The organism is Plastoroseomonas arctica, assembly GCF_018128965.1.
Taxonomy (GTDB): domain Bacteria; phylum Pseudomonadota; class Alphaproteobacteria; order Acetobacterales; family Acetobacteraceae; genus Plastoroseomonas; species Plastoroseomonas arctica.
The window spans coordinates 111,976-167,176 of the sequence record NZ_JAAEDH010000006.1; the positions used below are offsets into that span (position 1 = coordinate 111,976).

Here is a 55,201-nt window from a genome sequence, read left to right on the forward strand (position 1 = left end):
GAGGCGGATGCGAGAAAACCACGCCGCGAGAGGCCCTGCTTCGCGCCGAGCTCATCGGCCATGGTGATGATCCGCGCCTCGACCTGCTTCTGCATGGGCGTCTGCGGAATGGGGGAGAATTCGTCGGAGGAGACGACCTGCGTCGGGATGGGAGACGGAAACATCGCCTCCTGCGCCGGACGCAGTTCGGCAATCTCATCATCGGTCAGGAAGCCCATGGTCGTCTCCTCCGGTGCTGTTGGGCGGAGGGTGCAATGGGCGGCCCGGAGATTTCAAGCGTGAAGAAGAAGGCCGGGCGCGCAGCCCTTGGATACCCTTTGAGACGGAGGTCCAGGATCGACACGATCCTGGCGGGTCCAGGGCGGAGCCCTGGCCTTCCTTCTACGCCAAAGGCCGCCCCGGCGCGCCCAGCGCCGCCCAGACTCCCAGCGCCGCCCCGAGCATCCCCCAGGTGGCGTTGAAATTGACCGTCGCGATCATCCCCATCGCGAGGGCCGCGACGCGCACCGCATGCGGCCCGCCGAGAAAGGCCCAGATGCCCAGCGCCAGCGCGCCGCCGCCCCAGAGTTGCCAGTGTTGCAGCCACAGCAGCGCCGCGCGCGGTTCGCAGGCGATGGGGCGCGGGGTGGCGGCGCAGATGGCACCCCAGGCGCGCGGCTCCACCCAGATCTCGCGATAGGCCAGCATCGCGGCGAGGGCCACGAGGGCGATCAGCAAACCGGTCCAGTCGCGACGATTCATGCGCCTGAGTAACACTGGCTTGCCCAAACGGGAAAGACGGCCGAAGTGAGGGGCATGCACATCCCCTTCTTTGACAAGCGGCCGCGCGTGGCGCTGCTCAGGCTTTCCGGCCTCATCGCGTCGCGGGGGTCACCGCTGACCGGCGGCAGCATCAACGACACCGTCACCGGGCCGATGATCGAGCGCGCCTTCGCGATCAAGCGGTTGGCGGGCGTGGTCATCGCCATCAACTCGCCGGGCGGCTCCCCGGTGCAATCCGCGCTGGTCGCCGGCCGCATCCGCCGGCTGGCGGAGGAGAAGGGCGTGCCGGTGATCGCCGTGGTCGAGGATGCCGCGGCGTCGGGCGGCTACTGGATCGCCTGCGCGGCGGATGAGATCGTGGCCAATGCGTCGTCGATCCTGGGTTCGATCGGCGTGATCAGCGCAGGGTTTGGCGCGGATCGCGCGATCGAGAAGCTGGGGATCGAGCGGCGCCTGCGCACCGCAGGCACGGAGAAATCCTTCCTTGATCCCTTCCGCAGCGAGGACCAGGCCGATGTCGCCCGCCTCGAGGAGCTGCTCGCTTCCCTCCATGAGGAGTTCAAGGACTGGGTGCGCACGCGGCGCGGCGCGAAGCTGACCGGCGACCCCGAGGCGCTGTTCACCGGCCGCTTCTGGATCGGGCGGCGGGCGGTCGCACTCGGGCTGGCCGACGCGCTCGGCACGACGGACGGGGTGATCCTGTCGCGGTGGGGCAAGGATGCGAAGGTGATCACCATCGGCGCGCCGCGGCGACCCATCCCGTGGCGTTGGCTGCCGGGGCCGGAGAGCCTGGTCATGGCGATCGAGGAGCGCGCGGCCTGGGGCAGGCTTGGCCTGTAACCCGCGGGCTTCTACAACGCCTGCCATGAGCCGCCCGCTGAATTTCCAGGACATGATCCTGACCCTGCACGCCTTCTGGGCGGAGCAGGGCTGCGTGATCCTGCAGCCCTACGACATGGAGGTTGGGGCAGGGACGTTCCACCCGGCGACGACGCTGCGCGCGCTGGGGTCCGCGCCCTGGTCGGCCGCCTATGTGCAGCCGTCGCGCCGGCCCTCCGATGGGCGCTACGGCGAGAACCCGAACCGGCTGCAGCACTACTATCAGTACCAGGTGATCCTGAAGCCGGTGCCGGCCGACCCGCAGGCGCTGCTGATCAAGAGCTACCGGCGCCTGGGCATCGACCCGCTGCTGCACGACATCCGCTTCGTCGAGGATGACTGGGAAAGCCCCACGCTTGGCGCCTGGGGCCTGGGGTGGGAGGTCTGGTGCGATGGCATGGAGGTGACGCAGTTCACCTATTTCCAGCAGGTCGGCGGCATTGCCTGCGAGGTGCCGGCGTGCGAGCTGACCTACGGGCTGGAGCGGCTGGCCATGTACATCCAGGGCGTCGAGAACGTGTACGACCTGGACTACAATGGCCGCGTGAAATACGGCGAGGTTTTTTACCGCGCCGAGGTCGAGTACAGCGCCCATAACTTTGAGCACGCGGACACCGCGATGCTGTTCCGCCATTTCGACGATGCGGAGACGGAGTGCCAGGCGCTGCTGACCCATGGGCTGGCGCTGCCGGCCTATGACCAGTGCATCAAGGCGAGCCACCGGTTCAACCTGCTCGATGCCCGGGGCGCCATCAGCGTGACGGAGCGCGCGGCCTATATCGGCCGGGTGCGCACGCTGGCGAAGGGCTGCTGCGAGGCCTGGATGGCGGGGGGGCCGCGGTGAGGTTGCGGCGGGGCGCGGTTTCTACCATATACCGGTCTCGTTCTACCCGGAGGCCGCCATGGGCCAGCTGAACATCAAGGACGAGACGCTGATCGCCGAGGCCAAGGAGCTGGCGGCGCTGCTCGGCACCTCCACCACGGCCGCGCTGCGCGAGGCCGTGCATGCGCGGCTGGAACGCGAGAAGGCCGGACGGGACGAGCGCCGCGAGATGAAGGTCGCGGCCATCATGGCGATCGCACGCGAGGCGTCGAAGCTGTTCCTGCCTGGCAGCACCAGCGACCACTCCGATCTGTACGACGAGAACGGCTTGCCTAAGTGATCGTGGATACCTCCGCCATCCTGGCGATCCTGCGCGAAGAGCCAGAGGCCGAGGCATTCAGCTCGGCCCTGCTGGCGGCGCCGCAGGTGGCGATGTCAGCGGCAACGCTGGTTGAAGTCACGCTGGTGACGGAAGGCCGCGCCGTCCCGGGCATACGGTCCCGGGTCGATCGGCTGCTGGCGCAATCGGGCATCGACATCATTCCCTTCACCGCGGAACACGCGGCGCTTGCTGCCGAGGGCTGGCGGCGCTTCGGCAAGGGGCGCCACCCGGCGGGGCTGAATCTTGGCGACTGCTTCGCGTATGCCCTCGCGCAATCGCGCAACGAACCGCTGTTATTCAAGGGCGCTGACTTTCCCCAGACCGACGTGAAGGCGGCCGTCTAGCCCATGCCCGAACTGCTGATGGAGCTGTTTTCGGAGGAGATCCCCGCGCGGATGCAGGCGCGGGCGGGCGAAGAGTTCTGTGCGTCCTTCCGCACAGCGGCCGGCGCGCTGGTGGCCGGTGGCGAGGCGCGCGCCTTCTGGGGGCCGCGCCGCATCACGCTGCATGTGACCGGGCTTGCGTCCGAGGTGCCAGGGCAGTCGGTCGTGGAGCGCGGGCCGCGGCTGTCGGCGCCCGACCAGGCGATGGCGGGGTTCCTCAAGCGCCACGGGGCGACGCGCGAGGCGCTAGTGGCCGAGGGCGATTATTGGGTGCTGCGGCGGGAGACGGCGGCGGAGCCGATGGATGCCTGGCTGGCGCGCACCATCCCTGCGCTTATCCGGAAGCTCGCCTGGCCGAAATCGATGCGGTGGGAGGGCAGCTTTGCCTGGGTGCGGCCGCTGCGGCGCGTGCTGTGCGTGTTCGATGGCGCGGTGGTGCCTTTCGCGCTGGGCGAGGATGCGCCGGGGATTGTGGCGGGCGACCTGACCGAGGGCCACCGTGTGCAGGCGCCGGGCGCCTTCGCGGTGCGGAGTTTTGCCGATTATGAGGCGGGGCTGCGCGAGCGCTTCGTGGTGCTGGATGCGGGCGAGCGGGCGCGGATCATCGAGGATGGTCTGGCGCGGCTAGCGGGTGAGCGCGGGTTCGCCGTGGTGCCGGATGCGGGGCTGCTGGCGGAGGTGGCGGGGCTGGTGGAAAGGCCCGTGCCGTTGATGGGACGCATCGACGATGCGTTCATGGACCTGCCGCCCGAGGTGATGCGTACGACGATGCGCGTGAACCAGAAGTATTTTTCCATGACGACGCCGGATGGGCGCGCGGCGCCGGGGTTCGGGGTGGTCGCGAATATCGCGGCGAAGGATGGCGGCGCGGCGATCATCGCCGGGAATGAGCGCGTGCTACGGGCGCGGCTGAGCGATGCGCGGTTCTTCTGGGACCAGGACCGGAAGCAGACGTTGGAGAGCTTTCTGCCGAAGCTGGATAGCGTGGTGTTTCACGCGAAGCTGGGGACGCAGGGGCAGAGGGTGGCGCGGCTGGAGAAGCTGGCGGGCGAGATCGCCGGGCGCATTGGAGCTGACGCGGCGCTGGCGGCGCGCGCAGCGCGGCTAGCGAAAGCAGACCTTGCGTCTGGCATGGTGGGAGAGTTCCCCGAATTGCAGGGCGTGATGGGGCGTTACTACGCGCTGGCTGATGGCGAGGATGCGCGCGTAGCCGAGGCGATCGGAGCGCATTACCGGCCACTGGGGCCCGGTGATGCCGTACCTGTCGAAGCAATCGCGGTCAGCGTAGCGCTAGCAGACAAGATCGACCAACTCGCTGGCTTTTTTCGGCACGGTGAGAAGCCCACGGGGTCAGGCGACCCCTATGCTCTTAGACGAGCGGCGCTCGGGGTAATACGGATCGTACGCGAGGCCGGGTTAAAGGTCGGCCTCCGCCCGTTTCTTTTTGCAGCCGTTCAGACGGTCAATCTAGATGCGCATATGCAGCATAGGGCGTCAGTCGACGACCGTCGTGACGAGCTTTCGGATCTGGTCGAGGCACCAGTTGTCGCAGACGCACCAGCTGAGTGGCATACTTCCTCGTCCAACGTCGCCGCGGAGGTCCTCGACTTCCTCACCGAACGCCTCCGCGTCCAACTCCGCGCCGAGGGGGCCCGCCACGACATCCTCACCGCCGTCCTCGCCACCGGCGTCGATGACGACCTCGTCCGCCTCCTCGCCCGCACCGAAGCCGTGCGCGCCTTCCTCGAAACCGAAGCCGGCACCAACCTCCTCGCCGCCGCAAAGCGCGCGCAGAACATCCTCCGGATCGAGGAAAAGAAGGAAGGCGCTGCCTTCCCGCCCGGATTCAGCGCCGCCTCCGGCGCACCGGACCAGGAACGCGCGCTCGCAAAAGCGCTGGCCACGGCCCGTATCGAGGTGGACCAATCCCTTGGCCAGGAAGATTTGGAAGCCGCCATGGTCGCCATGGCGCAACTTAGAAGCCCGCTCGACGCTTTCTTCGAGCACGTGATCGTCAATGATTCCGACAACGAAATTCGCCACAATCGTCTGCAATTGCTGGCCGGTCTGCGCGCCGTGCTCGACCAGGTCGCTGATTTCTCCAAGATCGAAGGCTAAGGAACTCACGCCATGAGCAAATGGGTCTATGGCTTCGGCGCCGGCCGCAACGAGGGCAACGCCAGCTTGCGCGACCTGCTCGGCGGCAAGGGTGCCAACCTCGCGGAGATGGCCTCCATCGGCCTCCCCGTGCCCCCCGGCTTCACCATCACCACCGAGGTGTGCACCGCCTACTACGACAACGGCCAGAAATACCCCGCCGAGCTGCAGGGCGAAGTGGCCGAGGCGCTGGCCCGCATCGAGGCCGCGGTGGGCAACAAATTCGGTGACCACCACAAACCGCTGCTCGTTTCCGTTCGCTCCGGCGCGCGCGTGTCGATGCCCGGGATGATGGACACGGTGCTGAACCTCGGCCTGAACGACGACACCGTCGAAGGCCTGGTCGCCGCCTCAGGCGATGCGCGCTTCGCCTGGGACAGCTATCGCCGGTTCATCCAGATGTATGGCTCCGTGGTGCTCGGCGTGGACCACCACCGGTTCGAGGAGATTATCGAGCACGCCAAGATGGACGCCGGCGTGGTCGAGGACACCGACCTCACCGCTCAGGACTGGCACCGCGTCGTCGCCGGCTACAAGGACATGGTCGCCGAAGTCACCGGCGCGCCCTTCCCGCAGGACCCGCAGGCGCAGCTCTGGGGCGCGATCGGTGCCGTCTTCGGCAGCTGGATGAACCAGCGCGCCGTGACCTACCGCCGCATTCACGACATCCCCGCCGCCTGGGGCACGGCCGTCAACGTGCAGGCCATGGTGTTCGGCAACATGGGCGAGGATTGCGCGACCGGCGTGTGCTTCACGCGCGACCCGAGCACGGGCGAGGACATCTTCTACGGCGAATACCTGATCAACGCGCAGGGCGAGGACGTCGTCGCCGGCATCCGCACCCCGCAGCCGATGAGCGAGGCGCGTGCCAAGCCCGGCGAGCGCAGCATGGAAGCCGCGATGCCAGCCGCCTATGCGGAGCTGGTCGCGGTGCGCGCCACGCTCGAGAAGCACTACCACGACATGCAGGACATCGAATTCACCGTCCAGCAGAACAAGCTCTACATGCTGCAGACGCGCAACGGGAAGCGCACCGCTGCCGCCTCGCTCAAGATCGCCGTCGACATGGCGCGCGAAGGGCTGATCGGCGAGGTCGAGGCCATCCAGCGCGTGAACCCCGCCGCCCTCGACCAGCTGCTGCATCCCACGCTCGACCCGAAGGCGAAGCGCACCGCGGTGGCCAAGGGGCTGCCCGCGTCACCAGGTGCCGCCTGCGGCGTGATCGTGTTCTCGGCCGATGAGGCCGAAGCCCGCGCCGCCAAGGGCGAGAGCGTCATCCTCTGCCGCATCGAGACCTCGCCCGAGGACATCCACGGCATGCACGCCGCCAAGGGCATCCTCACCACACGCGGTGGTATGACCAGCCACGCCGCCGTTGTCGCGCGCGGCATGGGTCGGCCCTGCGTCGCCGGTGCCGGTTCCATCACCGTCGACTATGCCGCCCAGGCACTCACCGCCGGCGGGCGCATCCTGCGGGCCGGCGAGACCATCACGCTCGACGGTGCGACCGGCGAAGTCTTCGCGGGCACCGTCCCGATGATCGAGCCGCAGCTGTCGGGCGATTTCGCCACGCTGATGGAGTGGGCCGACAAGGTGCGGCGCATGAAGGTGCGCGCCAACGCCGAGACCCCGCTCGACGCTGACACCGCACGCAAGTTCGGCGCGGAGGGGATCGGCCTGTGCCGCACCGAGCACATGTTCTTCGACCCCGAGCGCATCGGCGCCGTGCGCCAGATGATCATGGCCGAGACCGAACACGGCCGTCGCACCGCGCTCGCCCGCCTGCTGCCGTTCCAGCGCGACGACTTCGTCAAGCTGTTCCGCATCATGGCCGGGCTGCCGGTCACCATCCGCCTGCTCGACCCGCCGCTGCATGAATTCCTCCCCCACGGCGAGCACGAGATCGCCCAGGTCGCCAGCTCGCTCGGCACCGACCCCGAAGCCATGACGCGCCGCGCGGCGGAACTCTCCGAAGCCAACCCCATGCTCGGGCATCGCGGCTGCCGCCTCGGCATCACCTACCCCGAGATCTACGAAATGCAGGCGCGCGCCATCTTCGAGGCCGCCGTCATGACCGCCCAGGAAACCGGCGCGGCACCGGTGCCGGAAATCATGATCCCGCTCGTCGCGACACGCCGCGAGCTGGAGATCACCCGCGCCATCGTCGACAAGATTGCGCAGGAAGTCTTCGCCGAGATGAACTACCACCTGGTCTACCAGGTCGGCACCATGATCGAACTGCCGCGCGCCGCGCTCACCGCCGACCACATCGCCGAAGCCGGTGACTTCTTCAGCTTCGGCACCAACGACCTGACGCAGACGGTGTTCGGCCTCTCGCGCGACGATGCCGGCAAGTTCCTGCAGTTCTACATCGAGAAGGGAATCTTCGCGAAAGACCCCTTCGTCTCCATCGATGTCGAAGGCGTGGGCGCCCTCGTCCGCATCGCGGCCGAACGCGGCCGCAGCGTCAAGCCGGATCTCAAGCTCGGCATCTGCGGCGAACATGGCGGCGACCCGGCCTCGATCCAGTTCTGCGAGAGCGTCGGGCTCGACTACGTGTCCTGCTCGCCCTACCGCGTGCCGGTCGCCCGCCTCGCCGCGGCGCAGGCCGCGCTGGCGAGCGGCGGCGGTGACCGCACCGCCTGAGGATCAGCGCGCCGGACGGCCCTTGCGCGGGTCTTTCGGTGCCGCCATGTCGCGTGGGCTGATCCACGCGGCAGGAATGGTGGAATGGTCGTCGAATACATCCGCTATGACCTCGGGCAGAATTCGGCCGAGGCGCTGATCGCCGCCTACGCCGTGGCGAGCGAAAGCCTGCGCGCGGCGCCGGAATGCCTCGGCTACCAGCTGGCACGCTGCGAGGAGGCGCCGTCCAGCTTCATCCTGCGGATCGACTGGCGCTCGACGGAGGAGCACCTGCAGGGGTTTCGCAAGGGTCCGCATTTCCCGGCTTTCCTCGCGGCCATACGTCCGTTCATCGGGGAGATCGCCGAGATGCGCCACTATCTCCCGACACAGCTGGAATGGACCCGATGAGCGACGCCGCGCCGGTGCCGAGCCTGGTGGAATGGGCCGGCGGGCCACCGGCCTTCCATGCGCTCGCGGAGCGCTTCTACGCCAAGGTGCCGCAGGACGCGCTGCTGGCGCCGATCTTCGCGTCGATGAACCCGGAGCACGCCCATCACGTCGCGGATTTCGTGGCCGAGGTGTTCGGCGATCCCGCACGCCCCTACAGCGCCGCAGGCGGGTCCCACGCCAAGATGATCGCCCATCACCTGGGCCGCCATCTCACCGAGGCGCAGCGCAAGCGCTGGATCACGCTCATGCTCGAGACCGTCGATGAGGCGGGGCTGCCCGATGATCCGGAGTTCCGCGCCGCGCTGGTCGGCTATCTGGAATGGGCCACGCGCCTCGCGGTGCTGAATTCCCAGCCCGGCGTGGTTGCGCCGCAGCCCGACATGGCGATGCCCGTGTGGGGCTGGGGACCGCCCGGCGGTCCCTATCGCGGACCCGCCTGACCCCTCACCCCAGGCTGAGCGTCATCACCACCCGTGCGATGAGCAGGCTCAGCGCCATGTCCAGCAGCACGAAGCCTGCGGCATTGCGCCCCTCGATCCCGAGCGCGGTGCGCGCGACGAACCAGCCCAGCCACAGCCCGTAGCCCAGCACGACGAGCGAGATCGCGCTCGCGAAGCCCGGCGATGCGCCGAGCAGGCTCGGCACGGTGAGGGCGAGCATGAGGACGTATTGGATGGCGTTGCACCAGTTCCACGCCGCGATGTAGCGCGGCCACTGCACGGCACGGCCGATGCTGGTCGCCAAATGACGCGCGAACAGCGGGAACAGCACCCAGGACAGGGCGTAGCCGATCAGCTCGGCGACAAATCCGCGGCCCGATGCGGGTGCGGAGTCCGTGTCGAGCAGTCGCAGGGCGATGAAGATCGGCAGGCAGAGTGCGGCGACCCAGAAGCTGCGCCCGGCGCCTTCGGGGGTGGATTCCATGTCGCGGAGCCCGTCGGCGTGCCCGCGCGCGAGGCGCGTAGCGCCGCGCAGTCCGGCGCCGATGACGATGCCGGTCGAGAGAGCGGTCATGGCAGTAACTCTTCGAGGACGGCGCGATAGAGGCTGGCGAGGTCGCGCAGCTCCGCCACCGGAGCGTGTTCATTCACCTGGTGCATCGTGGCACCCACGGCGCCGAGCTCGGCCACCGGGCAGTAGTCCGCGATGAAGCGGGCATCCGAGGTGCCGCCGCCGGTGTCGAGCCTGGCGTCCCGCCCGGTCGCGCGATGGATGGCGCGCTGGAGGCCTTCGACGAAGGCGTCGTTGCGGGTGAGGAAGCTCTCGCCGGAGACGGAGATGGCGAGGTCCGCGCGGGCATCCTCGGCGTCCAGCGCCGCCTGGATGCGCGCGGCGATATCGGCGCTGGTGTGCAGGTCGTTGAAGCGGATGCTGATCATCGCGCGCGCCTCGCCGGGGATGACGTTGGAGGCTGCGTTGCCGACATCGAAGCCGGTGACCTGGAGGGTAGAGGGTTCAAACCATTCGCTGCCGGCGTCGAGCGGTTCGGTCGTCAGGCGGTGGAGCACGCGGATGAGGCGGTGGATGGGGTTGTCCGCCTTCTGCGGATAGGCGCTGTGCCCCTGGGTGCCGTGCAGGGTGATGCGCGCAGTCATGGAGCCGCGCCGGCCGATCTTGAGCGTGTCGCCGAGCGTGACCTTGGAGGTCGGCTCGCCGACCAGCGCCATGTCGGGGATCTGGCCGTTGGCCTGCATCCATTCGAGCACCTTGGCGGTGCCGTCGATGGAGGGCCCTTCCTCGTCGCCGGTGATGAGCAGGCTGATGGAGCCGCGCGGGTGCGGGTTGGCGCGGAGGAAATCGGCGAGACCGGCCAGGAAGGCGGCGATGCCGCCCTTCATGTCGCAGGCGCCGCGGCCATAGAGCAGCCCGTTGCGCACCAGGCCGGAGAAGGGGCTGTCATCCCAGCCGCGCTCGCCGGGCGGGACGACGTCGGTGTGGCCGGCGTAGCAGAAATGCGGCGGGCCATCGCCGAGCCGGGCGAACAGGTTCTCCACCGCCGCGTCGGGCGGGCCGAAGCGCAGCCGTGTGCAGGTGAACCCCATGGGGCGGAGCAGGTCTTCGAGAACCGTGAGCGCGCCGCCTTCCACCGGCGTCACGCTCGGGCAGCGGATCAGCGCCTGGGCGATCGGGATCGGATCGGCCGGCGCGTTGTCAATCACGCAGCAGCTCGTTGATCGCCGTCTTGGCCCGCGTCTGGGCGTCGACCGTCTTCACGATCACGGCGCAGTAAAGCGAGGGGCCGGGCGAGCCATCGGGCAGCGGCTTGCCGGGCAGGTTGCCGGGCACGACGACCGAATAGGCCGGCACGCGGCCGACGAAGATCTCGCCGGTCGCGCGGTTGACGATCTTGGTGGTGGCGGAGAGGAACACGCCCATAGACAGCACCGACCCGCGCTCGACGATCACGCCCTCGACGACTTCGGAGCGCGCGCCGATGAAGCAGTCATCCTCGATCACGACAGGGTTCGCCTGCAGCGGCTCGAGCACGCCGCCGATCCCGACGCCGCCCGACAGATGCACGTTCTTCCCGATCTGCGCGCAGGATCCGACGGTCGCCCAGGTATCGACCATCGTGCCCTCGTCGACATAGGCACCGAGGTTCACGAAGGAGGGCATCAGCACCACGTTGCGCCCGATGAAGGCGGAGCGGCGCACGACGGCGCCCGGCACCGCGCGGAAGCCGGCTTCGCGGAAACGGTTCTCGCCCCAATCGGCGAATTTCAGCGGCACCTTGTCATAGGCGCCGGCGGCGGTGTCCATCGGGGCGGAATCGCTGAGGCGGAAGCTCATCAGCACGGCTTGCTTCAACCACTGGTTAACGCGCCAGCCGCCCTGCCCATCGGGTTCGGCCACCCGGGCCTGGCCACTATCCATGAGCTCGAGCGCCGCTTCGATGTCGGTACGGTCGGCACCGGTCGTCGCCGGCGACAGCGCGTCGCGCTTGGCCCAGAGCGCCTCGATGCGCGGCTGCAGACGTTCGGTCTGGGACATAGGCGAATCCTGCGAAATCACGATGCTGCAAGGTGTGCTGCGGCGGGGGCTCGCTTGTCAACGCGGCGATGCGTGCCCAATCGCCCCGTCATGGCAGGGTCGCAAGCCCCGGCGGGTCGGCAGCGATCCGTGATGGCAGCCCGCTTAACCTTTCCTTTTCCGGCGATGGTGTTGCCTGGGATTCATGCCGGCCATCATCCGCGACCTGCCTGCCCCGCGCTTCCCATCGGCCCGGGATATCCGAGCGCCATCAGGCAGCGCCGCGGCCTTTCCCGGTGCGGCACATAGGCCTGCGGGGCGCATCAGGGCCGAACCGGTCGAACGCGCGACGCTCGCGGCGCGCATGGCGTTGCTGGCAACCGCTAGCCTGAGCGACAGCCAGGAGGCGCAGATCCGCGGCTTCCTCGAACGGCTGGGCGACGATGCGGAGCTGCTAGTCCGCGCCACGATCGCGCTGGCGGTGCAGCGCAGCACCACCGCGCCGAGGCAGGTCATCCGGCGGTTGGCGCGCGATGCGCAGGCTTCGGTCTCGGGCCCCGTCCTGCGGACATCGCCGCTGCTCGCCGAGGCGGAGCTGATCGAACTTGCCCTGGCGCCACCTGGCGGCGCGACGCGGGCGACCATTGCGGCGCGGACCGACATCGGTCCTGGCCTGGCGGCGGCCATCATCGCGACGCAGGACCGCGATGCCGTCGCGATCCTGCTCGGCAATCCTGGCGCACGGATCGATGCGGACGCCCTTCAGACCGTCGTCGAGGCGGCGCGGCGTGAGCCCAGCTGGCAGGCGGCGCTGGTCACCCGCGCCGGCCTGCCGCGCGAGGCGGCGCTCGCGATTGGCGAATACGTCACCGGCGAGCGCCTCGCGGCCCTCGCGGCCCGGCTCGACCTGCCCCCCGACACGACGGCGGCGCTGCTCGAGCTCATGATCCGGCGCCTCGGCACCGCGCCACCCCAGGGCGAGGACGACGCAGCGGCGTTCGAACGCGCCTGGGTCCTGCACAATGCGCGCCTGCTATGCGACGCCCTGGTGCAACAAGCCGCCCTGCGCGAGGAAGATCGCTTCGTCATCGCCGCGTTGAAGATCCGCAGCGGCGTGGACGTCCGCGTCATCGACCGCGTGATCGAGCGCCGCGACGCGGAGGCGGTGGCCGCGCTCGCCGCCAGGGCGGGCTTCGGCTTCGCCTGCACGCAGGCGGTGGTCGCGCTGCTGGGTCCATCGGAGCACCGCCGCGCCGATCCCGAACGGCGCACCCGGCATCGCTACCTCGCCACGCAGGCGGGCTGAGCGCGGCCTCAGGGCCGGATCAGCGTGCCCGCGCCGGCATCGGTGAACAATTCCCGCAGTACGGCGTGGGAGACCCGGCCATCGAGGATGACCGCGCCTTTGACGCCACGCTCCACGGCGTAGATGCAAGTCTCGACCTTCGGGATCATGCCGCCCGAGATCCATCCGGCCTCGATGCCGGCGCGCACCTGGGCGACCGTCATCTCGGGGATCAGCTTCCCGTCGGCGCCCAGCACGCCCGCCACGTCGGTGAGCATGAGCAGGCGTTCCGCCTCGAGCGCGCCGGCGACCGCGCCGGCCACCGTGTCGGCATTGATGTTGTAGGTGTGCCCGTCGGCGCCGACGCCCACGGGGGCGACGACCGGCACGATATCGGCGCCGATCAGCAGCCGCAGCACGCGCGGGTTGACGCTCTCGGGCTCGCCCACGAAGCCGAGGTCCAGCACCTGCTCGATGTTCGAACCCGGGTCGCGGATGGTGCGGGTGAGCTTGCGCGCGCGGATGAGGTCGCCATCCTTGCCGGAGATGCCGACCGCGGTGACACCAGCGCGCGTGATCGCCGCGGCAACCTGCTTGTTGACGGTCCCGGCGAGGACCATCTCGACCACGTCGACCATCTGGGCATCGGTGACGCGCAGGCCCTGGACGAAGTTGGACTGCACGTTCAGCCGCTTCAACATGGCGTTGATCTGCGGCCCGCCGCCGTGAACCACGACCGGGTTCACGCCCACCTGCTCGAGCAGGGCGATATCGCGGCCGAAGCGCAGCGCCCCGGCCTCGTCGCCCATCGCGTGGCCACCGTACTTCACCACGATGATCTGATCGTCGTAGCGCTTGAGGAAGGGCAGCGCGCCGGCCAGTTGCTGCATTGGGTCGAAGGGCGTGTCGGTCATGGCCTGTCCAGCGATCTCAGTTACGCGCTTGTGCGCGGCGGTGGGCGACCGGGTCAAGCGCCTGCGATTGTGATCGAACGCCCAAGGGTTGAATACGTGTAGTCTCGCAAATAGCATTCGCGTCAAAGCTGTGAAAACGGATCTCGAATGCATTGACTCGGTATCGGGGTCGCAACTATTCTGCTCGTGTCAAATTTGAGGTTAGCATCATGAACCGCGGCGCACTTGCGAAAAAGCTGAGTTTCGTTGCCCTGGCCGGGCTAAGCCTTTCGGGCTGCCTCGGGTTTTCACGACCCGATGCCACCTTCCCCCAGGCGCTGCAGGCGCCCTCGCCCCGCGGCGGCGCTGCGGTCACCATTTCCGGACGCGTCGAAGCCGCCAAGATCGCCCTTGGCACGCTCGAGCGTCGCGTTGTCATCAGCGCGAACGGCGCCGATGTGGGCCGCGGCACCCTGCCCGATGCCCGCAGCCCGGAGGCGGCCGCGACCCCGATCGCAATCAACGGCGACTACCAGGGCACGCCGATCGCCGCCCGCTGCGAGAACCACGAGTTCAGCGAGCCGCCGGGCGAGCGCCGCGGCATCATCCATCGTCTGACCTTTGCTGAGATCAACTGCCAGGTGAATTACGGCGGCCGGCCGCTCGGCACGCTGACGATGCAGCACAATCCGGCCGGCTCGGTCGTCAATGCGCCGGTGGTTGTCTCGGCGCGCTGAGGCCCACCGGCTTCAATCTTGGAGCATCGCCGCCGCCGCGCTGAACGCGGTGATGCTGTTCTGGATGTCGCGCGCGTCATGCGCGTGCGAGATGTAGAACTTGCTTTCACTCTTGAAGACGCCGTGCTGCCGGAGCCCGGCATTGAATGCCTGGCTTCGCGCCTTGTCGACATCGAGCGATCCGCGATAATCCGTCACGCGGTCGCGCGTGGTGAACAGCGCGTCGAACATCACTGGCTCGCCCAGGATCAGCGCCGGCAGGCCGGCATTGACAAGCGCTTTCTCGAGCTCTGCCATCAGCGAACGTCCGGTCGCGAAGATCCGCTGATACGCGCCGGGGCGCTTCAGGATCGCGAGGGTCGCCAGGCCCGCGGCCGCGGCGATCGGGTTGCCGCTCAGGGTCCCGATCTGCGGCATGAATCCCGCCGCCCCCACTTTCGCCCGGTCGAAATGCGCCATGATGTCTTCGCGCCCGGCAATCGCCGATAGCGGGTAGCCGCCGCCGATTACCTTGCCCAGCGTGCAGATGTCCGGCGTCACGCCGTAATATGCCTGCCCACCGCCATAACTCAGCCGGAACCCGGTGACGACCTCGTCGAAAATGAGCGGAATGCCGTACTCCGCCGTGATGGCGCGCAATCCCTGCAGGAAGCCCGGCAGCGGCGGAATCAACCGCTGCATCGGCTCCACGATCACCCCGCCGAGCTCGTCGCGATGGGCATGGATGATCTGCTCGGCGGCGGGGAGGTCGTTGAACGGCGCGACCAGCATCTCCGCCTGCACGCTCTCCGGGATGCCGGCGGAGTCGGGCATCGCCTGCTCGGCATTGCCGGGGCGCGCGGGCCACAGGCTCATCAGCCCGTAGTCGCTCATGCCGTGGTAGCCGCCCTCGAACTTCAAGATCCTGGGCTTGCCGCTGAACGCGCGCGCGAGGCGCATGGCATAGGCATCGGCCTCGGTGCCGGTGCTCGCGAAACGTACCTGCTCGGCGCAGGGCACCGCGTCCACGATCTCGGCGGCGAGGCGAATGCCGGGCTCGTTGTTGGCGAAGAAGGTGGACCCGCGCGCGACCTGCGCGATGACGGCGGCATTTACCTCGGGATGGGCATGGCCCACCAGCATCGGGCCGGAGCCGAGCAGGAAATCCACATACTCGCGCCGGTCGGTGTCCCAGACGCGGCCGGCGCGCCCCTCGCGGATGATGGTGCGGTCGGCCATGTTGCCGAAGCTGCCGGCGGGCAGCACGCGGTTGGCGATCTCGGCCAGGGTCGGCGCGATGGTGTCGGGCATGGCGGGCGCTCCGCAGTGAGCGGTCAGGCTATGGGTGGCGCCTCAGCGTGACAAGCGCACGCGGAGTCAGTCCTCCTCCGCGTAGGGGTTCACCGTGCCGCGCGTCTGCAGGCGGATCGGCACCCCGGGCATGTGAAACACCTCGCGAAAACTGTTCACCAGGTAGCGGCGATAATCCTCGGGCAGCATCTCCGCGCGGCTGCCGAACACCAGCACCGTGGGCGGCCGCGCCTTGGTCTGTGTCGCGTAGCGCAGCTTGATCCGCTTGCCCTCGACCAGCGGCGTCGGATGACGCGACAGCGCCGTCTCGAACCAGCGGTTCAGCGCCCCGGTCGGCACCCGCTTGTTCCACAGCTCATGCGTCGTGCGCACCACCGGCATCAGCTTCTCGACACCCTTGCCGTTCGCCGCCGAGAGCGGCACGACCGAGACGCCGCGCGACTGGGTCAGCGAGGTCATCAGCACGTCGTCGATGGCCTTGCGCGAGGCCACCCGATCCTCGACCACATCCCACTTGTTGAAGGCGATCACCACCGCCCGTCCCTCGCGCTCGGCAAGCCGCGCGATGCGGAGGTCCTGCTCATCCATCCCCAGCAGCGCATCGACGACGAGGATCGCAACCTCGCAGTCCCGCAGCGCCTCGATCGACGCGCCGGTGCTCATCTTCTCGAGCTTCTCCTCCACCCGCGCCTTCTTGCGCAGGCCGGCCGTGTCCACCACGCGGACGCGCCCCTCGGCGTCGGAGAACTCCACCGAGACGGAATCCCGCGTCAGGCCCGGCTCCGGCCCGGTGATCATGCGCTCCTCGCCGATCAGCGTGTTCAGCAGCGTGGACTTCCCGGCATTCGGGCGGCCGACGATGGCGATGCGCAGCGGCTTGTCGCGCGACTCATCCTCCGCCTCGCCCTCGGGCAGCGTGTCGAGGATGACGCCGATCAGGTGCGTTACCCCCTCGCCATGCTCGGCGGAGACCGGGATGGGCTCGCCCAGGCCCAGCTCATAGGCCTCCAGCGCCGCGGTCGCACCGCCCTTGCCCTCTGCCTTGTTGGCCACCAGCAGCACCGGAATGGAGGCGCGCCGCAGCCATTCGGCGAAGCCGCGATCGGTGGGCGTCAGCCCGGCGCGCGCATCGACGACGAAGATCGCGATGTCCGCCTCGCGGATCGCGGCCTCGCTGCTCGCGGTCATGCGGCCCGCCAGCGTCGTCGGCGCCGCCTCCTCCAGCCCGGCGGTGTCGATGAACCGCAGGCGGCGGCCGCCATAATGCTGAAACCCCTCCTTGCGATCCCGCGTCACGCCGGGGGTGTCGTCCACCAACGCCAGCTTCTTGCCGACGAGACGGTTGAACAGGGTCGATTTGCCGACGTTCGGTCGGCCGAGGATGGCGATGGTGCGCATGGGAAAAAGCCTAAAGAAAGCATGGGGGCTCTGCCCCCAAACCCCCACCGGGGATCGTGTCGATCCCCGGACCCCTCCATTTGTGGTTCTGAATAGGGAGGGTCTGACATTCACGGAAAAGCGCCAGGTTTGGGAGGGGGCGCGTCAGGCCCCCTCCCAAACCCGGCTCGCCTCCGGCGAACCTCAACACCCTCCGCCATCCAGGAACCAACAGATGGTGGGGTCCGGGGTATGCCTCCATACCCCGGTGGGGGGTCTGGGGGGCAAAGCCCCCCGGTCTTTACGCGCTCGCCCGCAAAGCGACCAGTGTCGCGTCGTCCGTGGCCACGAACATCGTATCCCCCGCGATCGCCGGCTGGATGGTGACACCTCCCGGCATCCGCCGCCGCCCGATGATCACGCCGTCGATCGGGTTCAGCGCGACGAGCTCGCCCGCGCCGGTTCCGACATAGAGCTGCCCGGAGGCGAGGATCGGCGGGGCGAGGAGCCCGGGCGCGCGGTTCGCCGCGGCGGCGGGCGTGATCGCGGTCACCCAGCGGACGCGTCCGTCGTCGCGGCTCACCGCCGCGGCCTCGCCGGCATCGGTCACTGCGAAGACCCATTCCCCGGCGACGTAGGGCGAGTTCGGACCGCCGAGTTCACGCTCCCACAGCCGCCGGCCGGAGCGCAGGTCGATCGCGACCGACAGCCCGCCCATGCCGACCGCCACGACGCGCCCGTCGGAGATGACCGGCAGCGCGCGGATACCCGACACCTCCGCGAGGCTGATGCGCCCTGCCGCGGCCAGGCTTTCCGTCCACAGAACGCGCCCGTCGGCGACGCGGATCGCGACAACCTCGCCCGAGGCGAAGCCGGCCACCGCCACATCGCCCTCGACCGCCGGGGAGGGCGTGCCGAGCGGCGCGGTGGCCGCGGCACTCGCGCGGTAGGACCAGACGCGACGGCCATCCTCGACCGAGAAGCCGAACAGCTGGTCCATGGTCGGGATCAGCACGCGGCCACCCGCGACGGTCATGCCGCCGCGCGACGGCGCGGGCAGGTTCACGCGCCATTTCACCGAGGCGTCGGCGGGGTCGAGCGCGATCAGCTCGGCCAGGCCCGTCGAGACGTAGAGCACGCCGTTGTCAAAGGCGATGCCGGCGCCGACCGCGCCGTCGCTCTCGTTCTCGCGGCTGGAATCGAACCGCCAGCGGCGCCGGCCGTTCGCAGTCGCGAATGCCGAGACGGCGCCATAGGCGTCCGAGACGAACACCGTGTCGCCGGCCACGATCGGCGCACCGGTGATGCGGCTGCGATAGCCCGAGCCCGAGCCGAAGCTGCTGCGCCAGGCCTCGGCGAGATTGGGTGCGAGTGCCACATGCCCGGGCGAATGGCCGAGCGTGCCGCCCGCCTGGGGCCAGTCGGCGCGCGCGACCGGCGGCGGCAGCGTGATGGCGGCGTTGAAGTTGCGGTCGGCCGAGACGCGCGTGCGCTCATCCTGTGCGAGCACCGCGATGCGGGTCCCGGGCAGCGGCCGGCGGCTGGTGCCGAAAAAATCCTCGATCGTCTCGCAGCCCGAAAGCAGGCCGGCGCCGCCCAGGAGGGCCACGCGGCGCGAAAATCCCTGTCGCATCATCCTCACCCTTCGATGCTGCGCGAGAGGCGCAGCGCGCGTTCGCGCACGCCCTGCGGCGCCGCCGCGTCGTTGGCGAGCGCTTCGAGCGCCCGCTTGGCCTCGGCCGGATGGCCACGGCGGAGTTCCACGAGTGCCGCCAGCTCCTGCGCCGAGGCGCGCCAGGCCGAACCCGGCGCGGTCAGCGGCGTGATGCGCGCGGCGAGCACCGCCGGGTCGACGTCGTCGAGCCCGTGCAGCACCCACAGCAGGTTCGCGAGATCGCGGTAGATCGGGTCCGCGCCGGTGTCGCCGGTGACCTGGTCGAGCGTGGCGCGGGCGAGGTTGCGCTCCCCGGCCTCGGCCTGCAGCGCCGCCGCGCGAAGGCGCGCCAGCGTGCGGTAGCCGGTCGGCGACTGCGCGGCGAGCAGGGTGAAGCGCGCGGCCTGGTCGGCGGGCGAGCTACCCTCCACGCCCTGCGCGGCGAGGAAGGCCATCGCGCTGGTCTGCGCCTGGCGGTTCTGCCACCAGGCATAGCCCTGCCAGCCGGCGACACCGCCGATGCCGAGCACCAGCACCACCGCCATCAGCGGGCCGAAGCGGCGCCAGGCGCGGCGGGCGCGTTCGGCACGAAGCTCTTCCTCGACCTCGTCGAAGATATCGACCACGGGCATTCCTTACTTTTTGCGACGCTTATCTCAGGCTGGGCACTCGGGTGGGGGGCTACATACAGGCCCGGTGGCAAAGCGTTAAGCCCACCCGGTCCAGGATCGGCGGATGCGATGGATCACCCTTTTGCCGGGGCTGCTGCTGGGCGGCTGCCAGGCGCTGGCGCCGGTCGCCGTGGCGGGCGGTGCCACGGTCGCAGCGATCGGGCGCTCGCCGGTCGATGTGCTGGCCTCCTACGCGACCGGACGCGATTGCTCGATCGTGCGGCTGGACCGGCGGGAGAGTTATTGCGCGGAGGTGGAACCCTCGCCGGCCGCCGAGCCGTTCTGCACCATGAGCCTTGGCCGCGCGGATTGCTGGATCGTGCCGCCGCTGGCCTATCCGGCCTATGTGCCAGTGGGTGACGGCGCCCGGCCGCTGAACGCGGCGCAGGAGGCAAACCGCACCCGTTTCGGACCGGGCATTCCGCTGCCGCAGCCGCTGATTGTCGTGGAACCGGCGACCCCGCCGTTGATCATCATCCCCGCCACGCCGGCGGCGGGAATGGAACCGGTGGACAGCGCGCCTTCGGCGCGTCGGCCCGGCTGAAGCCCTCAGACCAGGGCGGCGCCGGGCATCGCCGCGTCGGTCAGGCGACGATGGTTCTCGCTCACCTGGCGCTGCGCGGGCAGCAATGCGGCTTCGGCAACCAGGTCGGGACGGGTCCCGATCATCACCGCCTCCCAGGCCGCCATCGCCCCCTCGGAGAAGGCGCGCTGCTTTTCCAGCACCATGTCGGACAGGCGGAACCCGGCATCGGCGGGGTTCTGCGCGAGGCCCAGGCTGCGGCGTGTGAACACCTCGCTCGCCTCGAAGGCGAAGCGCGCGAAGGCGGCGACGTCCATCACAGGACGGCCAGGACCGCTTCGGCCTTCGAGACTTCGAACCCGCCTGCCGCCTCGACCGCGACATGGGTCACCACGCCCTCCTTCGCGACGAGGACGAAGCGCTGGTTGCGCATGCCCAGGCCGCGCGCGGTCAGATCCAGCTCCAGCCCGAGCGCGGTCGCAAGCTTCGCCGAGCCGTCGGCGAGCATCACGACCTCGTCGGAGATGCCCTGGTCCTTGGCCCAGGCGCCCATCACGAAGGCGTCGTTCACGGCGACGCAGGCGATGGTGTCCACGCCCTTGGCGTGCAGCGCGGCAGCCTGCGTCACGAAGCCCGGCAGGTGCTTGGCCGAACAGGTGGGCGTGAAGGCGCCCGGCACGCCGAACAGCACGACCGTCTTGTCGGCAAACAGCGCGTCGGTGGTGATCTCGCGCGGCCCCTCGGCCGTCGCCTGCATCAATGTAACGGAGGGGATTTTGTCGCCTACCTTGATCGTCATGGGTCTCTCCAGATCGTCGAAACTGTTTACGCCGGGCGACCGACCCTGTCACGCAGGGGCGATCTTGCCGGCGCCGGCCGCACCCTCCATGTCCTTTGCATGGCACAGCGCAAACCGCGGATGAAAGTTGCGAAGACCCTGGCCCAGGGGGTGGACTGGCTGGGCGGTGAGCTGCTGGTCGCGATGCCGGGGATGACCGATCCGCGCTTCGCCCAGGCGGTGATCTGCCTGTGCTCGCACTCGCCCGAAGGCGCGATGGGCATCATGCTCAACCGCCCGATCGAGGGCATGAGCTTCGATGTGCTGCTGCGCCAGCTGGGCCTCGCCCCCGTCCCCCCCGCACGGCGCATTCGGGTGCTGGAAGGCGGCCCCGTCGAGGGTGGGCGCGGCTTCGTGCTGCACTCCGACGACTGGTCCACCGAGGGCAGCCTGCCGGTGCGCGGCGACCTGGCGCTGACCGCCAATGTCGAGGTGCTGAAGGCCATCGCCGAGGGTGGAGGCCCGCGAGTGGGCGTGCTCGCGCTTGGCTACGCCGGCTGGGCGCCGGGCCAGCTCGACGACGAAATCCAGCGCAACGCCTGGCTCAGCGTGCCGGCCGACGAGGCGCTGCTGTTCGACCCCGATGCGGAGGGGCTGTGGCGGCGGGCGCTGGCGAAGCTGCGCATCGACCCGCTGATGCTGTCCGACGTCTCCGGGCGCGCCTGAGACAAGTAAGGCAGCAAGGCGCCCTTGCGCCGCGCAGTACCAAGCCATTGATCCGGCGCGTCTCTCGGTAAGGGTACCTTACTTTCGGTGAATCTTACCGACTTGCGCAGTGACCGGCCGCGAACCTGACACCGATTGAAGGATTATAATCCTTTTAGCCCTGGGACGGTACCGCCAAATTACCCGGCCCAGACCAGCGACCGCACCGCCGCGATCGGCGTTACCCCGTGATGCGCCGCCTCCCGGTCCAGCAACGCCGGATGCGGATCCGGCCCGTAGGCATCCCCGGCCAGGCCCGTCATCGCCCAGAGGCAGTCGATGCCGGCGGCCTTCGCGCCGGCAAGGTCGGTGTGCGGCGTATCCCCCACGGCCAGCACGCGGGACAGCGCCGGGTCGCCAAGAGCGGCCAGCACCGGGCCATAGACGGTGGGATCGGGCTTGCCGATCTCGAGCACGCGGCCGCCGCCCTGCCGATACACGTCGGCGAAGGCGCCGGCGCAGAGCAGGCGCTCGCCGGCCACCATCACGGCGCGGTCCGGGTTCACGCAGATCATCGGCAGCCCGGCGGCGAGGCAGGCCTCCAGCACCGGGCGATAGGGTTCGACGGATTTCGGTCCGCGATCGGGGTCGGGGCCGGTGTTGAGCAGGAAATCGGCCTCTCCAGGCGTGGCCACTAACGTGGCCACGTTCTCCTCGATCACCGAGAGGTCGCGCTCCGGCCCGATATGGAAGGCGCGGCCGCCGAGCCCGGCGAGGAAGGGATGCGTCCGGTCGCGCAGCACCCGCCAGGTGACCTCGCCCGAGGAGAGCGTCTCGTCGTACAGGCCGCGCTCCACACCCATCTTGGCCAGCATCGCGTCGATGAACCAGGACCGGCGTGGGGCATTGGTGAGGAAGACGATGCGCTTGCCGCGGGCGCGCAGCTGCGCCAGCGCGTCGAGCACGCCGGGATAGGGCGCGCGCCCGTCATGCACCACGCCCCAGAGGTCGAGGATGAAGGCGTCGTAGTGCTCGGCGATGCCGGCGATGCCGTCGAGGATCTTCAAGGGGTCGACCTCACTGCTTGTTCCTGGCCTCTCGGTTCCTGGGCGCCCTGCCCCTGCGGGGCAACGTCGCGCGTCTCGGGCATGCCCAGCCAGAACAGCGCCAGACCGCCGGCCGCGACACCGGCCAGGAACAGGAACGCCGCGCCGTAGCCATACCCCACGACGATCACGCCCGCGACGCCCGCCGAAAGCGCCGCGCCGATGCCCTGCGCCGTCGCGATCGCGCCCTGGCTCACATTGAACCGCCCGGTCCCGCGGGTGAGGTCGGCGACGATGAGCGGGAAGAGCGCGCCGAAGATCCCCGCGCCAACGCCGTCGAGCAGCTGCACGCCCACCAGCCAGTAGGGGTTGTCGGAGAACGGGTACAGCGCCCCGCGCAGGGCAAGGACCGCGAGTGCGACCAGGAAAATCGGCTTGCGGCCCCAGGCATCGGCCTTGGCACCCGTGATCATCGCGACCGGCACCATCACCGCCTGCGCGGCCACGATGCACACCGACATCAGCGTGGTGGCCAGCTCCTGGTTCACCAGGGCGAGCTTCTGGCCGACCAGCGGCAGCATCGCCGCATTGGCGAAGTGGAACAGCGTCGTGCAGGCCGCGAAGATCATCAGCGGGCGCGAGGCGATGATGGCGCGCCAGCCCGAGGGCTGGTCGTGGTGGCTGGGATCGGCGGCGTCCTCGGCGAGGCCGCGCGCCAGCTCATGGTCGATGGCCTCGGCGGGGATGGACAGCGTGGCAATGATGCTCGCGATGGCCATGGCGGCCATCAGCCAGAACACCGCGATGGGCCCGAAGAAATAGGCGGTCACACCGGCGATCGTCGCCGCCGTCGCGTTGCCGGCGTGGTTGAAGGCCTCGTTGCGCCCGACCCGGCGGCCGAACGCCTTGGGGCCAACGATGCCGAGCGTGATCGCGGCGACGGCCGGCGGGAACACCGCCGCGGCGACCCCGGTGGCGGCCTGGGTGGCGGCGACGAACCAGAAGCTGTCGATGAAGGGCAGCACCAGCGACCCCGCCGTCACCGCCAGCGCAGCGACCACGATGGCCGCGCGCTTGGCAGTGGTGCCGTCGATCAACGCCCCGGCCGGCGTCTGCGCCACGATGCCCGCGATGGCGGCGACCGACATCACCGTCCCGATCGCCGCCGCGTCCCAATGCTGGACGACGAGGAGGTAGATCGCGAGGTAGGGCCCGAGCCCGTCGCGCACATCGGCGAGGAAGAAGTTCAGGGCATCGAGCGGGCGCGCGGTACGCGGGCTGTCCGCCGCCATCACAGCGGCCCCTTGAAGATGAAGAAGGCGCCGAGCGCGATGAAGCCGAAGCCGACCGCGTGGTTCCAGCTCAGCGTCTCACCGAGATAGGCGACGGAGAAGATCGCGAAGACGGAGAGGGTGATCACCTCCTGCATGGTCTTCAGCTCGGCGGCCGAATAGGCGCCGTAGCCGATGCGGTTGGCCGGCACCGCGAAGCAATACTCGACGAAGGCGATGCACCAGCTTGCGACGATGGCCATCCAGAGCGGCGAGGTGCGGTACTTCAGATGCCCGTACCACGCGAAGGTCATGAAGACGTTCGACGCCACGAGCAGAAGGATGGGCAGGACCTTCGGCGAGGACCAGAACATGGTGGCGCTCCTGGGGCTGAGGCCGGTCAAGGACGGGCCGGTTCGCGCACCTCAACGCCGATGGCGTCCGTGACGTTGCCGAAACCCTCGCGCGAAAGTGCCTCGGAGAGCTCGCGCTTGAGGCGCGGGATCAGCGCCGGCCCGTCATAGGCGAAGGCGCTGTAGAGCTGCACGAGCGAGGCGCCGGCCTTGATTTTTGTCAGTGCATCCGCCCCGTTCGCGACGCCGCCGACGCCGATGAGCGTGAGGCGGCCGCGCGCGATGCGGGCGACCCGGCGCAGCATCTCGGTCGAGGGAGCGAGCAGCGGGGCGCCCGAAAGACCACCGGTTTCGCCGCGATGCGGACTGCGCAGCGTCTCGGGCCGCGAAAGGGTGGTATTGGACACGATCAGCCCGGCGACGCCGCGCGTGAGGCAGGCGCTGACGATGGGGGCGAGCGCCTCCTCGGCGAGGTCGGGCGCGATCTTGACCAGGATGGGCGGCGTGCGCGGCAGCCTGGCCCGCGCCGCACCGATGGCGTCCAGCACCTCGCCCAGGCTCTGCTCGCCCTGCAGGTCACGCAGGCCCGGGGTGTTGGGCGAGGAGATGTTGACCGTGACGAGGTCCGCATGCGGGGCGAGGGCGGCGTAGAGCAGCGCATAGTCGGCCGCCTTCGCCATGCTGTCCTTGTTAATGCCGATATTGGCGCAAAGCGGTGCGGGCAACGGGCGCGGCAGCGTCGAGATCCGCGCGAGGAAGGCCGCGAGCCCTGCATTGTTGAAGCCCATGCGGTTGATCACCGCGCGGTCCTCGGCAAGCCGGAACAGGCGCGGCCGCGGATTGCCCGCCTGAGGGCGCGGGGTGACCGACCCGGCCTCGACCGCGCCGAACCCCAGCCGCATCAGCGGCAGGATGGCGCGGGCATCCTTGTCGAACCCCGCCGCGAGCATGATCGGGTTTGCGAAGCGCAGGCCGAGCGCGTGAGAGACCAGGCGGGGGTCCTCCGGCGCGGCGTCGCGGCCCGCCAGACCCCATTCCAATGCCGAAAGCGCAAGCCCGTGTGCGGTTTCGGGATCGAGGGCGCGCAGCAGTGGCGTGAGCGCGGAGGCAAGGGCGGGGGTCATCGCGGGCGCTTGTGCCCGAGCCGGCCGGTGAGCGGAAGGGGCGGCGCGTTGACCCGCCACACCACCGGCGGCAGAACCGCCCCGTCGCACGGGAACAGGAAAAGCGCGTGAACGGACCGGCCTGGCTGCTGGCCGCCATCGGGATGTGGTCGGTGCTGGATACGAACTCCAAGCTGCTCGCCGCCGGCTTCGGAGCAGGGCAGGTGCTGTTCCTGCGCCACGCGGTGATGCTCGCGCTGTTCCTCGCCGCGCGCGCGATCCGACCCGGCGCGGGCGGCACGCTGGCCTCCGCGTATCCCTGGCTGCAGGGGCTGCGGGCGATGGCGATGCTCGGCTCGGCCGCGGGGTTTTTCCTGGCCCTGCGCAGCCTGTCGCTCGCCGAGGGATACCTGGTGCATTTCACCGCGCCCTTCATGCTGCTCGGCATGGCCGCGCTGTTCCTGCGCGAATCGCTGCCAGGCCGCGCCTGGGCCTGGACGGCGGTGGGGTTCTGCGGCGTCGCCTTCGCGATCGTGCCGAGCCTCGGCGCCGGCGGCGCCTGGCAAGGCTATGCCTGGGCCTTCTTCGGGGCGTTCAACTACGCGGTCATCATGACCATCAACCGCCGCCTGCGCGCCGAAAGCAGCCTCGCCGGCGTGATCCTGTGGCCGAGCCTGCTGGGCGCGGCCGCCACCCTGCCCTTCATGCTGGCGGAATGGCGCACGCCAGGCCCGGCCGACGCAATACTTCTCGGCCTGAACGGCATAGTCTCCGCCGGCGCGATGGTCGCGATGTCGCTGGCCTTCCGCCACGCCAACGCAGCGCGCCTTGCACCCTTCGAATACGCTGCACTCATCTTCGCGGTGGGATTCGACATCACGATCTGGGGCGTGGTGCCCGCCTGGCAGGTGCTCGTCGGCGCAGCGGTGGTGGCGGCCGCGTGCCTGGCAAGCGAACGGGCGCGGCGTGAGGCGGCACTGCGGATGGCGTGAGGCGAAGCAAGCATGGGGGCGCTGCCCCCAAACCCCCGCCGGGGATCGCGCCGATCCCCGGGCCCCTGCATGTGTTGGTCCTGGGCTTGGGGAGGGGTGTTTCATCGAGATGCGCCGGGGTTGGGAGGGGGCGCGTCGCGGGCGCTCCCGTGGAAATGGCACCGCCGGCGCCCCCTCCCCACCCCGGCTCGCCTCCGGCGAGATCCCCTTTCCAATCCCAAGAACCAACAGATGGAGGTCCAGGATCGACACGATCCTGGTGGGGGTTTGGGGGCAAAGCCCCCATGCTTTCTTCCTCCGCTACCCGCCGACCAGCTTCGCGATCCCGTACGCCACGCTCGCAGCCAGCCCGCCGATCGCCAGCGTCTGCGCTGCCCCGCGCGTGGCCGGCAGTCCTGTCGCGCGCGCCTTCAGCCAACCGAAGCCGGTCAGTGCCAGTGCGGTCACGCAGGCCGAGACGATCAGCGCGCTGACGGTGTCGGTCATGACGATGTAGGGCGCGAGCGGGATCATCCCGCCCACCACATAGGCGCCGCCGATGGTCACGGCCGATTGCGCCGCGCGACCTGGCTGCGGCTCCTGAAGGTCGAGTTCGAAGCGCATCATGAAGTCCACCCAGCGGCGGCGGTCAGCGCAGATGCTGTCCACCGCCAGGCGCAGGGCGTCTCCGCGCACGCCGTAGCGGTGCAGGATCGCAGCCACCTCCCAGCGTTCGCGGTCGGTGTAGTCGTGGGTTTCCTGCTCCTCGCGCTGGCGCTCGGCGACGTAGTGCTCGGCATCGGTGCGCGCGGCGAGATAGCCGCCGAGGCCCATGGCGACGCACCCGGCGGCGATCTCGGCGAGGCCCGCGGTCACGATCAGGGTGTTGCCGGCGACCGCGCCGGTGAGCCCCGCGGCCAACGCGAAGGGCACCGTCAGGCCATCGGCCATGCCGATCACCAGGTCTCGCACGGTCTCGGAGGCGGTGAAGTGGTGCTCCTCGTGCGGCGGGCCCGGCGGCATCGGCCATAGCCCGTCACGGGTTGGGCTTTCCTCGATGGTGTCGGTCGCGGCTGGGTCGGATGGGGGCATGGGCGCAGTATAGGCGGCGCCGCCGCCGCGCGCGACCTTCAGCGCGCGGCGGCGGCCGGGTGGCGGGAGCGGCGCCGCCATTCGGGACGATCTTGGCGGGCGGCAGGGCGGGGACGCGGCAGGGCGCCTGATTTGCCGCCGCGGCGCGGGAGTTCTATAGCGGCGCCGCCCCTGACATCCCCGAGGTCCATCGCCCCTTGGCCACCACCGAACCCGATTCTCTCCCGTCGAACACGGCGTCGGCGCAAGCCAGGAACCCGGCGCTGGCGCACCAGGCCGCCATCCTGGCGCGTCCTGCCGGCGAGGCGCGGCGCATGGCCGACTGCATCCGCGCGCTGGCCATCGACGCCGTCGAGGCCGCCAAATCCGGCCACCCCGGCATGCCGATGGGCATGGCGGACGCCGCGACGGCGCTGTTCGATGGCTTCGTGAAGTTCGACGCGGCGGACCCGCGCTGGCCCGACCGCGACCGCTTCGTGCTCTCCGCCGGGCATGGATCGATGCTGCTCTACGCGCTGCTGCACCTGACCGGACATGCCGGGATGGGCGTCGAGCAGCTCAAGCAGTTTCGCCAGCTGCATTCCCCCGCCGCAGGGCACCCCGAGTTCGGCGAGCATCCGGGCATCGAGACCACGACCGGCCCGCTCGGCCAGGGCCTGGCGACCGCCGTGGGCATGGCGATGGCGGAGCGGCTGCTGGCCGCGCGTTTCGGCAAGTCCCTGGTGGACCACCGCACCTGGGTGATCGCCTCGGACGGCGACCTGCAGGAAGGGATCAGCCACGAGGCGGCGTCGCTGGCGGGGCACCTGGCCCTGGCGAAGCTGACGGTACTTTGGGACGACAATTCCATCTCCATCGATGGCGATACCGCGCTGTCCTTCACCGATGACACGCTCAAGCGCTTCTCCGCGTATGGCTGGTCCACGCGGCGGGTCGACGGGCATGACCCCACGGCCGTCGCCGCCGCGCTGGCCTGGGCGCAGCGCTCGCGCCGGCCGACGCTGATCGCCTGCCGGACGATCATCGGGTTCTCGGCGCCGTCCAAGGCCGGCACCGCCGGCAGCCATGGCGCACCGCTCGGTGCCGCCGAGGCGGAGGGCGCCAAATCCGCGCTGGGCTGGAACCACGGCCCCTTCGAGATCCCCGAGGGCCTGCGCGAGCGCTGGGAAGCCGTCGGCCGCCGCGGCGCCGGCACCCGACGTTCCTGGCTCAAGCGCCTCGCTAACCACCCGCAGCGCGAGGAATTCGAACGCGCCATCGCCGGCAAGCTGCCGGAGGGCTGGCACCTGCCGCTCGCCGCGCTCCGCGCCCAGCACGCCGAGCAGAAGCCCAAGATCGCGACCCGCATCGCCAGCCAGAAGGCCCTCGAAGCCCTGGTGCCCGCGATCGCGGAGATGGTTGGCGGGTCGGCGGACCTCACCGGGTCGAACAACACCAACGTGAAGGGCGTGGCCTCGGTCACGCCGGGCAACTTTGCCGGCCGTTACATCCATTATGGCGTGCGCGAGCACGGCATGGCGGCTGCGATGAACGGCATGGCGCTGCATGGCGGCATCATCCCCTATTCGGGCACCTTCCTCGTCTTCTCCGACTACATGCGCCCGGCCATTCGTCTCGCCGCACTGATGCGCCAGCGCGTGATCCACGTGCTGACGCATGACTCCATCGGCCTGGGCGAGGACGGGCCGACGCACCAGCCCGTCGAGCACCTGGCCAGCTTCCGCGCCATGCCCAACGTCTTCGTCTTCCGCCCCGGTGACGCGATGGAGACCGCGGAGTGCTGGGAACTTGCGATAAAGCGCGCCGACGGCCCTTCCCTGCTCGCTCTCTCGCGGCAGAACCTCCCCGCACTCCGTTCCGACGCCGGCGAGAACCGCTGCGCCCGCGGCGGGTATGTGCTGGAAGAAGCGAGCGGCCCGCGCCGCGCCACGCTCATCGCCACGGGGTCCGAGCTGCATCTGGCCGTCGCCGCCCGCGTGACACTGGAAGCCGAGGGAATCGGGACCGCCGTGGTGTCCCTGCCGTGCTGGGAACTCTTCGCGCTGCAGGACGCGAGCTATCGCGAGGACGTGCTCGGCTCGGGGTTGCGCGTGGGGGTCGAGGCGCTGATCGGCTTCGGCTGGGACCGCTGGCTGGGGCCGGAGGGGGTCTTCATCGGCATGGCAGGCTTCGGTGCGAGCGCCCCGGCCGAGGCCCTGTTCAAGCATTTCGGGATCACGGTGGAAGCGGTGGTTGCCGCGGTGAAGAAGCGGGTCGAGTAAGGCTGGGAATCCCCCGGGTCCTGGCTGCCGAGCCAGCGCCGCCCTGAACCACCGCCGCTGACCTCCCAGCCCGAACCAAAAATCAAAAAAGAAGAATGGGGGTTTGGGGGAAATTCATTTCCCCCATGCTGTCGTCCGAACGGCCTTCCGCAATAGTATAGCCCGCCCCTGCATCCCCATTCTTCCATCCTGGATACGGGAGCCAATGCGATGGCGGGTTGCGGGCATCATCACGACACGACCTTCGACGGTGTGTCCGCCGACTATCGGCGTCGGCTTTGGCTCGTCATTGCCATCAATGCCGGCACGTTCGGCGTGGAGGTGGTGGGCGGCGCGCTGGCGGGGTCGCTCGCGCTCCAGGCGGATGCGCTGGATTTCGCGGCGGATGCGGCGACCTATGGGTTGTCCCTCGCGGTGATCGGCGCGGCGGCGGCCATCCGGTCGCGCGCGGCGATGGCGAAGGCGGTGAGCCTGTTGCTGATGGGGGCCTGGGTGTTCGGCGCGACGGCCTGGGCGGTGTTCGGCACCGGCGTGCCGCGGGCGGACATCATGGGCGGCATCGGCGTGATGGCGCTGGCTGCGAACCTGCTGAGCGTGCTCGTGCTGGCCCGCTACAAGGATGGGGATGCGAATGTGCGGTCCGTCTGGCTGTGCTCGCGCAATGACGCGATCGGCAATGTGGCGGTGATGCTGGCGGCGGTGGGCGTGTGGCTGACGGGCACGCCCTGGCCGGACCTGGTGGTGGCGGGGATCATGGCGGGGCTGTTCCTGACCTCCTCGGTCTCGATCCTGCGCCAGGCGAGCCGGGAGCTGCGCACGGGAATCGTCGACCCGCACGCAGGGCACGCTCATTAGAATTTGGCCATGCGCCCTGCGCATGACCGCCACCGTGGACCGGTTTCGCCCGCGGCGCTGGTTGCCGCCACCTTTCGCCTGCGCCATCTTCCCGCCGGATTCGGACTGTAGCGCGCCCGTCATGAGGATTGCCCGGTTATGGGCGTCATGACGGTCGCGCCACGGATGCGCGGGACAACACAGAGGATTTGCAGGCCATGGCCGTGAAGGTCGCCATCAACGGGTTCGGGCGCATCGGGCGCCTGGTGCTGCGCGCCATGATCGAGAGCGGGCGGACGGATGTGGAATGCGTCGCCATCAACGACCTCGGCTCGGTCGAGGCGAATGCGCATCTATTCAAGTATGACAGCGTGCATGGCCGCTTCGACGGCACCGTGACCGTCGAGGGCCAGACCATCACCATCACCCGCGGCGGGCGCACCTATGGGCCGATCACGGTCAGCGCCCAGCGCGACCCGTCGCAGGTGCCGTTCCAGGGCGTGGATGTGGCGCTGGAATGCACCGGCATCTTCACGAGCAAGGAAAAGGCCGGGGCGCTGATCAAGGCCGGTGCACGCAAGGTGCTGATCTCCGCACCCGGCGAGGATGCGGACGCGACCATCGTGTTCGGCGTGAACCACAAGGCGCTGACGCGGGACATGACCATCGTGTCCAACGCGTCCTGCACCACGAACTGCCTCGCGCCCCTGGCCTATGTGCTGGACAACGCCTTTGGCGTGCTGCGCGGCTACATGGTGACAATCCATGCCTATACCGGCGACCAGAACACGGTCGACACGCTGCACAAGGACCTCCGCCGCGCGCGCGCCGCGGGCGTGTCCATGATCCCGACCAGCACGGGCGCGGCGAAGGCCGTGGGCCTGGTGCTGCCGCAGCTGAACGGCAAGCTCGACGGCACCTCCATCCGCGTGCCAGTGCCGGACGTGTCGGTGGTCTCGCTCGACGTGAACCTGCGCACCGAAGGCGTGACGAAGGACATGGTCAACGCCGCGATGAAGGCTGCTGCCGAGGGCGAGCTCAAGGGCATCCTCGACTACACGACCGAACAGCTGGTTAGCGTGGACTTCTATACCAACCCGGCCAGCTGCACCTTCGATGCGACGCAGACGCAGAGCCTCGATGGCGGCGCAATGGTCCGCGTCATGGGCTGGTACGACAATGAGTGGGGTTTCTCGAACCGCATGAGCGACACCGCGGCCTTGTTCGGCAGCCTCTGAACCCCAAAGCCTGAGATCGAGTGGATAGAGATGCCGCAGTTCCGCACGCTGGACGAGCTTGACCCGCGCGGGCTGCGCATCCTGCTTCGCGCCGACCTCAACCTGCCGGTCAAGGATGGCCGGATCACCGACCGCACGCGGATCGAGCGGCTCGTGCCGACGATCAAGGAGCTGTCGGAGAAGGGCGGCCGCGTGGTGGTGTGCAGCCATTTCGACCGGCCCAAGGGCAAGGTCGTATCGGAGATGTCGCTGCGTCCGATGGTGGAGGCGCTCGCTTCGGCGCTGGGCCGGCCGGTCGGTTTCGCCGAGGACTGCATGGGGCTGGTGGCGGAGTCCGCCGTCGCGGCGCTCGCCGATGGCGACGTGCTGCTGCTGGAGAACACCCGCTTCCATCCCGGCGAGGAAGCCAATGACCCGGCCATGGCGGCGGCCCTCGCACGGCTTGCCGACGCCTATGTGAACGACGCCTTCTCCGCCGCGCACCGCGCGCATGCGAGCACCGAGGGCGTGGCGCACCTGGTCCCGAGCTACGCGGGGCGCCTGATGCAGGCGGAGCTGGAGGCGCTGGACGCGGCCCTGGGTAATCCTGCACGCCCGGTGGTCGCGATCGTGGGCGGGGCCAAGGTCAGCACCAAGCTCGACCTGCTGGGCAATCTGTCCCGCAAGGTGGACGTGCTGGTGATCGGCGGGGCGATGGCCAACACCTTCCTCGCCGCCCAGGGCCACGCCATGGGCAAGTCGCTGCAGGAAGCGGAGATGCACGACACCGCCCTGCGCATGCTCGCCGAAGCGGCCGAGGCGCATTGCGAGGTGGTGCTGCCGGTGGACCTGGTGGTGGCCTCCGAGTTCGCGGCGCACGCGTCGTCCCGCACCGTCGGCATCGATTCCGTGCCGGAGGGCATGATGGCGCTCGACGTCGGGTCCGAGACGGTCGCGATGGTGGAGCAGCGGCTGCGTGGCGCCTCGACGGTGGTGTGGAACGGGCCGTTCGGCGCGTTCGAGATCCAGCCCTTCGACGCCGCGACGGTCGCGGTGGCGGCGACGGTGGCCGGGCTCACCACCTCGGCAGGGCTGAAATCCATCGGCGGCGGCGGCGATACCGTGGCAGCCCTCAAGCACGCGGGCGTGGTGGAGCGGATGACCTACGTGTCGTCGGCCGGCGGTGCCTTCCTTGAGTGGCTGGAAGGCAAGACGCTGCCGGGCGTGGCTGCACTCACGCGGGACTGATTCAGCCGCACGCCAGCTTCGTTGCCTGTCGGGGTGGCGGTGTGGCAGTCCACCGCAATCGCCCGGAGGCAAGGTCGATGCCGAATATAGCGACCATCGAGGTGAAGGCGTTCGTGCCTTCGCGGGATTTCGCGTTGTCGAAGCGCTTCTATAACGATCTGGGCTTTGCCATCGCCTGGTCGCACGACCACGTCGCGGAGGTCCGGCATGGCGAGGCGCGGTTCCTGCTGCAGAACTTCTACAATGCGGAGCACGCCGCCAACTTCATGATCCACCTTTTTGTCGCGGACCTCGACGCTTGGTGGGACCACGTGCAGCGCTAAGGCATCGCGGCCCGATACGGCGTCCACACCGCGGCGCCCACCGATCACGGGACCACGCGCGACTTCATCCTCGTCGATCCGACCGGCGTGTTGTGGCGCATCGGCCAGAAGACCGCTCCACCACGCGACCACGCACAGGGGCCCTGAAGCCGCGTTGCGTTACGCGCGTGCCGGGATCGAATCCGCCTGCCCCATCGCGGCCAGCGCCGCAGACACGATCTGCGCCGCGTTCAACCCGGCCTCGTCGTACTGCTTCATCGGGTTGTTGTGGTCGATGTAGCGGTCGGGCAGCACCATCGGCCGCATCTTCAGCCCGGTCTCCAGCAGCCCCGCCCAGGCGAGGTGCTGCATCACGAAGCTCCCAAAACCGCCGACCGAGCCTTCCTCCACCGTGATCAGCACCGCGTGCTCGCGCGCGAGGCGCTCGACGAGGACGGTGTCGAGCGGCTTAGCAAAGCGCGCATCGGCCACCGTGCAGGATAGCCCGCGCGCGGCGAGGTCCTCGGCCGCCTTGAGGCATTCGGCCAGGCGCGTGCCATAGCTCAGCAGCGCGATGGAGGTGCCTTCCTTCAGCACCCGTCCGCGCCCGACTTCCAAAGGTGTCCCGCGCGCCGGCAGAACCAGGCCCAACCCCTCACCGCGTGGGTAGCGGAAGGCCGAGGGACGGTCGTCGATCGCCGCGGCGGTGGCCACCATGTGCATCAGTTCCAGCTCATCGGCGGCCGCCATCAGCACCATGTTCGGCAGGCAGCCCAGATAGGCGACGTCGAAGCTGCCGGCATGGGTCGCGCCATCCGCACCCACCAGCCCGGCGCGGTCCATCGCGAAGCGAACCGGCAGCTTCTGCAGCGCGACGTCATGCACCACCTGGTCATAGGCGCGCTGGAGGAAGGTGGAATAAATCGCACAGAAGGGCTTCATCCCCTCCGTCGCCATCCCGGCGGCGAAGGTCACCGCGTGCTGCTCGGCGATGCCCACGTCGAAGGTGCGCTTGGGGAAGCGCTTTCCGAAGCTGTCGAGACCGGTGCCCGAGGGCATCGCGCCGGTGATGGCGACGATGCGCTCATCCGCCTCGGCTTCCGCGATCAGCGCATTGGCGAAGACCTTGGTGTAGGAGGGCGGGCCGGGCGGGGCCTTCACCTGCTCGCCGGTGATGACGTTGAATTTCTGGACGCCGTGGTACTTGTCGGCGGATTGCTCGGCGGGACCGTAGCCCTTGCCCTTCTGCGTCACGACATGGAGCAGGATCGGCTCGCGCTCATCGGCGTCGCGCAGGTTGCGCAGCACGGGAACCAGGCTGTCGATGCTGTGGCCGTCGATCGGGCCGACATAGTAGAAGCCCAGCTCCTCGAACAGCGCGTTGCCGGTGATGACACTGCGCGCGTATTCATCGGCGCGCTTGGCGACACGCTCCAGCGGGCGCGGGAAGCGCTTGGCCAGGCGCCCCATCATCTCGCGCATCGACAGGAAGGGGCGCGACGAAATCAACCGCGACAGGTGGTTGCTCAGCGCGCCCACGGGTGGGGCGATCGACATGTCGTTGTCGTTGAGGATGACGATCAGGCGCGACTTGCGCGCGCCGGCATTGTTCATCGCCTCATAGGCCATGCCTGCGGACATCGCGCCGTCGCCGATGACGGCGATCACGTTGCGCTCCTCGCCCTTCAGCTCCGACGCCACGGCCATGCCCAGGCCCGAGGAGATGGAGGTGGAGGAATGCGCCGCGCCAAACGGGTCGTATTCGCTCTCGCTCCGCCGCGTAAATCCCGACAGACCGCCGGGCTGGCGCAGCGTGCGGATGCGGTCCCGCCGCCCTGTCAGGATCTTGTGCGGATAGGCCTGGTGCCCGACATCCCAGATCAGCCGGTCATGCGGCGTGTCGAACACGGCATGCACCGCGACGGTGAGTTCCACGACACCGAGCGAAGCGCCCAGATGCCCGCCGGTGACGGAGACCGCGTCGATCGTCTCCGCGCGCAGCTCGTTCGCGACCTGCTTGAGCTGGTCGAGCGAGAGGTTGCGCAGATCGGCCGGCTCGCGGACCCGGTCGAGCAGGGGGGTTGCGGGACGGGTCATCAATTCCTCCGCTCGATGGCGTATTGGGCGAGGGTGCGCAGCAGATCGGCGCGTTCGCCGAAGGGGGCGAGGTGGGCCTGGGCCTGGTCCACCAGGCGTTCGGCATGGGCGCGGGCGCGCTCCAGGCCCAGGGTGCCGATCAGCGTCGCCTTGTTCAGCGCGGCATCCTTGCCGGTGGCCTTGCCGGTCTGGTCGGGCGTCGCGGTGGCATCGAGCAGGTCGTCGGCGATCTGGAAGGCGGCACCGATCTCGCGGCCATAGGCGGCGAGCGCGTGGCGCTGCGCCGAGGGCGCCTTGCCCAGGATGGCACCCGCCTCGGCGGAAAACTCGATGAGCTTGCCGGTCTTCAACAATTGCAAGCGACCGATCGCAGTTTCATCGAGGGGAGATGTGGCGAGTTCGGCCAGGATGTCCAGCATCTGCCCGCCGCACATGCCGCGCGGCCCGGCGGCGCGCGCGAGGCACCGGCACAGCTCGGCGCGGACCCAGGGGTCGGCATGGGCGTCGTCCTCGGTCATGGCGAAGAAGGCGTTGGCCTGCAGCGCGTCGCCGGCGAGGATGGCGGTCGCCTCGTCGAAGGCGATGTGCAGCGTGGGCTTGCCGCGGCGCAGCGCGTCGTCATCCATGGCCGGCAGGTCGTCATGCACGAGCGAATAGGCGTGCATCATCTCGATACCGGCCGCCACACGCAGCGCGGCGGAGCGCCCGACGCCGAACTGGCGCGCGGATTCCAGCACGAGGAAGCCGCGCAGCCGCTTGCCGCCGCCGATGGTGGCGTAGCGCATCGCCTCGAACAGCCGCGCCTCGTCGCCCTCGACAGGCGGGAGCAGCATATCCAGGGCTTCATCGATTTCCTGGGCCGCTTCGGCCATCGCTTCGGAGAGAGTCATCAGCGGCACATCATTCGACGTCCCGCAGCGTGATGCCGCCCGGGCCCTCGGTGATCGCCTGCACCTTTTGCTCGGCCTCGGCGAGCTTGGTCTCGCAATGGCCTCGCAGCGCCGCACCGCGTTCATAGGCGCGGACCGATTCCTCGAGCTTGCCCTGGCCACCCTCGAGGGTCTTCACGATGGCCTCCAACTCGGCCAGCGCCTCCTCGAAGCTGAGCCCGGCAACTTCGGCGGGCTTCGTGTCAGGCAAGGCCATCTGGATCGCTTCCAATAGTGTCAGGTCTTCTTAACACGTAACCAAGCAGACACACGGCGCCGGGTCCAGAACTGCCTTGCGTCACGCGTCGCGCAGCGCCCGGACATGGGCGGCCGCCGAAGTGGCGAGCGCGTCGAGGTCATAGCCGCCTTCGAGCAGGCTGACGACATGGCCCTGACAATGCCGCTCCGCGATCACGCAGATTTCCGTGGTAAGCCAGGCGAAATCCTCCTCCAGCACCCGCAGCTGGGCGAGCGGATCGCGCGCGTGGGCGTCGAAGCCAGCCGAGACGATGACCAGCCCCGGCGCGAAGGCGTCGAGCGCGGGCAGCAGATCGCGTTCCCACAGCGCCCGGAATGCCGCGCCATTGGCCCCGCCCGGCAGCGTCCCGTTCACGATGTTGCCCACCCCGGTCTCCGACACCGCCCCGGTGCCGGGGTAGAGCGGCCATTGGTGGGAGGAGATGTAGAGCAGGCTGGGATCGGCCTCGAAGCAGGCCTGGGTGCCGTTGCCGTGGTGCACGTCGAAATCCACCACCGCCACACGCGCCACCCCATGCGCCACCTGGGCGTGGCGCGCCGCGATCGCGGCGTTGGAGAACAGGCAGAACCCCATCGGCTGGCTCGGTTCGCAATGATGGCCCGGCGGGCGCACCGCGCAGAATGCGCGGCGGATGCCGCCCGCCAGCACCGCATCCACGGCTGCGACGCCGGCACCGGCGGCGCGCAGCGCGGCCTCGGCGCTGCCCGGCGACATCAAAGTGTCGGCATCCAGCGCGACGCGTTCGTCGGGCTCGGGCGTGATCCCCAGGATCGCGTCGATGTGGCGCGCGGGATGGATGAGCATGAGCTGTTCGCGCGTCGCCCGTGGCGCCTCGTCGCGCACCAAGTCGGCGAATTCCTCAGCGTCGAGGGCGGCGAGCACGGCGCGCAGGCGGTCGGGACATTCGGGATGGTAGGGACCCGGATCATGCGCGAGGCAGGCGCGATGGGTCAGCAGCAACACGCTCATGGGCCGGACGTTCCCTCTCAGGAGGCCGAGCTTACCGGCTCCTCGCGCTTTTTCAGCACGAATCGGAACTTGCCCTGCGCTTCGCTGAACGCCACGAGAGCGTGGCCGGTCTCCCGGCTATAGGCATGGAAATCCGCGACACTGGCAGGGTCGGTCGCGAGCACGGTGAGACGGTCCCCGGCGGCCAGGCTGCGCAGCGCCTTGTTTGCCTTCAGCACCGGCAGCGGGCAGGTGAGACCTTGGACATCGAGGGTTGTATCAGCCATGGCGCTATATTCCACCATGGCCGGTCCCGGCGCAAAGGAGAGGGTTGGCATGCGGCTCGGCGTGGATCTCGGCGGCACGAAGATCGAAATCGTGGCGCTGGCGAAGGATGGGTCGGTGATGCTGCGGGAACGCTGCGCGACACCCACGGGCTATGACGAGACCGTCGGGGCCATCGCCGGGCTGGTGGAAGCCGCCGAGGCGCGGCTCGGCCTGCGCGGCAGCCTTGGCCTGGGCATTCCCGGCAGCCTCAGCCCGGCGACCGGGCTGGTGCGCGGGGCGAATTCCCAGGCGTTGAACGGCCGCCCGCTGCGCGAGGACCTCGCGCGCCGGCTGGAGCGCGCGGTGCGCATCTCCAACGACGCGAACTGCCTGGCGATGAGCGAGGCGGCCGATGGCGCGGGGGCGGGGTTCGACACCGTCTTCGCGGTCATCATCGGCACCGGCGTCGGCGGCGGCATCGTCACGCGCGGGCGCATCCTGGACGGGCGCAACATGGTCGCCGGCGAATGGGGCCACACGCCGCTGCCCTGGGCGACCGCTGCCGAGCATCCGGGCCCGACCTGCTGGTGCGGGAAGCCGGGGTGCCTGGAGACCTGGCTCTCCGGCCCTGCGCTCGCCGCCGACGCCGATGGCCCGGGCGCGCGCGATGCCTCGGCGCTGCCGGCGCGCGCGGCGGCGGGGGACCAGGTGGCGGCGGCGGCGCTCGCGCGGCACACGGACCGGTTGGCGCGGGCTCTGGCGATGGTGGTGAACATCCTCGACCCGGACGTGATCGTGCTCGCAGGCGGCCTGTCCAACATGGCGCATTTGTACACCGAGTTGCCGCGGCTGATGCCACGCCACGTCTTCTCCGACCACGCGGAGACGCCGGTGCTGCAAGCCATGCATGGCGATTCGAGCGGCGTGTTCGGTGCGGCGCGCCTGTGGGATTCGGATTGACGCGGGCGGCCCTCGCCGGCGCGGCCTATGGCCTGGTCCTGTTCGGGCTGAGCTTCGGGCTCGGCGCGCTGCGGGTGATGGTGGTCGCGCCCCGCATCGGGGTGGTCGCCGCGACGGCGCTGGAGGCGGTACCGATGCTGGCCGCGATGGCGTGGGTGGCGCCGCGCCTCGCGCATTGGCAGGCCCTACCGCCACGCGGCGCCGGTCGCATCGCGATGGGCGGCATCGCGCTCGCGCTGCTTGTGGGCGTGGAGATCGGCCTCGGCGCGGTGTTGAACGGCGCGACGCCGGATGCCTGGGTCGCCAAATTCGCCACGCCCGAGGGCATGATCTACGGCGCGCTGCTGCTCGCCTTCGCGGCCATGCCATGGCTGCGGGCGTGATGGGCGCGCTCTGCCGCGACTGCTTCTGGACCGGCGCGGCCGGTGCGACCGGCGCGGCTTGTGCGACCGGCGCGACCGCCGCCGGCCCCTGCCCCGTCTGCGCCGGCCGGCGGGTGGTGCGCCATGCCGAGGTGCTGACCCTCGCCCTCGCTCATGTCGATTGCGACGCCTTCTACGCCAGCGTCGAGAAGCGCGACCGCCCAGAACTGCTCACCCGCCCGGTCATCGTCGGCGGCGGCACGCGCGGCGTCGTCGCGGCCTGCTGCTACATCGCCCGCACCCGCGGCGTGCGCAGCGCGATGCCCATGTGGAAGGCGCTCGCCGCCTGTCCCGATGCCGAGGTGATCCGCCCCGACATCGGCAAGTACGTCCGCGAGGGCCGCCGCATCCGCGAGCTGATGGAATCCCTCACGCCCATGGTGCAGCCGCTGTCGATCGACGAGGCGGTGCTCGACCTGCGCGGCACGGAAGCGCTGCACGGCGCGCCACCGGCCGCCGTGCTCGCGCGCTTCGCCCGCCGGGTGGAGCAGGAGGTCGGCGTCACCGTCTCGGTCGGGCTCGCGGCCAACCGGCTGATGGCCAAGCTCGCCGCCGAACGCGACAAGCCGCGCGGCTTCTCCGTGATCGGCGCCGCGGAGGCCGCGGGCTGGCTCGCCCCCCAGCCGGTGGGGCTGCTGCCCGGCATCGGCCCGGCGATGGAGAAGCGCCTGGTCGGAGCCGGCTTCGCCACACTCGGGCAGCTCGCCGCGCTGGATGCGCGCGAGGCGGCCAGGCGCTTCGGCGACGAGGGCCCCGCACTCGCCGCCCGCGCCCGCGGCGAGGATGCGCGCAGCGTGGACCCGGCGCGGGGCACGAAATCGGTGAGCGCGGAGACCACCTTCGACGCCGACATGACCGATCTCGAAGCCCTCGAGCGCCCGCTGTGGCGCATGTGCGAGAAGCTGGCCCGGCGGCTGCGGGAGAAGGGGCTCTGCGCCGGCGGCGTGGTGCTGAAGCTCAAGACCGCCGCCTTCGCCTCGCGCACCCGCACCGTGCGGCTGCCGGGGGCGACGCTGCTGCCGGAGGTGATCTTCGCCGCCGCGCAAGGCCTGCTCCGGCGCGAGGCGGATGGCACCGCGTTCCGGCTCATCGGCGTCGGCGCCCAGCCGCTGCTGCCGGCCGACCGGGCCGACCAGGCGGACCTCGCCGACCCCGGCGCGCCGCGGCGGGTGGCGAAGTGGCGCGCGGTCGAGGCGCTGCGGGCGCGCTTCGGCGATGACGCGATCGGCGCGGGGCGGGGATTTCCGCCCAAGCGCTAGCGGTTTGCTCGCCGGATCGTGACGAAAGAGTGACACTCCGATCACCATATCGTTGGCATCTCCTTAGAAGGTCGCTCGCTTGTCCCTGCCTCCTGCCCGCCGCGCGCCATGGTTCGCGTGGCTTCCCGTTCTTTTCGGCCTGATCGGTCTTGCCTCGCCCGCGCGCGCCACGGACGCGGTGTCCGAATGGGCCGCGGTGGTGGACCGGTTCGATCATGGTGACATGAGCCGCTACACCATCTCCATCATGTTCCCCGCGATGCATGACGCGCTCAACGCCATCCAGCCGCGCTATGCGCGCTGGAACCCGGCCGCGCCCGACGAGCCGCGCGGCGCCGGCGCATCGCCCGAAGCCGCGGTCGCCGCCGTGGCGGAGACGGTGCTGGCGGGTCTCGCGGAAGGCAGCGTGGCGGAGCGCGCGGCGCTGCTCGCCACCGCGCTCGCCCGGGTGCCGGCGGGCGATGCGCGCGAGCGGGGCCTGGCCCTCGGGCGCAGCATCGCGCTCGCCGCGCTGCGCCGGCGGGAGGCGGATGGCTTTGCGCCCTTCGTGCAATTCTCCTCGGCGACGCGGCCGGGGCGCTGGCGCCCGACGCCGCCGTTGTTCGGCCAGGACGTGGTGCCGACCAGCACGCCGCTGCTGTTCTCCCCCATGGCCGCCGCCGCGCTGACCCCGCCGCCGCCGCCGCTGGGCAGCCCGGTCTATCTGCGCGATGTCGAGGAGGTTCGCCGGGTCGGCGGCCGCGCCAATGCGGAGCGCAGCGCGGCTGAGGCGGCCTCGGCGGCGTTCTGGGCCCAGCAGGTCTCCCATCGCGGCTTCGTCGACGCCGTGGTCGCGCTGCTGGATGCGCGCCCCGCACCCGATGGGCTGTGGGGCACCGCACGCGGGCTCGCGCTGCTCTCGATCGGGATGGATGATGTCGGCGTCATCATCTGGCAGGCGAAGGAGCGCTACAGCGTCTGGCGGCCGGTGACCGCGCTGCAGGAGGGCGGCTTCGGCGTCGCTCCCGACCCGGAGTGGATGCCGCTGGTGACGACGCCGGCGTTTCCCGAGTACCCTTCCGGCCACGCAGCGGATTGCGCCTTCGGCGGTGCGCTGCTGACCGCGCTGTTCGGCGACGGCGTGCCCTTCACCTACCGCTCGCTGGGCACGCGCGCGATCCTGTCGCAGCGCTTTGCGTCCTTCCGTGCGGCCGCGGCGGATTGCTCGGCCTCACGCATCTGGGGCGGGGTGCATTTCCGCCACACCGAGGAGGTGTCGGAGGCGATCGGCGCGGCGATCGCGCGCGAGGCGCTGCGGCATCTGCAGCCGGTGGGCGGGCGCGGCCGCTGAGGCTGAGCTAAGGGGCGTAGAAGCCGTAGATCGCCGCGTAGCGCATCCGCGCCACTTCGCCTGACGTGCAGGCGCCGGGGGGTGGGGCGCCACCCACCGTGTCGAAGCGGCGGATGAAGCCCACGCCGCGCAGCTGCCCCGGCGTCTGGTCGGGCGTGGCGCGCAGCAGCAGCCAGGGGATGGCGCCGGCCACGGGCGCAGGCGCAGAGCCGGCCACCACGCCGGTCACGCGCGAGCCATCGGCGAGCACCCAGTGCGGCCCCGCACCGTGGGTCCCGAGTTGGCGGCCATTGCCTTCGAACAACGCCGCCTCCGGTGCCTGGAACACCCAGACCGGCCGGCCCTCGCGCGCCTGGCAGGCGTAGATCTGCACGCCGTCGGCGCCGAGGTCGAAGAGATGCGCGCTGCCCGCCGGCGGCGCCACCTGCGCGATGGCGAGGCTGGCGGCGAGGGCCAGCGGCACCGCGCCGAGGATCGATCCAAGCGCGTGCCGCATGGCTTTAAGCTCCCGTCGTCAGGCCTTGGCTTCCTTCACCGCCGCCTTGGCGGCCGCGACCATCAGCCCGACCTCGTTGGCGATGGTGACGAGCTTGAAGCCCTTCTTGATCATGCGGTTCGCGTAAGCCGCGGTGCCGTTGTGCAGCCCCGCGGAGATGCCGCGTGACGCGCATGCGGCGAGCAGCTTGTCGTAGATCTCGAGGATGAAGGGGTCCTCGACGTCGAGCTTCGGCTCCTTGCCATAGGAGAAGCTGAGGTCGGACGGGCCGACATAGATGCCGTCGATGCCGGGGACGTCGAGAATGGCGTCGATGTTCTCGATCGCCTGCTTGGTCTCGATCATCGGGATGACCAGGATCTCGTCATTGGCGGTCTTCTGGTAGCCGCCGGACGAGCCATAGGCACCGGCGCGGATCGGGCCGTTGGAGCGCGTGCCGGCCGGCGGGTACTTGGAATACTGCACCAGCGCGCGGGCTTCCTCGGGTGTGTTCACCATCGGGCAGATGACACCGTAGGCACCCGCGTCGAGCACCTTGCCGATGATGCCCGGCTCGTTCCACGGCACGCGCACCATGGGCGTGACGCCGGAGGGCTGCATGCCCTGGAAGCAGGCCACGCAGGAGAGGTAGTCCTGCACGCCGTGCTGCATGTCGACCGTGACGGAATCCCAGCCGCACTGGCTGTACATCTCGGCGGAGAAGGCGGAGGGGATGGCGAGCCACCCGTTCACCACGGCCTTGCCGGATTTCCAGGCTTCCTTGACCTTGTTTGCCACGTGTTTTTCCCCTCGGGTGTTCTTGGATGTCGCGCGACGCTAGGCCGCGTGCCGAACAGCGTCAAACACGCGGACTTTACGCAACGGGGCCTTCGCGGCAGGGTCGTGCGCATGGCGGATTGGGCGGTCGCTTCGGAAACCGGCGTGCTGACGGACGTGCTGCTCTGCGCGCCGGACCATTATCGCTGGCTGCCGACCAACGCCATCGCGCGCCGCACCCTGGCGGAAACACGCCAGGTGCCGACCGCCGCACAGCTTGCCGCGCAGCATGGCGAGCTGACCGCCGCGCTGGAACAATGCGGCGTCAGGCCGCACTGGCTGCGCCCGGCGCCCCACCTGCCCTACATGGTCTACACGCGCGACCAATCCGTGATGACGCCTTGGGGCCCGGTGCTGTGCCAGTTGGAGCGGCCGCAGCGGCGCGGCGAGTACGCGGCGCTGCTGGACTTCCACGCCGGCGGCTTCTGGCGCCTGGCGAGCGCCGGCACGCTTGAAGGCGGTGACATCCACATCCTCCGCCCGGGCCTCGCCGTGGTCGGCGCCTCGGGCGGGCGAACCGATGATGCGGGCGCGGAAGAGTTCGCCGGCTGGCTGCGCGAGCAGGGCTGGGAGGTGCGGGTCGAGACCTTCGACGAACATTTTCTGCATCTCGACGTGCTGTTCTGCATGGCCGCCGATGGGATCGCCGTCGCCTGCCGCGACGTGCTGGATCCTGGTTTTTTGGCCTGGCTCGCGGCGCATGGCATACGCTGCCTCGATGTGCCGTACCGCGAGGCGATGGCGCTCGGGTGCAACATCCTTGCCCTTGGCGAGGGTCGGGTGATTTCGGCGCGCGAGAGCACGCGCCTGAACGCCGCGCTGCGCGCCGAGGGCTTGACGGTGCTCGACCCCACGCTCGGCCTGTTCGCGCAGGGCGGCGGCGGGCCGCATTGCCTCACCGGGCCGCTGCGCCGTTTGGAAAGGATTGTTGGGTGAACAGCATCACGCCGCGCCCCGTCGATACCGTGATCTCGGCGGCCCGCGACTTCCTCGGCGATCGCATCAGCACGAACAACGCGCTGCGCGAACAGCACAGCCGCGGCGAGGACACCACCACGCCGACGCTGCCCGATGCCGTGGCCTTCGTCGCCACCACCGAGGAGGTCAGCCGACTGCTGACGCTGTGCCACGCCCACGGCGTGCCGGTGACTGCCTTCGGCGCCGGGACTTCCCTCGAAGGCCATGTGAACCCCGTGCGCGCGGGCATCTCGCTCGATCTCAGCCGGATGACCGCCGTGCTGGAAGTCAATGCCGAGGACATGGATTGCCTGATCGAGCCGGGCGTGACGCGCCAGCAGCTCAATGACCACCTCCGCGACCAGGGGCTGTTCTTCCCGGTCGATCCGGGCAGCGTCTGCACCATCGGCGGCATGTGCGCGACGCGCGCATCGGGGACCAATGCGGTGCGCTACGGCACCATCCGGGAGAATGTGCTGGGCCTCGAAGTGGTGCTCGCCGATGGGCGGGTCATTGATACGGGCGGGCGCACGCGCAAGGCGGCCAACGGGTATGATCTGACGCGGCTGATGATCGGGTCCGAAGGGACGCTCGGGATCATCACGAAAGTGCGGCTGCGCTTGCACGGCATTCCCGAGGCGACCAGTGCCGCCGTGTGCCAGTTCCCCACGCTGGCCGCGTGTGTGGAGACGGTGATCACCACGCTGCTGAGCGGCATTCCCATGGCACGCATCGAGCTGCTGGACGAGGTGCAGATGGGCGCCTGCATCGCCTATTCGAAGCTCGAAGGTTTTTCCCCCACGCCGACCCTGTTCCTCGAATTTCACGGCACGCCCGCCAGCGTCGAGGAACAGGCGCGCGCGGTGGAAGCGATCGCCGCCGATTGCGGCGGCACGGGCTTCGCCTGGGCTACCGATGAGCAGGCCCGCAAGAAATTGTGGCAGGCGAGGCACGACGCCTATTGGGCGGCGATCGCCATGCGCCCCGGCGCGCGAGGGATCGCGACCGATGTCTGCGTGCCGATCTCGCGCCTGGCCGAGGCGCTGCTGGGTGCCAAGGAGGATATCGAGGCCTCCGGCCTGATCGCGCCGATCGTGGGCCATGTCGGCGACGGCAATTTCCACACGGTCATCCTGGTGGACCCGAACGACCCGCAGGAATTCGAGCGCGCCTGGGCGCTGGACAAGGCCATCGTCGCGCGCGGCCTGGCGCTCGGCGGCACCTGCTCCGGCGAACACGGCGTCGGCTTGGGCAAGCGCGAGTTCCTCGAACAGGAGCATGGCGCCGAGGCGCTGGCGGTGATGCGCGGCATCAAAGCGAGCCTCGACCCGAAGGGCATCCTCAACCCGGGGAAGATGTTCCGGAACTGATCGTGCTAGCCTCGCTCCAGGCCCGCAAAGAGGCCGAGGAGGAGAGACACCATGCCATCAACCCGTCGCGGCGCGCTTGGCGCCGCAGCCGGACTGCTTGCGCTGACATCCGCCGCGCGTGCGCAGCCGGTGGAGCGCTACCCCGATCCCGCCGTAATAACGCTCGACCCGTCCTTCAACCGCTACCGCATCGGGCTCGCGAGCGTGGAGCGGCTGTGGACCGGGGCGCGCTGGAGCGAGGGGCCGGCCTGGTTCGGCGACCAGCGCTGCCTCATCTGGTCCGACATCCCCAACAACCGCCTGCTGCGCTGGTCCGAGGCGACCAACCGCGTCGACGTGTTCCGCAACCCGGCGAACAATGCCAACGGCAATACGCGCGACCGCCAGGGCCGCCTGATCACCTGCGAGCACCTCACGCGCCGCGTGACGCGCACGGAGTATGATGGCTCCATCACCGTCATCGCCGACCGCTTCGACGGCAAGCGGCTAAACAGCCCCAATGACGTGGTGGTGTCCTCCGATGGCAGCATCTGGTTCACCGATCCGCCCTTCGGCATCCTCGGCTTCTACGAGGGCGAGATGGCGACGCCGGAACTGCCCACGAACATCTATCGCGTCGATGGCCGCACCGGGCAGATAACCGTCGCGACCGGCGATATCGGGCGACCGAACGGCCTGGCCTTCAGCCCCGACGAGACGAAGCTCTATGTGGTGGAAGCGGCTGCGACGCCGCGCGTCATCCGCGTGCTCGACGTGGATCTCGCGAGCGGCCGCCTATCCAACAATCGCGTCTTCTTCCAGTGCCGCGACGGCGAGACGCCGGACGGGTTCCGCGTCGATGTGGATGGCAATCTCTGGTGCGGCTGGGGCATGGGCACCGCGGAATTGGATGGCGTGCGCATCCTCAACAAGGATGGCGGGGCGATCGGGCATATCCGCCTGCCGGAGCGCTGCGCGAACCTCGCCTTCGGCGGACGGTTCCGCAACCGTCTGTTCATGCCAGCGAGCAAGTCGCTTTATGCGGTATATGTGAATACGCAGGGGGTGACGGGTGGGTAAGAAAGACTGGGGGAAAAGAATTTCCCGTCGAACGTATACGTTCGACCCCCAATCTTTCATTTTTATCTGTTGGGTGCTGGCTGCGCAGAGAGCACCAATACATCAAAAATAAAAGATGGGGGTTTGGGGGAATTCATTCCCCCATGCTTTCTTCAAGGCGCCGGAACCTCCGCAGCCAAAACACTTCCCGACTGACTCTCCGTGATCAGCAGCGTCGTCCCATCCGGCGCGAAGCAGCAATTTGTGGGCGTCCTTCCGAACGCCGTGCAGTCGATGACGAACTTCGCCACGCCGTGTGCGTCAACGCCCCAAACCAGCCCATGGCCTGGGTTCGCGATGAACAGCCGGTCATGGCCATCGACGGCCATTCCGTCGGGGCCGGAGATGCCCGCGGGAATGCGGAAGAACAGGTTCGCCTTGCCGATCTGCGCATCCGGGCGCAGCGGAAAGCGCCAGATCTCGCAAGACCGCGTCATCGCCACGTAGGCGTGCGTCTCGGCGCGGTTCAACGCCACCCCGTTCGGGCTCGGCCCGTTGCGGATCAGCGTGTCGATGCGGCCATCCGGGTGCAGGCGCAGCACGCGCCCGGTCGGGTCCTGCAGGCCGGTCTGGCCCTGGTCTGTGAACAGCACCGCACCGTCGCGCGCATAGGTGCAGTCGTTGAGGCCACGAAAGCCTTCGCTCAGCAGCGTCTCCAGCAACGGCGCGATCGCACCCGTGGCGGGGTCGAGCGTGAGCAGCCCGTGGCGATAGTCGGCGATGGTGAGCGCGCCGCCTGGCGCGAGCGCCAACCCGTTCGGCCAGCCATCATACTCGGCAAGCACCTGCCACGAGGTCGGGCCACCGATGATGAAAATACGTCCATTCGGAATGTCGGTGACGAGCAGCCGCCCCGCCGCGTCGAAGCACGGGCCTTCGAGGAAACTGTCGATCGCCTGGCCATTGCGGTTGGCCGCACTCCAGCTGGTGTGGCGCGGCGTGCGAAACTGCTGCGGCAGCGAAGAAAACAGCCGGGCGGTGATCGTGACAGGAGCGGGGAAGTGCATGCGGGGACACTGCATGGGCGGCCGCCAACCGGCAAGGCAGCCGGTTCACGGCTTCGCGAGATGCACATGCCCAGGGCATTCCGTGGTTCAATGCTTGACGCAACGCAGCACGAACGCGACATGCCGTTGCGTGATCTGGAGACGGGATCGTATGGCGCGCCTTCCGCTTGCTGCCACTGGCGCAGCAATCCTTCTGCTTGCGACCCTGGGCGACGCCGCGGCGCAGTTCGGCCCGCAGGGTCCACCGGCCGTGGGCATCGTCACCGCCGACCGGCGGCCGATCACCGAGACCTCCGAATTCGTGGGCCGCATCGAGGCCATCGAGCGCGTTGTCATCCGCGCCCGCGTCTCCGGCTTCATCCAGGAGATCACCTTTCGCGAGGGGCAGGAGGTGCAGCGCGGCCAGGTGCTCTATCGGCTCGAACGCGCGCCCTTCGAGGCGGAGCTCGAACGCCAGCAGGCGACGATCGCCTCTGCCCAGGCGAACCTGGTCAACACCCGCATCAGCCTCGACCGCGCGCGCGAGCTGGTGCGCACCGCGACGGGGACCCAATCCCGCCTCGACGACGCGATCGCCGCCGAGCGCACCGGCAACGCGCAGCTGCTCAGCGCCAATGCCGGGCTGCGCGCGGCGCAGATCAACCTCGACTACACGGTCATCACCGCCCCCGTCAGCGGGCGCATCGGACGGACCAACTACACCGAGGGCAACGTCGTGGGCCTCGATGCCGGGGCACTCGCGACCATTGTCAGCCAGGACCCGATGCGCGTCGCCTTCGCGATCAGCCAGCGCCAGGCGCGCGAGCTGCGCAACCGCTTCGAAGGTCGCGGCGGACCCGATGCGGTGCGCGTGCGGGTGCGGCTGACCGATGGCACGGTCTTCCCGCAGGTTGGCCGCGTGGTGTTCATCGACACCAGCGTCGATCGCAACACCGACACGCTGCTGGTCCGCGCCCTGATCCCCAATCCGGCGCGCGAGGTGAACGGCCAGCGACCCGATGTCGGCGACCGCGAGCTGGTCGACGGGCAGTTCGTTTCCGTCATGGTCGAGGGCGCGGAGCCGATCCAGGCCATCGCGGTGCCGCGCACGGCGGTGCTGCAGGACCAGCAGGGCAGCTACGTCTTCATCCTCGATGGCGAGAACAAGGCGCAGCGGCGCAACGTCACCCTCGGCCGCAGCCCGGGCAACACCGCGGTGGTGGAACAAGGCCTCGAAGGCGGCGAACGCGTCGTCGCCGAGGGCGTGCAGCGTGTGCGTCCCGGCCAGCCGGTCAATCCTTCCCCCATGAGCGCGCCTCCGCCGGCGCCGCCGCCGGGCAACGCGCAGCGAGGCTGATCGAGCATGTTGTCATCGGTCTTCGTCGACCGCCCGCGCCTCGCGGTCGTGATCGCCATCGTCATCGCGCTGGCCGGTGGCCTCGCGATGCTGCGCATCCCGGTCTCGCAGCTGCCCGACATCGTGCCCCCCCAGGTCTCCGTCACCACGCGCTATCCGGGCGCTTCGGCGGCGGTCATCGAGCAGACGGTGGCGCAGGTGATCGAGGCCTCGGTCAACGGCGTGGACCGCATGCTGTACATGCGCTCGAACTCGGCCAATGACGGCACCTACACGCTGTCGGTGTCCTTCTCCCTCGGCACCAACCCCGATATCGCGACCGTCAACGTGAACAACCGCGTGCAGGCCGCCCTCGCGCGGCTGCCGCAGGAGGTGCAGCGCAACGGTGTCACGGTGCGCAAGCAATCCGCCGCCATCCTGCAGTTCATCTTCGTCTATTCGGAAAGCGGCGAGCACACGCCGCTGTTCCTGTCGAACTACACCACCATCAACATCCTCGACCGCCTCGCGCGTGTACCCGGCGTGGGCCAAGTGAACCTGTTCGGCGCGCTCGACTATTCCATGCGCATCTGGTTCGAGACCGACCGGCTGATCAGCCTCAACCTCACGCCGTCCGACATCGTGGCCGCGATCCAGGCGCAGAACGTGCAGGCGCCGGTCGGCCGGCTCGGCGCGCGACCGACCGGGAACGACCAGCAATTCCAGTTCAACCTCGAGACGCGCGGCCGGCTCACCTCCGCGCAGGAATTCGAGGATATCCTGATCCGCGCCAACCCAGATGGCTCGACGCTGCGCGTGCGCGACGTCGCGCGGGTGGAGCTCGGCGCGGCGAGCGAGGATACCGAGAGCCGCTACAACGGTCAGCCGGCGGTGTCCTTCGGCATCTATCTCGCCCCGGGTGCCAATGCCGTGCAGGCGGCGACCGCGGTGCGCAACACCATGCAGGAGCTGAAGGGCCGCTTCCCCTCGGGGATGAACTACCGCGTCTTCTTCGACACCTCGGACTTCGTGAGCGACACGATCTACGAGGTGATCAAGACGCTGCTCGAAGCCTTCGTCCTCGTCGTCATCGTGGTCTACCTGTTCCTGGGTAATTTCCGCGCCACCATCATCCCCACCATCGCGGTGCCGGTGAGCCTGGTGGGCGCCTTCGCGATCCTGCTGGGGCTGGGCTATTCGGCCAACACCATCTCGCTGCTCGCGATGGTGCTTGCCATCGGCATCGTCGTCGACGACGCCATCGTCGTGGTCGAGAACGTCGAGCGCGTGATGGAGGAGGAACCCGACCTCACCCCGGCCGAGGCGACCAAGAAGGCGATGGCGCAGATCACCGCGCCGATCATCGCCATCACGCTCGTGCTGCTCTCGGTCTTCGTGCCCATCGGGTTCATCCCGGGCCTGTCGGGCGAGCTGTTCCGACAGTTCGCGGTGACCATCTCGGCGGCGATGGTGATCAGCGCCATCAACGCGCTCACCCTCTCGCCCGCGCTGTGCGCGGTGCTGCTGAGGCCGCATCACGGGCCGCGGCGTGGACCGATCCAGTACGTGCTGCGCAGCATCGACTGGACGCGCGACAAGTATGCCGGCGCCGTCACCCGGCTGGTGCGACTCTCCTTCCTCTCGATCCTGCTTACGGTCGGCTTCGCCGTGGGGGTGTATTTCCTCTCCGCGCGCACGCCCACCGGCTTCCTGCCGCAGGAGGACCAGGGCGCCTTCTTCGTGCAGGTGCAGCTGCCGCAGGGCGCCTCGGTCACCCGCACGCGCGAGACGGTGGTCCAGGTCGAGGAGATCCTGCGCAACATTCCCTCGGTCCAAGGCACGCTCGCGATCGTGGGCTTCTCGCTGATCGATGGCGGCGCGCAGTCGAACTCGGCGTTCCTGGTCGCGCGGCTGAAGCCCTTCGCGGATCGCGCCGACGCCTCGATGTCGGTGCAGGCGGCGATCGGGCGGGTGTTCGGCGCGGGGGCTGGGATCCGCACGGCCAATGTCTTCGCCTTCAACCTGCCGCCGATCATCGGCCTCGGCACCGGTGGCGGCTTCGAATACATCCTGCAGGATTACGAGGGCCGCTCGACCCAGGACCTCGCCGCCGCGATGCTCGCGATGATCGTCTCGGCGAACCAGGACCCGCGGCTGACGGCGGTGTTCTCGACCTTCAACGCATCGAACCCTTCGCTGTTCCTCGACCTCGACCGCGAGAAGGCGCAGGCGCTGGGGCTGTCCATCGCGCAGGTGTTCAACACGCTGCAATCCACGCTGGGCGGCTTCTACGTCAACGACTTCAACCTGTTCGGCCGCACCTGGCAGGTGAACATCCAGGGCGAGCCGTCCGACCGCAACGACATCGAGGACATCTTCCGCATCCACATCCGCAATTCGCAGGGGCAGATGGTGCCGCTCGGCGCGGTCGCGTCGCTGCAGCCGGCGGTCGGGCCGCAGACCATCTTCCGCTACAACAACTACCGCGGCATCTCGATGAGCGGCGCCGGGCGGCCAGGCGTCTCCTCCGGCGATGCGCTGGCCGCGATGGAGCAGCTCTCCGCGCGCGTCCTGCCGCCGGGCTTCGGCTATGAATGGACCGGCGTCGCCTTCCAGGAGAAGGCGGCGGCAGGGCAGACGGTCTACATCCTCGCGCTATCGGTGCTGTTCGCCTACCTGTTCCTGGTCGCACTGTACGAAAGCTGGGTGATCCCGATCCCGGTGCTGCTGTCCGTGGCGGTCGGCGTGCTCGGGGCCTTCGTGGCGTTGCTGATCACCGGCCTGCCGCTCGACGTCTATGCGCAGATCGGCCTTGTGGTGCTGATCGCGCTCGCGGCCAAGAACGGCATCCTGATCGTGGAATTCGCCAAGGAGAAGCGCGAGGAGGGCATGCCCGTGCGGGAGGCCGCGATCCAGGGCGCGCGCCTGCGGTTCCGCGCGGTGATGATGACGTCCATCGCCTTCATCCTGGGCCTGGTGCCGCTGGTCTTCGCCTCGGGCGCGGCCATGCTCTCCCGTCGGGCCGTGGGTACCGCGGTGTTCGGCGGCATGCTGGGGGCTGCGATCATCGGCATCTTCATGATCCCGATGCTCTACGTGGTGTTCCAGTCCATGCGCGAGGCCACCAAGCGCCGCTTCGCCGCGAAATCGCCCGAGCCGCAGATGCACCCTTCCCCAATCGGGGAATGATCGCAGATGATGGACGGCAAATCTTGAGGGAGAAGTGTCATGGCCAAGTTCGGATTGAGCCAGCCGGTGCGCCGCGTGGAAGACCCGCGGCTGCTGCAGGGTCACGGCCTCTACACCGATGACATCGGCACGATGGGCGCGGCGCACGGCATGGTGCTGCGCAGCCCGCACGCCCATGCCCGCATCCTGAGCCTGGACACCGCCGCCGCCGCCGCCATGCCCGGCGTGCTCGCCGTCATCACCGGGGCCGACATGCAGGCGGCGGGCCTGGGCGAGGTGCCCTGCGTCATTCCGCTGAAGAACTCCGACGGCACGCCGCGATCCGAGACGCCGCGCCTGGCCCTGGCCACCGACATGGTTCGCCACGTAGGCGACCCGGTCGCCTTCATCGTCGCCGAGACGGAGCAGGCCGCGCGCGACGCCTCCGAAGCCGTCGAGGTGGAGTACGAGATTCTCCCCTCGGCGACCGACCTCGCGACCGCCCATGAGCCGGGTGCGGCCAAGGTGTGGCCTGGCATCACGAGCAACATCTGCTTTGACTGGGACGCCGGCGACAAGGCCAAGGCCGACGCGCTGTTCGATCAGGCCGCCCACATCACGCGTCTGACCGTGGTGAACAACCGCGTGGTCGTGGCCAGCATGGAGGCGCGCGCGGCCCTGGCCGAATACGACGCCGCCACCGACCACTGGACGCTGACGACGAACACGCAAGGGTCGTGGCTGCTGCAGAAGCTGCTGGCCGAGGTCGTGTTCAAGCAGCCGGCGACCCATTTCCGCGTCATCACGCCCGATGTCGGCGGCGGCTTCGGCATGAAGCTCTACCTGTATGCGGAGCATGTGATGGTGTGCTTCGCGGCACGGCTGCTGAAGCGTGCGGTGCGCTGGGCCTCGGGCCGCACCGAGGCCTTCATGGCCGACACGCACGGGCGCGACAACATCACGCGCGGCGAACTGGCTCTCGACAAGGACGGCAATTTCCTCGCGCTGCGCACCCGCAATCACGCGAACATGGGCGCCTATCTGTCCACCTTCGCGCCGTTCATCCCGACTGGCGCGGGCACCAAGGTGCTGGCCTCGGTCTACAACTTCCAGGCGATCCACGCGCATGTGCTGGGCGTGCTGACCAACACCACCCCCGTCGACGCCTATCGCGGCGCGGGGCGCCCGGAAAGCAACTACCTGGTCGAGCGGCTGATCGACGCTGCTGCGCGCGAGACAGGGCGCGACCGCATCGCGCTGCGCCGGCAGAACATGGTGGGTGCTGCGGCCATGCCCTACACCTCCGCGATGGGGCAGCGCTACGACAGCGGCGAGTTCGAGCGGCTGATGGACACCGCACTCGCCAAGATCGACTGGGCCGGCTTCCCCGCACGACAGGCTGCGGCGGCCGCCAAGGGCAAGCAGCGCGGCATCGGCATGGCCTACTATCTCGAGGCCACCGGCGGCGCGAATTCCGAAAACGCCAAGGTGGTGTTCGCGGAGGACGGTTTTGTGGACGTCTATGTCGGCACGCAGTCCACCGGCCAGGGCCATGAGACCGCCTACGCCATGCTCACCAACCACGAGCTCGGCGTGCCTATGGAGAAGATTCGCATCCGCCAGGGCGATTCATCCTCGCTGCCCTCGGGCGGCGGCACCGGCGGGGCGCGCAGCCTCTACTCCGAAGGCCAGGCGATCCTGGTGACGACCGCGAGCGTGGTCGAAAAGGGCAAGCAGGCCGCTGGCGAAATCCTGGAAGCCTCGGTCGCCGATATCGAATTCACGACCGGCCGCTTCGCGGTCGCCGGCACTGACCGCGGCATCGCGATCCTCGAACTCGCCGCGACGCAGCGAAAGCGCGTGGCATCCGGCGAAAGCGCCATCCTGCTCGACGCCGAGGAGACCGCCGAGATTAAGGCGCACACCTTCCCCAATGGCTGCCACGTGGCCGAGGTGGAGGTCGACCCCGACACCGGCATCGTCACCATCCCCACCTACATCGTCATCGACGATGTGGGCCACGCGCTTAACCCGATGATCGTGCGCGGGCAGGTCCATGGCGGCGTAGCCCAGGGCATCGGCCAGGCGATGCTGGAACGTACTGCGTATGATCCCGAAAGCGGCCAGCTGCTCTCTGCGTCCTTCATGGATTACGCGCTGCCGCGCGCCGATGACCTTCCCAATATCGACGTCGACTTCATCGAAGTGCCCTGCGAGACGAACCCGCTCGGCGTGAAGGGTGCGGGCGAGGCAGGGTCGGTGGGTTCGCCGCCGGCGCTGATGAACGCCATTGTGGATGCGCTGGGTGGGCGTGCGGTGGATATGCCGGCGACGCCCGAGATCGTGTGGAAGGCGCTGCGGGCAGCGTAGAAAGCTTGGGGGGAAGAACTCCCCCCAATCCCCTCGTCTTTTATTCATATTTATTGGTGCTGTTTGGAAAGCCAGTGCAGAGCTTAAAATTTTGGTGCTGAGTGTGTGGCCAGTCCCAGAAAATCATTGTTGGCTTGCTGCGCGGCCAGCGTCCATTCGGTAGCGTTTCGCGTCCCGCCGACCAATGCCAAAAAGCCAAAAATAAAAGAATGGGGCCCGGGGAAATTCTTTTCCCCGGCCTTGCTTCCTACTGCCACGGGCTCCTGAACCCCGCCCGCGCCACCACCGGCGCCTGAAATCCCCCAACCATCGCCTGCAGCGCCGCCACCCGGTTTTCCGTCTTGGGATGCGTCGAAAACAGCCCATCCATCCGCAGTCCGGACAATGGGTTGATGATGAACATATGCGCCGTCGCGGGGTTCGCTTCCGCGGCCTGGTTCACCCGTCCATGTGCGTAGTGTTCCAGCTTCTGCAGCGCGTTGGCGAGTGCGAGGGGTTCGCCGCAGATCTCCGCACCCACGCGGTCCGCCTCGTATTCGCGCGACCGGCTGATCGCCATCTGCACGATCATCGCGGCCAGCGGCGCGAGGACCACCATCAGGATCATCCCGATCGGTCCGTAGGGGCTTTGGCGTCCCTGACTGTCGCGACCGCCGAACAGGAAGCCGAACTGCGTGAGCATGCCGATCGCACCCGCGATGGTCGCGGTCACCGTCATGATCAGCGTGTCGCGGTTCTTGATGTGCGCGAGCTCATGCGCGATGACGCCGGCGGCCTCGGGCTCGCTCATCAGTTCGAGCAGGCCGGTATTCACCGCCACGGCCGCGCGTGACGGCGAGCGGCCGGTGGCGAACGCGTTGGGCTGGTCTTCGTGGATGACGTAGAGCGCCGGCATCGGAATGCCCGCGCGCGCCGCGAGCCGGGCGGTGATGTCGTACAGCCGCGGCGCATCCTGCGGGGTGATCGGCTGCGCGTTGTGCATGCTCAGCACCATGCGGTCGGAATTCCACCAGGCGAAGACGTTCATCGCGCAGGCGATCGCGAAGGCCACCGCCATGCCGGTGCGCCCGCCCATCACGTAGCCGATG

General features: G+C 69.3%; 54 protein-coding genes (2 of these 54 running past the window's edge). 28 read left to right on the forward strand and 26 right to left on the reverse strand.

Translation table 11 applies throughout. From position 1 onward, the window contains the following. On the reverse strand, positions 1-218 hold the start of the coding sequence (locus GXW79_RS07365) for an amidohydrolase family protein (protein ID WP_211873703.1). 1,276 nt of this gene lie to the left of the window's left edge; 218 of the gene's 1,494 nt are visible here — the first part of the coding sequence; its start codon is at positions 216-218; its stop codon lies off the left edge, out of view. Positions 219-381: 163 nt separating this feature from the next. Next, on the reverse strand, positions 382-741 hold the full coding sequence (locus tag GXW79_RS07370) for a hypothetical protein (protein WP_211873704.1): 360 nt from the start codon (positions 739-741) through the stop codon (positions 382-384). A 54-nt stretch (positions 742-795) separates the two neighbouring features. On the opposite strand from GXW79_RS07370, the gene GXW79_RS07375 reads away from it, so the two are divergent. The 8 genes from GXW79_RS07375 to GXW79_RS07410 all read left to right on the forward strand — a co-directional run bounded on the left by GXW79_RS07375 (position 796) and on the right by GXW79_RS07410 (position 8,904). Then, the gene (locus tag GXW79_RS07375) at positions 796-1,602 is read left to right on the forward strand and encodes a S49 family peptidase (RefSeq protein ID WP_211873705.1); all 807 of its coding nucleotides are present in this window, start codon (positions 796-798) and stop codon (positions 1,600-1,602) included. A gap of 25 nt (positions 1,603-1,627) precedes the next feature. Further along, positions 1,628-2,485 carry a glycine--tRNA ligase subunit alpha gene (locus GXW79_RS07380; RefSeq protein ID WP_211873706.1) on the forward strand — a complete coding sequence of 286 codons (858 nt, stop codon included), beginning with the start codon at positions 1,628-1,630 and terminating at the stop codon, positions 2,483-2,485. A 58-nt stretch (positions 2,486-2,543) separates the two neighbouring features. Next, positions 2,544-2,804, forward strand: coding sequence for a type II toxin-antitoxin system VapB family antitoxin (locus GXW79_RS07385; RefSeq protein WP_211873707.1), 261 nt, complete (start codon positions 2,544-2,546; stop codon positions 2,802-2,804). Then, positions 2,801-3,190 carry a type II toxin-antitoxin system VapC family toxin gene (locus GXW79_RS07390; protein ID WP_211873708.1) on the forward strand — a complete coding sequence of 130 codons (390 nt, stop codon included), beginning with the start codon at positions 2,801-2,803 and terminating at the stop codon, positions 3,188-3,190. Before GXW79_RS07385 ends, GXW79_RS07390 begins: the two co-directional genes overlap by 4 nt. Positions 3,191-3,193: 3 nt before the next feature. After that, a complete protein-coding gene (gene glyS, locus GXW79_RS07395) occupies positions 3,194-5,347 on the forward strand; it encodes a glycine--tRNA ligase subunit beta (protein WP_211873709.1) in 2,154 nt (717 codons plus the stop codon). A gap of 12 nt (positions 5,348-5,359) precedes the next feature. Beyond that, the gene (gene ppdK / locus GXW79_RS07400; RefSeq protein ID WP_211873710.1) at positions 5,360-8,032 is read left to right on the forward strand and encodes a pyruvate, phosphate dikinase; all 2,673 of its coding nucleotides are present in this window, start codon (positions 5,360-5,362) and stop codon (positions 8,030-8,032) included. Positions 8,033-8,116: 84 nt separating this feature from the next. After that, positions 8,117-8,422: a putative quinol monooxygenase gene (locus GXW79_RS07405; protein ID WP_211873711.1), complete on the forward strand. Its 306-nt coding sequence runs from the start codon at positions 8,117-8,119 to the stop codon at positions 8,420-8,422. Beyond that, a complete protein-coding gene (locus GXW79_RS07410) occupies positions 8,419-8,904 on the forward strand; it encodes a group II truncated hemoglobin (protein ID WP_211873712.1) in 486 nt (161 codons plus the stop codon). Before GXW79_RS07405 ends, GXW79_RS07410 begins: the two co-directional genes overlap by 4 nt. Positions 8,905-8,908: 4 nt before the next feature. Here GXW79_RS07410 and GXW79_RS07415 read toward each other — a convergent pair whose 3' ends face one another. From GXW79_RS07415 to dapD, 3 genes are read right to left on the reverse strand one after another with little or no spacing between them, the layout of a single operon-like run. After that, positions 8,909-9,478: a hypothetical protein gene (locus GXW79_RS07415; RefSeq protein ID WP_211873713.1), complete on the reverse strand. Its 570-nt coding sequence runs from the start codon at positions 9,476-9,478 to the stop codon at positions 8,909-8,911. Next, positions 9,475-10,623 carry a succinyl-diaminopimelate desuccinylase gene (gene dapE, locus GXW79_RS07420; RefSeq protein ID WP_211873715.1) on the reverse strand — a complete coding sequence of 383 codons (1,149 nt, stop codon included), beginning with the start codon at positions 10,621-10,623 and terminating at the stop codon, positions 9,475-9,477. The genes GXW79_RS07415 and dapE overlap by 4 nt, the downstream gene beginning before the upstream one ends. Further along, a complete protein-coding gene (gene dapD / locus GXW79_RS07425) occupies positions 10,616-11,455 on the reverse strand; it encodes a 2,3,4,5-tetrahydropyridine-2,6-dicarboxylate N-succinyltransferase (protein WP_211873716.1) in 840 nt (279 codons plus the stop codon). Before dapD ends, dapE begins: the two co-directional genes overlap by 8 nt. 184 nt (positions 11,456-11,639) lie before the next feature. Between dapD and GXW79_RS07430 the strand changes: the two genes are divergently transcribed. After that, positions 11,640-12,740 (forward strand): DUF2336 domain-containing protein, encoded by a 1,101-nt coding sequence (locus GXW79_RS07430; RefSeq protein WP_211873717.1) that lies wholly within the window; start codon positions 11,640-11,642, stop codon positions 12,738-12,740. 8 nt (positions 12,741-12,748) lie between these two features. Here the strand turns inward: GXW79_RS07430 and argB are convergent, their stop codons facing one another. Further along, positions 12,749-13,633, reverse strand: a complete 885-nt coding sequence (gene argB / locus GXW79_RS07435) for an acetylglutamate kinase (RefSeq protein ID WP_211873718.1) — start codon at positions 13,631-13,633, stop codon at positions 12,749-12,751. Between the two features lie 209 nt (positions 13,634-13,842). Between argB and GXW79_RS07440 the strand changes: the two genes are divergently transcribed. Next, positions 13,843-14,349 carry a hypothetical protein gene (locus GXW79_RS07440; RefSeq protein WP_211873720.1) on the forward strand — a complete coding sequence of 169 codons (507 nt, stop codon included), beginning with the start codon at positions 13,843-13,845 and terminating at the stop codon, positions 14,347-14,349. 12 nt (positions 14,350-14,361) lie between these two features. On the opposite strand, the gene GXW79_RS07445 is transcribed toward GXW79_RS07440, so the two are convergent. From GXW79_RS07445 to GXW79_RS07460, 4 genes are all read right to left on the reverse strand, one after another. Next, positions 14,362-15,639: an aspartate aminotransferase family protein gene (locus tag GXW79_RS07445; RefSeq protein WP_211873721.1), complete on the reverse strand. Its 1,278-nt coding sequence runs from the start codon at positions 15,637-15,639 to the stop codon at positions 14,362-14,364. A 66-nt stretch (positions 15,640-15,705) separates the two neighbouring features. Next, the gene (der, locus tag GXW79_RS07450; protein ID WP_211873723.1) at positions 15,706-17,037 is read right to left on the reverse strand and encodes a ribosome biogenesis GTPase Der; all 1,332 of its coding nucleotides are present in this window, start codon (positions 17,035-17,037) and stop codon (positions 15,706-15,708) included. A gap of 280 nt (positions 17,038-17,317) precedes the next feature. After that, positions 17,318-18,625 carry an outer membrane protein assembly factor BamB family protein gene (locus tag GXW79_RS07455; protein ID WP_367614834.1) on the reverse strand — a complete coding sequence of 436 codons (1,308 nt, stop codon included), beginning with the start codon at positions 18,623-18,625 and terminating at the stop codon, positions 17,318-17,320. A gap of 29 nt (positions 18,626-18,654) precedes the next feature. Next, positions 18,655-19,302, reverse strand: a complete 648-nt coding sequence (locus GXW79_RS07460; RefSeq protein ID WP_211873724.1) for a tetratricopeptide repeat protein — start codon at positions 19,300-19,302, stop codon at positions 18,655-18,657. 103 nt (positions 19,303-19,405) lie between these two features. On the opposite strand from GXW79_RS07460, the gene GXW79_RS07465 reads away from it, so the two are divergent. Beyond that, a complete protein-coding gene (locus tag GXW79_RS07465) occupies positions 19,406-19,885 on the forward strand; it encodes a hypothetical protein (RefSeq protein ID WP_211873725.1) in 480 nt (159 codons plus the stop codon). A 5-nt stretch (positions 19,886-19,890) separates the two neighbouring features. Here GXW79_RS07465 and GXW79_RS07470 read toward each other — a convergent pair whose 3' ends face one another. Together GXW79_RS07470 and GXW79_RS07475 are read right to left on the reverse strand one after the other, a co-directional pair. Continuing rightward, a complete protein-coding gene (locus tag GXW79_RS07470; protein WP_211873726.1) occupies positions 19,891-20,181 on the reverse strand; it encodes a hypothetical protein in 291 nt (96 codons plus the stop codon). Beyond that, positions 20,181-20,663 (reverse strand): peroxiredoxin, encoded by a 483-nt coding sequence (locus GXW79_RS07475; RefSeq protein ID WP_211873727.1) that lies wholly within the window; start codon positions 20,661-20,663, stop codon positions 20,181-20,183. Before GXW79_RS07475 ends, GXW79_RS07470 begins: the two co-directional genes overlap by 1 nt. A 120-nt stretch (positions 20,664-20,783) precedes the next feature. Here GXW79_RS07475 and GXW79_RS07480 point away from each other — a divergent pair, with 120 nt between their 5' ends. After that, positions 20,784-21,368: a YqgE/AlgH family protein gene (locus GXW79_RS07480; RefSeq protein WP_211873728.1), complete on the forward strand. Its 585-nt coding sequence runs from the start codon at positions 20,784-20,786 to the stop codon at positions 21,366-21,368. Between the two features lie 179 nt (positions 21,369-21,547). On the opposite strand, the gene GXW79_RS07485 is transcribed toward GXW79_RS07480, so the two are convergent. Genes GXW79_RS07485 through GXW79_RS07500 form a run of 4 tightly spaced genes read right to left on the reverse strand, consistent with a single transcriptional unit; the run spans position 21,548 to position 25,141 of the window. Continuing rightward, positions 21,548-22,414: a TIGR01459 family HAD-type hydrolase gene (locus tag GXW79_RS07485; RefSeq protein ID WP_211873729.1), complete on the reverse strand. Its 867-nt coding sequence runs from the start codon at positions 22,412-22,414 to the stop codon at positions 21,548-21,550. Next, the gene (locus tag GXW79_RS07490; RefSeq protein WP_211873730.1) at positions 22,411-23,685 is read right to left on the reverse strand and encodes an MFS transporter; all 1,275 of its coding nucleotides are present in this window, start codon (positions 23,683-23,685) and stop codon (positions 22,411-22,413) included. Before GXW79_RS07490 ends, GXW79_RS07485 begins: the two co-directional genes overlap by 4 nt. After that, on the reverse strand, positions 23,685-24,038 hold the full coding sequence (locus GXW79_RS07495; protein WP_211873731.1) for a DMT family protein: 354 nt from the start codon (positions 24,036-24,038) through the stop codon (positions 23,685-23,687). The genes GXW79_RS07490 and GXW79_RS07495 overlap by 1 nt, the downstream gene beginning before the upstream one ends. A 26-nt stretch (positions 24,039-24,064) precedes the next feature. After that, positions 24,065-25,141: a quinone-dependent dihydroorotate dehydrogenase gene (locus GXW79_RS07500; protein WP_211873732.1), complete on the reverse strand. Its 1,077-nt coding sequence runs from the start codon at positions 25,139-25,141 to the stop codon at positions 24,065-24,067. Between the two features lie 107 nt (positions 25,142-25,248). Between GXW79_RS07500 and GXW79_RS07505 the strand changes: the two genes are divergently transcribed. After that, complete coding sequence (locus GXW79_RS07505; RefSeq protein WP_367614835.1) at positions 25,249-26,112, forward strand: DMT family transporter; 864 nt, start codon at positions 25,249-25,251, stop codon at positions 26,110-26,112. A 300-nt stretch (positions 26,113-26,412) separates the two neighbouring features. On the opposite strand, the gene GXW79_RS07510 is transcribed toward GXW79_RS07505, so the two are convergent. After that, complete coding sequence (locus GXW79_RS07510; protein ID WP_246503795.1) at positions 26,413-27,264, reverse strand: VIT1/CCC1 transporter family protein; 852 nt, start codon at positions 27,262-27,264, stop codon at positions 26,413-26,415. 182 nt (positions 27,265-27,446) lie between these two features. Here GXW79_RS07510 and tkt point away from each other — a divergent pair, with 182 nt between their 5' ends. From tkt to GXW79_RS07535, 5 genes are all read left to right on the forward strand, one after another. Further along, entirely contained in the window at positions 27,447-29,444 is a 1,998-nt protein-coding gene (gene tkt / locus GXW79_RS07515) for a transketolase (RefSeq protein WP_281414686.1), read from the forward strand. Between the two features lie 210 nt (positions 29,445-29,654). Next, a complete protein-coding gene (locus tag GXW79_RS07520) occupies positions 29,655-30,299 on the forward strand; it encodes a cation transporter (protein ID WP_211873733.1) in 645 nt (214 codons plus the stop codon). A 197-nt stretch (positions 30,300-30,496) separates the two neighbouring features. Next, on the forward strand, positions 30,497-31,516 hold the full coding sequence (gap, locus tag GXW79_RS07525) for a type I glyceraldehyde-3-phosphate dehydrogenase (protein WP_211873734.1): 1,020 nt from the start codon (positions 30,497-30,499) through the stop codon (positions 31,514-31,516). Positions 31,517-31,546: 30 nt separating this feature from the next. Then, on the forward strand, positions 31,547-32,743 hold the full coding sequence (locus GXW79_RS07530; RefSeq protein WP_211873735.1) for a phosphoglycerate kinase: 1,197 nt from the start codon (positions 31,547-31,549) through the stop codon (positions 32,741-32,743). Between the two features lie 77 nt (positions 32,744-32,820). Further along, complete coding sequence (locus GXW79_RS07535; protein WP_211873736.1) at positions 32,821-33,066, forward strand: VOC family protein; 246 nt, start codon at positions 32,821-32,823, stop codon at positions 33,064-33,066. A gap of 159 nt (positions 33,067-33,225) precedes the next feature. On the opposite strand, the gene dxs is transcribed toward GXW79_RS07535, so the two are convergent. The 5 genes from dxs to GXW79_RS07560 all read right to left on the reverse strand — a co-directional run bounded on the left by dxs (position 33,226) and on the right by GXW79_RS07560 (position 37,565). After that, positions 33,226-35,142, reverse strand: coding sequence for a 1-deoxy-D-xylulose-5-phosphate synthase (gene dxs, locus GXW79_RS07540; RefSeq protein WP_211873737.1), 1,917 nt, complete (start codon positions 35,140-35,142; stop codon positions 33,226-33,228). Then, positions 35,142-36,032: a polyprenyl synthetase family protein gene (locus tag GXW79_RS07545; protein ID WP_246503796.1), complete on the reverse strand. Its 891-nt coding sequence runs from the start codon at positions 36,030-36,032 to the stop codon at positions 35,142-35,144. The genes dxs and GXW79_RS07545 overlap by 1 nt, the downstream gene beginning before the upstream one ends. A gap of 10 nt (positions 36,033-36,042) precedes the next feature. After that, positions 36,043-36,288, reverse strand: a complete 246-nt coding sequence (locus GXW79_RS07550; RefSeq protein WP_211873738.1) for an exodeoxyribonuclease VII small subunit — start codon at positions 36,286-36,288, stop codon at positions 36,043-36,045. A gap of 81 nt (positions 36,289-36,369) precedes the next feature. Further along, positions 36,370-37,299 carry a histone deacetylase family protein gene (locus GXW79_RS07555; RefSeq protein WP_211873739.1) on the reverse strand — a complete coding sequence of 310 codons (930 nt, stop codon included), beginning with the start codon at positions 37,297-37,299 and terminating at the stop codon, positions 36,370-36,372. Positions 37,300-37,316: 17 nt separating this feature from the next. Then, entirely contained in the window at positions 37,317-37,565 is a 249-nt protein-coding gene (locus tag GXW79_RS07560) for a sulfurtransferase TusA family protein (protein ID WP_211873740.1), read from the reverse strand. A 49-nt stretch (positions 37,566-37,614) separates the two neighbouring features. On the opposite strand from GXW79_RS07560, the gene GXW79_RS07565 reads away from it, so the two are divergent. From GXW79_RS07565 to GXW79_RS07580, 4 genes are all read left to right on the forward strand, one after another. Continuing rightward, a complete protein-coding gene (locus GXW79_RS07565) occupies positions 37,615-38,505 on the forward strand; it encodes an ROK family protein (protein WP_211873741.1) in 891 nt (296 codons plus the stop codon). Further along, entirely contained in the window at positions 38,502-38,888 is a 387-nt protein-coding gene (locus tag GXW79_RS07570) for a hypothetical protein (RefSeq protein WP_211873742.1), read from the forward strand. Before GXW79_RS07565 ends, GXW79_RS07570 begins: the two co-directional genes overlap by 4 nt. Next, positions 38,888-40,186 carry a DNA polymerase IV gene (locus GXW79_RS07575; RefSeq protein ID WP_211873782.1) on the forward strand — a complete coding sequence of 433 codons (1,299 nt, stop codon included), beginning with the start codon at positions 38,888-38,890 and terminating at the stop codon, positions 40,184-40,186. The genes GXW79_RS07570 and GXW79_RS07575 overlap by 1 nt, the downstream gene beginning before the upstream one ends. Before the next feature lie 223 nt (positions 40,187-40,409). After that, a complete protein-coding gene (locus tag GXW79_RS07580; protein ID WP_211873743.1) occupies positions 40,410-41,516 on the forward strand; it encodes a phosphatase PAP2 family protein in 1,107 nt (368 codons plus the stop codon). Between the two features lie 7 nt (positions 41,517-41,523). On the opposite strand, the gene GXW79_RS07585 is transcribed toward GXW79_RS07580, so the two are convergent. Continuing rightward, a complete protein-coding gene (locus tag GXW79_RS07585; protein WP_211873744.1) occupies positions 41,524-42,012 on the reverse strand; it encodes a DUF3455 domain-containing protein in 489 nt (162 codons plus the stop codon). 18 nt (positions 42,013-42,030) lie between these two features. Continuing rightward, complete coding sequence (locus GXW79_RS07590) at positions 42,031-42,789, reverse strand: HpcH/HpaI aldolase family protein (protein WP_211873745.1); 759 nt, start codon at positions 42,787-42,789, stop codon at positions 42,031-42,033. A gap of 111 nt (positions 42,790-42,900) precedes the next feature. Between GXW79_RS07590 and GXW79_RS07595 the strand changes: the two genes are divergently transcribed. From GXW79_RS07595 to GXW79_RS07605, 3 genes are read left to right on the forward strand one after another with little or no spacing between them, the layout of a single operon-like run. Further along, a complete protein-coding gene (locus GXW79_RS07595; RefSeq protein ID WP_211873746.1) occupies positions 42,901-43,764 on the forward strand; it encodes a dimethylarginine dimethylaminohydrolase family protein in 864 nt (287 codons plus the stop codon). Beyond that, the gene (locus GXW79_RS07600; RefSeq protein WP_408901546.1) at positions 43,761-45,155 is read left to right on the forward strand and encodes an FAD-binding oxidoreductase; all 1,395 of its coding nucleotides are present in this window, start codon (positions 43,761-43,763) and stop codon (positions 45,153-45,155) included. Before GXW79_RS07595 ends, GXW79_RS07600 begins: the two co-directional genes overlap by 4 nt. Positions 45,156-45,206: 51 nt before the next feature. Beyond that, on the forward strand, positions 45,207-46,214 hold the full coding sequence (locus GXW79_RS07605) for an SMP-30/gluconolactonase/LRE family protein (protein WP_211873747.1): 1,008 nt from the start codon (positions 45,207-45,209) through the stop codon (positions 46,212-46,214). A 152-nt stretch (positions 46,215-46,366) separates the two neighbouring features. Here the strand turns inward: GXW79_RS07605 and GXW79_RS07610 are convergent, their stop codons facing one another. Beyond that, positions 46,367-47,275, reverse strand: coding sequence for an SMP-30/gluconolactonase/LRE family protein (locus GXW79_RS07610; RefSeq protein WP_246503797.1), 909 nt, complete (start codon positions 47,273-47,275; stop codon positions 46,367-46,369). 136 nt (positions 47,276-47,411) lie between these two features. On the opposite strand from GXW79_RS07610, the gene GXW79_RS07615 reads away from it, so the two are divergent. The 3 genes from GXW79_RS07615 to GXW79_RS07625 are packed head-to-tail and all read left to right on the forward strand — an operon-like array spanning position 47,412 to position 54,113. Beyond that, positions 47,412-48,596, forward strand: coding sequence for an efflux RND transporter periplasmic adaptor subunit (locus GXW79_RS07615; protein WP_211873748.1), 1,185 nt, complete (start codon positions 47,412-47,414; stop codon positions 48,594-48,596). A gap of 6 nt (positions 48,597-48,602) precedes the next feature. After that, positions 48,603-51,764, forward strand: coding sequence for an efflux RND transporter permease subunit (locus tag GXW79_RS07620; protein WP_211873749.1), 3,162 nt, complete (start codon positions 48,603-48,605; stop codon positions 51,762-51,764). Between the two features lie 39 nt (positions 51,765-51,803). Beyond that, positions 51,804-54,113 (forward strand): xanthine dehydrogenase family protein molybdopterin-binding subunit, encoded by a 2,310-nt coding sequence (locus tag GXW79_RS07625; RefSeq protein ID WP_211873750.1) that lies wholly within the window; start codon positions 51,804-51,806, stop codon positions 54,111-54,113. A gap of 247 nt (positions 54,114-54,360) precedes the next feature. Here GXW79_RS07625 and htpX read toward each other — a convergent pair whose 3' ends face one another. Continuing rightward, a protein-coding gene (gene htpX, locus GXW79_RS07630; RefSeq protein ID WP_211873751.1) for a zinc metalloprotease HtpX crosses the window boundary here: on the reverse strand, positions 54,361-55,201 show its 3' portion. The gene runs 59 nt beyond the window's last position; the window shows 841 of its 900 coding nt (coding positions 60-900); the start codon falls outside the window, past its right edge; it ends in the stop codon at positions 54,361-54,363.

Coding starts and splice junctions, on each gene's coding strand:
- GXW79_RS07440 (WP_211873720.1), top strand. CDS start 13,843: ATGAACCGCGGCGCACTTGCGAAAAAGCTGAGTTTCGTTGCCCTGGCC.
- GXW79_RS07480 (WP_211873728.1), top strand. CDS start 20,784: ATGAAAGTTGCGAAGACCCTGGCCCAGGGGGTGGACTGGCTGGGCGGT.
- der (WP_211873723.1), bottom strand. CDS start 17,037: ATGCGCACCATCGCCATCCTCGGCCGACCGAACGTCGGCAAATCGACC.
- GXW79_RS07625 (WP_211873750.1), top strand. CDS start 51,804: ATGGCCAAGTTCGGATTGAGCCAGCCGGTGCGCCGCGTGGAAGACCCG.
- GXW79_RS07470 (WP_211873726.1), bottom strand. CDS start 20,181: ATGGACGTCGCCGCCTTCGCGCGCTTCGCCTTCGAGGCGAGCGAGGTG.
- GXW79_RS07610 (WP_246503797.1), bottom strand. CDS start 47,275: ATGCAGTGTCCCCGCATGCACTTCCCCGCTCCTGTCACGATCACCGCC.
- ppdK (WP_211873710.1), top strand. CDS start 5,360: ATGAGCAAATGGGTCTATGGCTTCGGCGCCGGCCGCAACGAGGGCAAC.
- GXW79_RS07585 (WP_211873744.1), bottom strand. CDS start 42,012: ATGCGGCACGCGCTTGGATCGATCCTCGGCGCGGTGCCGCTGGCCCTC.
- GXW79_RS07370 (WP_211873704.1), bottom strand. CDS start 741: ATGAATCGTCGCGACTGGACCGGTTTGCTGATCGCCCTCGTGGCCCTC.
- GXW79_RS07415 (WP_211873713.1), bottom strand. CDS start 9,478: ATGACCGCTCTCTCGACCGGCATCGTCATCGGCGCCGGACTGCGCGGC.
- GXW79_RS07465 (WP_211873725.1), top strand. CDS start 19,406: ATGCGATGGATCACCCTTTTGCCGGGGCTGCTGCTGGGCGGCTGCCAG.
- GXW79_RS07430 (WP_211873717.1), top strand. CDS start 11,640: ATGCCGGCCATCATCCGCGACCTGCCTGCCCCGCGCTTCCCATCGGCC.
- GXW79_RS07495 (WP_211873731.1), bottom strand. CDS start 24,038: ATGTTCTGGTCCTCGCCGAAGGTCCTGCCCATCCTTCTGCTCGTGGCG.
- glyS (WP_211873709.1), top strand. CDS start 3,194: ATGCCCGAACTGCTGATGGAGCTGTTTTCGGAGGAGATCCCCGCGCGG.
- GXW79_RS07550 (WP_211873738.1), bottom strand. CDS start 36,288: ATGGCCTTGCCTGACACGAAGCCCGCCGAAGTTGCCGGGCTCAGCTTC.
- GXW79_RS07510 (WP_246503795.1), bottom strand. CDS start 27,264: ATGGCGGCGCCGCTCCCGCCACCCGGCCGCCGCCGCGCGCTGAAGGTC.
- GXW79_RS07595 (WP_211873746.1), top strand. CDS start 42,901: ATGGCGGATTGGGCGGTCGCTTCGGAAACCGGCGTGCTGACGGACGTG.
- GXW79_RS07605 (WP_211873747.1), top strand. CDS start 45,207: ATGCCATCAACCCGTCGCGGCGCGCTTGGCGCCGCAGCCGGACTGCTT.
- GXW79_RS07445 (WP_211873721.1), bottom strand. CDS start 15,639: ATGCCCGACACCATCGCGCCGACCCTGGCCGAGATCGCCAACCGCGTG.
- GXW79_RS07410 (WP_211873712.1), top strand. CDS start 8,419: ATGAGCGACGCCGCGCCGGTGCCGAGCCTGGTGGAATGGGCCGGCGGG.
- GXW79_RS07565 (WP_211873741.1), top strand. CDS start 37,615: ATGCGGCTCGGCGTGGATCTCGGCGGCACGAAGATCGAAATCGTGGCG.
- GXW79_RS07520 (WP_211873733.1), top strand. CDS start 29,655: ATGGCGGGTTGCGGGCATCATCACGACACGACCTTCGACGGTGTGTCC.
- GXW79_RS07535 (WP_211873736.1), top strand. CDS start 32,821: ATGCCGAATATAGCGACCATCGAGGTGAAGGCGTTCGTGCCTTCGCGG.
- GXW79_RS07580 (WP_211873743.1), top strand. CDS start 40,410: ATGAGCCGCTACACCATCTCCATCATGTTCCCCGCGATGCATGACGCG.
- GXW79_RS07530 (WP_211873735.1), top strand. CDS start 31,547: ATGCCGCAGTTCCGCACGCTGGACGAGCTTGACCCGCGCGGGCTGCGC.
- GXW79_RS07555 (WP_211873739.1), bottom strand. CDS start 37,299: ATGAGCGTGTTGCTGCTGACCCATCGCGCCTGCCTCGCGCATGATCCG.
- GXW79_RS07405 (WP_211873711.1), top strand. CDS start 8,117: ATGGTCGTCGAATACATCCGCTATGACCTCGGGCAGAATTCGGCCGAG.
- GXW79_RS07375 (WP_211873705.1), top strand. CDS start 796: ATGCACATCCCCTTCTTTGACAAGCGGCCGCGCGTGGCGCTGCTCAGG.
- GXW79_RS07460 (WP_211873724.1), bottom strand. CDS start 19,302: ATGCCCGTGGTCGATATCTTCGACGAGGTCGAGGAAGAGCTTCGTGCC.
- GXW79_RS07500 (WP_211873732.1), bottom strand. CDS start 25,141: ATGACCCCCGCCCTTGCCTCCGCGCTCACGCCACTGCTGCGCGCCCTC.
- GXW79_RS07620 (WP_211873749.1), top strand. CDS start 48,603: ATGTTGTCATCGGTCTTCGTCGACCGCCCGCGCCTCGCGGTCGTGATC.
- argB (WP_211873718.1), bottom strand. CDS start 13,633: ATGACCGACACGCCCTTCGACCCAATGCAGCAACTGGCCGGCGCGCTG.
- GXW79_RS07490 (WP_211873730.1), bottom strand. CDS start 23,685: ATGGCGGCGGACAGCCCGCGTACCGCGCGCCCGCTCGATGCCCTGAAC.
- GXW79_RS07615 (WP_211873748.1), top strand. CDS start 47,412: ATGGCGCGCCTTCCGCTTGCTGCCACTGGCGCAGCAATCCTTCTGCTT.
- GXW79_RS07380 (WP_211873706.1), top strand. CDS start 1,628: ATGAGCCGCCCGCTGAATTTCCAGGACATGATCCTGACCCTGCACGCC.
- gap (WP_211873734.1), top strand. CDS start 30,497: ATGGCCGTGAAGGTCGCCATCAACGGGTTCGGGCGCATCGGGCGCCTG.
- GXW79_RS07475 (WP_211873727.1), bottom strand. CDS start 20,663: ATGACGATCAAGGTAGGCGACAAAATCCCCTCCGTTACATTGATGCAG.
- GXW79_RS07385 (WP_211873707.1), top strand. CDS start 2,544: ATGGGCCAGCTGAACATCAAGGACGAGACGCTGATCGCCGAGGCCAAG.
- dapD (WP_211873716.1), bottom strand. CDS start 11,455: ATGTCCCAGACCGAACGTCTGCAGCCGCGCATCGAGGCGCTCTGGGCC.
- dxs (WP_211873737.1), bottom strand. CDS start 35,142: ATGACCCGTCCCGCAACCCCCCTGCTCGACCGGGTCCGCGAGCCGGCC.
- GXW79_RS07575 (WP_211873782.1), top strand. CDS start 38,888: ATGGGCGCGCTCTGCCGCGACTGCTTCTGGACCGGCGCGGCCGGTGCG.
- GXW79_RS07560 (WP_211873740.1), bottom strand. CDS start 37,565: ATGGCTGATACAACCCTCGATGTCCAAGGTCTCACCTGCCCGCTGCCG.
- GXW79_RS07545 (WP_246503796.1), bottom strand. CDS start 36,032: ATGACTCTCTCCGAAGCGATGGCCGAAGCGGCCCAGGAAATCGATGAA.